At 71.0% G+C, this 48,050-nt stretch carries 47 protein-coding genes and 4 pseudogenes; 32 read left to right on the forward strand and 19 right to left on the reverse strand.

Going from position 1 to position 48,050, the window contains the following annotated elements; translation table 11 throughout:
• On the reverse strand, window positions 1-3,920 hold a 3,920-nt coding region (locus tag ACZ4FV_RS38880; RefSeq protein WP_465325331.1), incomplete at its 3' end, for an ATP-binding protein.
• A 790-nt stretch (window positions 3,921-4,710) separates the two neighbouring features.
• Between ACZ4FV_RS38880 and ACZ4FV_RS38885 the strand changes: the two genes are divergently transcribed.
• Complete coding sequence (locus ACZ4FV_RS38885; RefSeq protein ID WP_020554951.1) at window positions 4,711-4,917, forward strand: cold-shock protein; 207 nt, start codon at window positions 4,711-4,713, stop codon at window positions 4,915-4,917.
• Between the two features lie 273 nt (window positions 4,918-5,190).
• Here ACZ4FV_RS38885 and ACZ4FV_RS38890 read toward each other — a convergent pair whose 3' ends face one another.
• Both ACZ4FV_RS38890 and ACZ4FV_RS38895 read right to left on the reverse strand, forming a co-directional pair.
• On the reverse strand, window positions 5,191-6,630 hold the full coding sequence (locus ACZ4FV_RS38890) for an MFS transporter (RefSeq protein ID WP_465325333.1): 1,440 nt from the start codon (window positions 6,628-6,630) through the stop codon (window positions 5,191-5,193).
• On the reverse strand, window positions 6,627-7,352 hold the full coding sequence (locus ACZ4FV_RS38895; protein WP_465325379.1) for a TetR/AcrR family transcriptional regulator: 726 nt from the start codon (window positions 7,350-7,352) through the stop codon (window positions 6,627-6,629). The genes ACZ4FV_RS38890 and ACZ4FV_RS38895 overlap by 4 nt, the downstream gene beginning before the upstream one ends.
• 75 nt (window positions 7,353-7,427) lie before the next feature.
• On the opposite strand from ACZ4FV_RS38895, the pseudogene ACZ4FV_RS38900 reads away from it, so the two are divergent.
• The 4 genes and pseudogenes from ACZ4FV_RS38900 to ACZ4FV_RS38915 form a co-directional block, all read left to right on the forward strand.
• A pseudogene (locus tag ACZ4FV_RS38900) lies at window positions 7,428-7,583 on the forward strand (FMN-binding protein); the annotation flags it as partial.
• A 198-nt stretch (window positions 7,584-7,781) separates the two neighbouring features.
• Window positions 7,782-8,519 (forward strand): hypothetical protein, encoded by a 738-nt coding sequence (locus ACZ4FV_RS38905; RefSeq protein ID WP_402241663.1) that lies wholly within the window; start codon window positions 7,782-7,784, stop codon window positions 8,517-8,519.
• A gap of 290 nt (window positions 8,520-8,809) precedes the next feature.
• Window positions 8,810-9,163, forward strand: coding sequence for an antibiotic biosynthesis monooxygenase family protein (locus ACZ4FV_RS38910; RefSeq protein ID WP_402241664.1), 354 nt, complete (start codon window positions 8,810-8,812; stop codon window positions 9,161-9,163).
• A gap of 37 nt (window positions 9,164-9,200) precedes the next feature.
• Window positions 9,201-9,848: a DsbA family oxidoreductase gene (locus ACZ4FV_RS38915; protein ID WP_402241667.1), complete on the forward strand. Its 648-nt coding sequence runs from the start codon at window positions 9,201-9,203 to the stop codon at window positions 9,846-9,848.
• Between the two features lie 129 nt (window positions 9,849-9,977).
• On the opposite strand, the gene ACZ4FV_RS38920 is transcribed toward ACZ4FV_RS38915, so the two are convergent.
• Entirely contained in the window at window positions 9,978-10,904 is a 927-nt protein-coding gene (locus ACZ4FV_RS38920) for an SMP-30/gluconolactonase/LRE family protein (protein ID WP_402241670.1), read from the reverse strand.
• A 252-nt stretch (window positions 10,905-11,156) separates the two neighbouring features.
• On the opposite strand from ACZ4FV_RS38920, the gene ACZ4FV_RS38925 reads away from it, so the two are divergent.
• A complete protein-coding gene (locus tag ACZ4FV_RS38925) occupies window positions 11,157-11,606 on the forward strand; it encodes an Lrp/AsnC family transcriptional regulator (RefSeq protein WP_395864892.1) in 450 nt (149 codons plus the stop codon).
• 16 nt (window positions 11,607-11,622) lie between these two features.
• Complete coding sequence (locus tag ACZ4FV_RS38930) at window positions 11,623-12,795, forward strand: cysteine desulfurase family protein (RefSeq protein ID WP_465325337.1); 1,173 nt, start codon at window positions 11,623-11,625, stop codon at window positions 12,793-12,795.
• Between the two features lie 27 nt (window positions 12,796-12,822).
• Here ACZ4FV_RS38930 and ACZ4FV_RS38935 read toward each other — a convergent pair whose 3' ends face one another.
• Window positions 12,823-13,539 (reverse strand): NAD(P)-dependent oxidoreductase, encoded by a 717-nt coding sequence (locus ACZ4FV_RS38935; RefSeq protein ID WP_402241675.1) that lies wholly within the window; start codon window positions 13,537-13,539, stop codon window positions 12,823-12,825.
• Window positions 13,540-13,632: 93 nt separating this feature from the next.
• On the opposite strand from ACZ4FV_RS38935, the gene ACZ4FV_RS38940 reads away from it, so the two are divergent.
• Window positions 13,633-14,316 carry a TetR/AcrR family transcriptional regulator gene (locus ACZ4FV_RS38940; protein WP_402241678.1) on the forward strand — a complete coding sequence of 228 codons (684 nt, stop codon included), beginning with the start codon at window positions 13,633-13,635 and terminating at the stop codon, window positions 14,314-14,316.
• Window positions 14,317-14,433: 117 nt separating this feature from the next.
• A complete protein-coding gene (locus ACZ4FV_RS38945) occupies window positions 14,434-14,796 on the forward strand; it encodes a hypothetical protein (protein WP_465325339.1) in 363 nt (120 codons plus the stop codon).
• Here the strand turns inward: ACZ4FV_RS38945 and ACZ4FV_RS38950 are convergent.
• Window positions 14,774-15,907 carry a helix-turn-helix transcriptional regulator gene (locus tag ACZ4FV_RS38950; RefSeq protein ID WP_465325382.1) on the reverse strand — a complete coding sequence of 378 codons (1,134 nt, stop codon included), beginning with the start codon at window positions 15,905-15,907 and terminating at the stop codon, window positions 14,774-14,776. The two genes, ACZ4FV_RS38945 and ACZ4FV_RS38950, sit on opposite strands and share 23 nt — an antisense overlap.
• Before the next feature lie 62 nt (window positions 15,908-15,969).
• On the opposite strand from ACZ4FV_RS38950, the gene ACZ4FV_RS38955 reads away from it, so the two are divergent.
• Window positions 15,970-16,191, forward strand: a complete 222-nt coding sequence (locus tag ACZ4FV_RS38955) for a hypothetical protein (RefSeq protein ID WP_465325340.1) — start codon at window positions 15,970-15,972, stop codon at window positions 16,189-16,191.
• Window positions 16,188-16,649, forward strand: a complete 462-nt coding sequence (locus tag ACZ4FV_RS38960) for a VOC family protein (RefSeq protein ID WP_465325342.1) — start codon at window positions 16,188-16,190, stop codon at window positions 16,647-16,649. Before ACZ4FV_RS38955 ends, ACZ4FV_RS38960 begins: the two co-directional genes overlap by 4 nt.
• 82 nt (window positions 16,650-16,731) lie before the next feature.
• Here the strand turns inward: ACZ4FV_RS38960 and ACZ4FV_RS38965 are convergent, their stop codons facing one another.
• Together ACZ4FV_RS38965 and ACZ4FV_RS38970 are read right to left on the reverse strand one after the other, a co-directional pair.
• Window positions 16,732-17,055, reverse strand: coding sequence for a SelB domain-containing protein (locus tag ACZ4FV_RS38965; protein WP_465325344.1), 324 nt, complete (start codon window positions 17,053-17,055; stop codon window positions 16,732-16,734).
• A gap of 122 nt (window positions 17,056-17,177) precedes the next feature.
• Entirely contained in the window at window positions 17,178-17,789 is a 612-nt protein-coding gene (locus ACZ4FV_RS38970) for an aminotransferase class V-fold PLP-dependent enzyme (protein WP_402241689.1), read from the reverse strand.
• Window positions 17,790-18,534: 745 nt separating this feature from the next.
• On the opposite strand from ACZ4FV_RS38970, the gene ACZ4FV_RS38975 reads away from it, so the two are divergent.
• Entirely contained in the window at window positions 18,535-19,392 is an 858-nt protein-coding gene (locus tag ACZ4FV_RS38975; protein WP_402241690.1) for a hypothetical protein, read from the forward strand.
• 133 nt (window positions 19,393-19,525) lie between these two features.
• On the opposite strand, the gene ACZ4FV_RS38980 is transcribed toward ACZ4FV_RS38975, so the two are convergent.
• From ACZ4FV_RS38980 to ACZ4FV_RS38995, 4 genes are all read right to left on the reverse strand, one after another.
• Window positions 19,526-20,086, reverse strand: coding sequence for a DinB family protein (locus ACZ4FV_RS38980; protein ID WP_402241692.1), 561 nt, complete (start codon window positions 20,084-20,086; stop codon window positions 19,526-19,528).
• 129 nt (window positions 20,087-20,215) lie between these two features.
• On the reverse strand, window positions 20,216-20,968 hold the full coding sequence (locus ACZ4FV_RS38985) for a class I SAM-dependent methyltransferase (RefSeq protein WP_465325349.1): 753 nt from the start codon (window positions 20,966-20,968) through the stop codon (window positions 20,216-20,218).
• Window positions 20,969-21,081: 113 nt separating this feature from the next.
• A complete protein-coding gene (locus tag ACZ4FV_RS38990; RefSeq protein ID WP_395864913.1) occupies window positions 21,082-21,549 on the reverse strand; it encodes a MarR family winged helix-turn-helix transcriptional regulator in 468 nt (155 codons plus the stop codon).
• A 146-nt stretch (window positions 21,550-21,695) separates the two neighbouring features.
• Window positions 21,696-22,823, reverse strand: coding sequence for a M20 family metallopeptidase (locus tag ACZ4FV_RS38995; protein ID WP_465325351.1), 1,128 nt, complete (start codon window positions 22,821-22,823; stop codon window positions 21,696-21,698).
• 187 nt (window positions 22,824-23,010) lie between these two features.
• On the opposite strand from ACZ4FV_RS38995, the gene ACZ4FV_RS39000 reads away from it, so the two are divergent.
• On the forward strand, window positions 23,011-24,708 hold the full coding sequence (locus ACZ4FV_RS39000; protein WP_395864917.1) for an ABC transporter substrate-binding protein: 1,698 nt from the start codon (window positions 23,011-23,013) through the stop codon (window positions 24,706-24,708).
• A 498-nt stretch (window positions 24,709-25,206) separates the two neighbouring features.
• The gene (locus ACZ4FV_RS39005; RefSeq protein ID WP_395864919.1) at window positions 25,207-25,446 is read left to right on the forward strand and encodes a hypothetical protein; all 240 of its coding nucleotides are present in this window, start codon (window positions 25,207-25,209) and stop codon (window positions 25,444-25,446) included.
• 398 nt (window positions 25,447-25,844) lie between these two features.
• Here ACZ4FV_RS39005 and ACZ4FV_RS39010 read toward each other — a convergent pair whose 3' ends face one another.
• Window positions 25,845-26,351, reverse strand: a complete 507-nt coding sequence (locus ACZ4FV_RS39010; RefSeq protein WP_465325354.1) for an RrF2 family transcriptional regulator — start codon at window positions 26,349-26,351, stop codon at window positions 25,845-25,847.
• A gap of 127 nt (window positions 26,352-26,478) precedes the next feature.
• On the opposite strand from ACZ4FV_RS39010, the gene ACZ4FV_RS39015 reads away from it, so the two are divergent.
• Window positions 26,479-27,219: an SDR family oxidoreductase gene (locus tag ACZ4FV_RS39015; protein ID WP_465325357.1), complete on the forward strand. Its 741-nt coding sequence runs from the start codon at window positions 26,479-26,481 to the stop codon at window positions 27,217-27,219.
• Between the two features lie 114 nt (window positions 27,220-27,333).
• Window positions 27,334-27,774, forward strand: a complete 441-nt coding sequence (locus ACZ4FV_RS39020; protein WP_402241707.1) for a PPOX class F420-dependent oxidoreductase — start codon at window positions 27,334-27,336, stop codon at window positions 27,772-27,774.
• 717 nt (window positions 27,775-28,491) lie between these two features.
• On the opposite strand, the pseudogene ACZ4FV_RS39025 reads toward ACZ4FV_RS39020, so the two are convergent.
• A pseudogene (locus ACZ4FV_RS39025) lies at window positions 28,492-28,779 on the reverse strand (thioesterase II family protein); the annotation flags it as partial.
• 32 nt (window positions 28,780-28,811) lie between these two features.
• Window positions 28,812-29,282 (reverse strand): annotated as a pseudogene (locus ACZ4FV_RS39030) (thioesterase domain-containing protein); the annotation flags it as partial.
• A 27-nt stretch (window positions 29,283-29,309) separates the two neighbouring features.
• Here ACZ4FV_RS39030 and ACZ4FV_RS39035 point away from each other — a divergent pair.
• The 4 genes from ACZ4FV_RS39035 to uppS all read left to right on the forward strand — a co-directional run bounded on the left by ACZ4FV_RS39035 (window position 29,310) and on the right by uppS (window position 35,196).
• Window positions 29,310-30,695 (forward strand): salicylate synthase, encoded by a 1,386-nt coding sequence (locus ACZ4FV_RS39035; RefSeq protein WP_465325360.1) that lies wholly within the window; start codon window positions 29,310-29,312, stop codon window positions 30,693-30,695.
• Between the two features lie 153 nt (window positions 30,696-30,848).
• Window positions 30,849-31,607 carry a ferritin-like domain-containing protein gene (locus tag ACZ4FV_RS39040; protein ID WP_402241711.1) on the forward strand — a complete coding sequence of 253 codons (759 nt, stop codon included), beginning with the start codon at window positions 30,849-30,851 and terminating at the stop codon, window positions 31,605-31,607.
• Between the two features lie 166 nt (window positions 31,608-31,773).
• Window positions 31,774-32,994: a cytochrome P450 gene (locus ACZ4FV_RS39045; protein ID WP_402241714.1), complete on the forward strand. Its 1,221-nt coding sequence runs from the start codon at window positions 31,774-31,776 to the stop codon at window positions 32,992-32,994.
• Between the two features lie 384 nt (window positions 32,995-33,378).
• The gene (uppS, locus tag ACZ4FV_RS39050) at window positions 33,379-35,196 is read left to right on the forward strand and encodes a polyprenyl diphosphate synthase (RefSeq protein WP_402241717.1); all 1,818 of its coding nucleotides are present in this window, start codon (window positions 33,379-33,381) and stop codon (window positions 35,194-35,196) included.
• A gap of 38 nt (window positions 35,197-35,234) precedes the next feature.
• On the opposite strand, the gene ACZ4FV_RS39055 is transcribed toward uppS, so the two are convergent.
• Both ACZ4FV_RS39055 and ACZ4FV_RS39060 read right to left on the reverse strand, forming a co-directional pair.
• Window positions 35,235-35,723, reverse strand: coding sequence for a nucleoside deaminase (locus tag ACZ4FV_RS39055; RefSeq protein ID WP_395864937.1), 489 nt, complete (start codon window positions 35,721-35,723; stop codon window positions 35,235-35,237).
• Window positions 35,714-36,586, reverse strand: coding sequence for an LLM class flavin-dependent oxidoreductase (locus tag ACZ4FV_RS39060; protein WP_395864939.1), 873 nt, complete (start codon window positions 36,584-36,586; stop codon window positions 35,714-35,716). Before ACZ4FV_RS39060 ends, ACZ4FV_RS39055 begins: the two co-directional genes overlap by 10 nt.
• Before the next feature lie 93 nt (window positions 36,587-36,679).
• Here ACZ4FV_RS39060 and ACZ4FV_RS39065 point away from each other — a divergent pair, with 93 nt between their 5' ends.
• Window positions 36,680-37,153: an Lrp/AsnC family transcriptional regulator gene (locus tag ACZ4FV_RS39065; protein WP_395864941.1), complete on the forward strand. Its 474-nt coding sequence runs from the start codon at window positions 36,680-36,682 to the stop codon at window positions 37,151-37,153.
• 221 nt (window positions 37,154-37,374) lie between these two features.
• Window positions 37,375-38,169 (forward strand): class I SAM-dependent methyltransferase, encoded by a 795-nt coding sequence (locus ACZ4FV_RS39070; RefSeq protein ID WP_402241724.1) that lies wholly within the window; start codon window positions 37,375-37,377, stop codon window positions 38,167-38,169.
• Window positions 38,170-38,405: 236 nt separating this feature from the next.
• Here ACZ4FV_RS39070 and ACZ4FV_RS39075 read toward each other — a convergent pair.
• Window positions 38,406-39,284, reverse strand: a pseudogene (locus tag ACZ4FV_RS39075) (haloalkane dehalogenase); the annotation flags it as partial.
• Window positions 39,285-39,497: 213 nt separating this feature from the next.
• On the opposite strand from ACZ4FV_RS39075, the gene ACZ4FV_RS39080 reads away from it, so the two are divergent.
• From ACZ4FV_RS39080 to ACZ4FV_RS39115, 8 genes are all read left to right on the forward strand, one after another.
• Entirely contained in the window at window positions 39,498-40,031 is a 534-nt protein-coding gene (locus ACZ4FV_RS39080; protein WP_465325368.1) for a MarR family winged helix-turn-helix transcriptional regulator, read from the forward strand.
• A gap of 309 nt (window positions 40,032-40,340) precedes the next feature.
• The gene (locus ACZ4FV_RS39085; RefSeq protein WP_402241729.1) at window positions 40,341-40,577 is read left to right on the forward strand and encodes an acyl carrier protein; all 237 of its coding nucleotides are present in this window, start codon (window positions 40,341-40,343) and stop codon (window positions 40,575-40,577) included.
• 410 nt (window positions 40,578-40,987) lie between these two features.
• Window positions 40,988-41,356 (forward strand): chaplin, encoded by a 369-nt coding sequence (locus ACZ4FV_RS39090; RefSeq protein WP_402241732.1) that lies wholly within the window; start codon window positions 40,988-40,990, stop codon window positions 41,354-41,356.
• A gap of 321 nt (window positions 41,357-41,677) precedes the next feature.
• The gene (locus ACZ4FV_RS39095; RefSeq protein WP_402241733.1) at window positions 41,678-41,911 is read left to right on the forward strand and encodes a hypothetical protein; all 234 of its coding nucleotides are present in this window, start codon (window positions 41,678-41,680) and stop codon (window positions 41,909-41,911) included.
• 876 nt (window positions 41,912-42,787) lie between these two features.
• Window positions 42,788-43,297, forward strand: coding sequence for a hypothetical protein (locus ACZ4FV_RS39100; RefSeq protein WP_402241735.1), 510 nt, complete (start codon window positions 42,788-42,790; stop codon window positions 43,295-43,297).
• A gap of 243 nt (window positions 43,298-43,540) precedes the next feature.
• Window positions 43,541-44,335 carry a hypothetical protein gene (locus ACZ4FV_RS39105; protein ID WP_465325372.1) on the forward strand — a complete coding sequence of 265 codons (795 nt, stop codon included), beginning with the start codon at window positions 43,541-43,543 and terminating at the stop codon, window positions 44,333-44,335.
• Window positions 44,336-44,480: 145 nt separating this feature from the next.
• The gene (locus ACZ4FV_RS39110) at window positions 44,481-44,762 is read left to right on the forward strand and encodes a hypothetical protein (protein ID WP_402241737.1); all 282 of its coding nucleotides are present in this window, start codon (window positions 44,481-44,483) and stop codon (window positions 44,760-44,762) included.
• Window positions 44,763-44,974: 212 nt separating this feature from the next.
• Entirely contained in the window at window positions 44,975-45,553 is a 579-nt protein-coding gene (locus tag ACZ4FV_RS39115) for a hypothetical protein (RefSeq protein WP_395864958.1), read from the forward strand.
• 117 nt (window positions 45,554-45,670) lie between these two features.
• On the opposite strand, the gene ACZ4FV_RS39120 is transcribed toward ACZ4FV_RS39115, so the two are convergent.
• Window positions 45,671-46,366, reverse strand: coding sequence for an SDR family NAD(P)-dependent oxidoreductase (locus ACZ4FV_RS39120; protein ID WP_465325373.1), 696 nt, complete (start codon window positions 46,364-46,366; stop codon window positions 45,671-45,673).
• A gap of 93 nt (window positions 46,367-46,459) precedes the next feature.
• Here ACZ4FV_RS39120 and ACZ4FV_RS39125 point away from each other — a divergent pair, with 93 nt between their 5' ends.
• A complete protein-coding gene (locus tag ACZ4FV_RS39125) occupies window positions 46,460-47,059 on the forward strand; it encodes a TetR/AcrR family transcriptional regulator (protein ID WP_465325375.1) in 600 nt (199 codons plus the stop codon).
• A 203-nt stretch (window positions 47,060-47,262) separates the two neighbouring features.
• On the forward strand, window positions 47,263-48,050 hold a 788-nt coding region (locus ACZ4FV_RS39130), incomplete at its 3' end, for an MFS transporter (RefSeq protein ID WP_465325377.1).

Here is a 48,050-nt window from a genome sequence, read left to right on the forward strand (position 1 = left end):
ACACCCGCGACGATCGCCGCGGTGTTGCCGCCCCTGAGCCGGTCCACCGGCACCAACGCGCCGTGTTCGTCGAGGTCGTGCTCGACGAAGCCGCCGTCGGTCCCGGCGAGCAGGCGGACCAGTTCATACGGATACACGGTGTTGCGGCCACTCGCGCGCAGCACCTTCTGGCGGTAGTCGTCGACCGGCTCCACCGGCTCCACCGTGCGCTCGCCGACCGTGAGTTCGGTGCCGCCGGAGGCGTCGAAGGTGATCCGTACGACAATCTTGTTCAGTTCACCGGTCCTGCGGTCGCGCTGCCGCAGGATGAACAGGATCTCCTCCAGGCCGGCGCCCGCCGTGGTCGGCAGTACGCGTCCGGCGATCGTCTCCAGTTCCGCGCGGGTGATCTCGCTCGGCGGCCAGACGTAGATCACGATCCGGTTGGTGTTGGCGTGTTTCGTGGTCGACCGCCGCGACCGCGCGCGGCGGATCGAGTCGAGGCAGGTGGCGAAGACGTCCTCGGCCGTCGGCAGCGCGAGCAACCTGCCGTCGTGCCCGCGCAGTTCGGTCAGGTCTCGGACCTGGGCGCAGGCGACGAGCCGGTCGTCCGACGGGTTCTCCTTCGCCACGCACTGGTAGAGGTAGACCTCCTCGTCCGACGACGGCAGGCGGGTGAGGTCGAACCGGCTCAGCCGTTCCAACTGCATGCGCTGCGCGATGTAGGGATGCAGACCGCGAATCAGTCGCTCCTCCACCATCCCGGTGCCGGACGGGCGGAACGTGAAGTGGTGGTGCATCACCGCGCCCCGGCTGCCCGCGACGGTGACGGTGAGTCGACGGACCCGGTTCGGCAGCGCGTGCATGTCGAGGACCTCGTGCAGCGCCGCCGCCATCTCCTCGGAATCCGCCGGCTGCTTCTCCCAGGCGAGATAGATGTCGGCTTCGACGGCGTCCTCGCCCGCCAGTCTCGCCAACCCGCGCAGCGCACCGCCCAGCGCGTCGAACCGCACCGCCGCGGAGACCAGGTGTGAACTCGCGCGCTCGGCGACGACGAACTTGCAGCCCGCGACCTCGGTGGTGCGCACGCCGATCAGAGCCTTGTTGCCGTAGTACCGCCGAGTCAGCACTTCCAGCATGATCGTGTTGTCCCGGTCGTCGCGCACGAGCCGCCGGCCCAGCAGCCGCACCAGCGGCTCGGTGCTGCGCACCATCGCGGCGATGCGCTCGGCGCGGTCCGGTGTGTCCGGGTGCGCGTCCAGGTGACGCAGGTGCTTGCGGACGTCGGCGTACACGCGAGCGCGGTTGCGGCGCAGCAACGGCTGGGCGAACCAGGCGAACACCATGCCGCGCGCGAGATCGGCGACCGCCGGGAAGCGCACCTGCGTGGCGGCCACCAGCCGCTCCAGCACCAACCCGGCGGGCTCGCGCAGCGTCTCGTCCGGCGGCGGGTCGCGCAACCACGCGCGCAGCAACGTGGTCACGAGCGAAGCGTCGGCGGACGCGCGTTGTTGGGCGAGGAAGATCCGGAACACCGCGGCCTCGAGCGCGGCCGAGGGCTCGAACCCGGTGACGCCGTAGTGTCCCAGTGCCTTGGCGAGCTTGGCCCGGAACGCCTCGGGCAGTCCGGCTCGTTCGGCGTCGAGACTTTGCAGATAGGTATGGAAGTGTTCGCGGGCGCTGTGTACGTGGCCGTCGCCGGGGCCGTCCTCGCCGGCCGGGCGGTTGCGGCTGAGTTCGGCGAGGTCGGCGAACATGTCGACGAGTTCGAGTTCCGCGGCCAACGGTCGCCCGTGGCCCTCCTCGCCGGCCGCCCGGCGCGCGGCGAGGTAGTCGTCCAGGACCCGGCGTTCGTCGTGCGGATCGACGTCGAAGCCCAGAAGCAGGCCGCGCAGGTCCTCGCAGCCGCGGGTGACCCGCTCCTGCGTCGGGATCGTCGCGGGCGCGGCGGGCAGGTCCAGTTCGACGGATTCGGCGGACGAGGTGTCCTCGGCTCGGGCGCTGTCGTCGGCGAGCGGTTCCAGTCGCAGCAGCGGTGCTCCGGTGTCCACCTGGCTGCCCACGGACACGGCGCATTCCTTCAGCCGCGCCTTGAACGGCGCCCGCAGCACCGTCTCCATCTTCATGCTCTCCAGCACCAGGATCGGTGCACCCGACTCGACCTCGGCCCCGACCGCCAGCGGCGTGGCGACCACCAGTGCGGGCGCGGGCGAGCGGACCACGCCGCCCTCGTCGCGGCTGACCCGGTGGGTGACGCCGTCGACCTCGACCTGGTGGATCGGCCCGTGGGTGTCGGTGAGCAGGCGGTAGGAGGTGCCGTTGACGATGATCTGGCCGGTGTGCCGGTCGAAGCGGTCGAGCTCGAAGTCGGCGGTTCGGATGTCGTCGCCCGCTTGGATGGCGACGCGGAACCGGTGGGCGGCGACTCGAGCGACGCGTACCCGGTAGCCGACGCCGCGCAGCTTGAGGTCGAGCGGCCGGCCGCTCTCGTGCCGCACCTGCGGGCGTCCGCCGAACGCGGTCGACAACAGCCGTCGGCGCTCGACGCGTTCGTCCTCCTCGTACGCCTCGATCGCGGCGGCGGCCAGCGCGACGGCGGAGTGCCGGCGCGTGACGAGCCTGCCTTCGGCACGCACGCGGTCGATCCAGCCGGTGTCGGCGCTCGCGTCGATCACCTCGGGCTGGTCGAGCAGATCGAGTACGAAGCTCTTGTTGGTCGCGCCGCCCTCGATGATCACCGTGGTCTGCGCCATCGCCCGGCGCAGTCGGCCCAGGGCCTCGTCTCGGTCGCGGCCGTGGGCGATGATCTTGGCGATCATCGAGTCGAAGTCGGCCGGGATGGTGTCGCCCTCGCCGACGCCGGTGTCCACCCGGATGCCCGGTCCGGCGGGCAGGTCCAGTCGCGCGATGCGGCCCGGGGAGGGCGCGAAGTCGCGGTCGGGGTCCTCGGCGTTCAACCTGGCCTCGATGGCGTGCCCGCGCTCGGCGGGCGGCCCGCCGTCGAGCCTGGCCCCGGATGCCACCCGCAGTTGCGCCTTGACCAGGTCGAACCCGGTGGTGATCTCGGTGATCGGGTGCTCGACCTGAAGGCGGGTGTTGACCTCGAGGAAGGAGAAGCGTTTGTCGCCGGGGTGATACAGGAACTCGACGGTGGCCGCGCCGCGGTAGTCGACCGCGATGGCCAGTCGTTCGGCCGATGCCTTGAGTTCGGCCGTCTGTTCCGGGCCGAGGACCGGCGAGGCGGACTCCTCGATGACCTTCTGGTTGCGCCGTTGGATCGAGCAGTCGCGGACGCCGAGCGCCCACGCGGTGCCCTGCCCGTCGGCGATCACCTGGACCTCGACGTGCCGGGCCCCGGTGACCAGGCGCTCGAGGAAGACGATGCCACTGCCGAACGCGCGCGCGGCCTCGTGGCTGGTGCGCTCGTAGGCGTCGGTCAGCTCCGCCTCGCTCGTGACCACCCGGATGCCGCGCCCACCACCGCCCGCGGTGGCCTTGAGCATCAGCGGGTAGCCGATCTCGGCCGCCGCTGCCAGGGCGGCGTCCAGGGTCTCGACCGCGCCGCGACTCCACGGCGCGACCGGGACGCCGACCTCCTCGGCGATCAGCTTCGCGCCGATCTTGTCACCGAGCCGGCGCATCGCCTCCGCGCTCGGGCCGACGAAGGCGACGCCGATCCGCTCGCACAACTCGGCGAACGCCGGGTCCTCGGCCACGAAGCCCCAGCCGACCCAGGCGGCGTCCGCCCCGGTCTCCACCAGCGCCCGCTCCAGGACGGCATGGTCGAGGTACGGGCGGGCCGAGGCGGGGCCGAGATCGTAGGAGAGGTCGGCCTCGCGCACGAAGGTGGCCGCGTGGTCGACGTCGGTGTGCAGGGCGACGGTCTCGATCCGAGTCCCGGTTTCCGCGGCCAGTTCCCGGACGGCGTGGACAAGCCGCATCGCGGCCTCACCACGGTTGACGATGGCGACACGACTGAACACCCGAACGACCCTCCTGTGAACCGACGATGAGCGCGCCGCGACAGGGGGGCCCGGCGGTGACGACCTCCGTCCCGCGGCCGTGGCCATATCGCAGACGGCGCACGCTACAGGTGACGGGGTGTGCCGAACGACCACCGACCGTCACGCGCCGCGGCCCGACCGGGGCGGGCGTGAGGGTCCTCGTGGAAGGCTCCGCCGCACCCGAACCGCACCTCGTAGCGGGTCCTCGGCACCGCGCGCCCCGATCACCCACACGACGGGTGCCCTCGGATCCGGCTTGATGATTGCCTGATTGGCCGTCATCCGTTCGGAGCAGCGTCGCTCGTCCCGGTCTTCGGCCCCACCCTCGGCCCTCGCCTTCGGCCGAGCCGCGCAACCCCCGTACGAGAGGCCGCGTTGGGGGTCATGTGGCCCGTCGTCGACTCGTCGGTCCGGTCGGCCGCAGCCGTGGCGCGATGTCGCGCCGCGGCCGTGGCGCGATGTCGGGCACGTGGGCTCGGCAGCCCTCCCCCGCCGGGTCGCGCGCCGGCGCGGGCGGGTCGAGCGACGTTCCGCCGTGGTCTCGTCGCTTTCCGTGCTATCTTGATTCCAGTTGCAGTTGTGGTCCTCATGAACTTTATGTGCACCTGACGGGCGTGATCCGTGGGTGCACTTTTTGTTTGGCCGGTCATCTCCGGGTGGGCTCCTTGCGGCGAACACGGAATCGCACATCGCATTCCGGCACTGCCCCCGAAAGACGGAGAATGACATGGCGACCACCGGCACCGTGAAGTGGTTCAATGCGGAAAAGGGCTTCGGCTTCATCGAGCAGGACGGCGGCGGCCCCGACGTCTTCGCCCACTACTCGAACATCGCCGCCCAGGGTTTCCGCGAGCTCCAGGAAGGCCAGAAGGTCTCCTTCGACGTCACCCAGGGCCAGAAGGGCCCGCAGGCGGAGAACATCGTTCCCGCCTGACGCCCTTCGATATCCCTTGCGGGACCCGCGCCGTGAAGGCCGCGGGTCCCGCTTTCGCTTTCCCGCCCGAGCCGCCCGCGTGCCCGACCGCGGCGGCCACGACGACGGGGCAGCACATGCCACGTGTACGGGCGCGCGGTCACGCGAGGGTCGGGGTGCCCCCACCGGTGGCATACCTACCGAGATCTCCGTTCATCGGAGACGTTTCCGCAGGGAAACGGAGACCGCCGCCCGCTCGACTCGACGAGCAATCGCCGGACTCGGCCCGGGACTTCACGCCGGTCGGTCGGCGGTGTGGACACGCTCGTCGGCCGAGACCGACGTGTCGTTCCTCGGACCGGGCCGGGTGCGGGGCAGGAGCAACGCCGGCAGCAGACCCAGGGCGGCGAGTCCGGCCAGGGTCAGCAGAGCCGGACCCATCGTCGGGGCGGGCATCGCGCTCGCGGGCCCGACGCCGGACGACTTCGGCAGCATGACGCCGGCGGCGACCGCGATGCCCAGGGTCGGACCGACGTTCATCGCCGTCTGCTTGAGTCCGCCGACGACCCCGGCGTACCCGGGCGGCGCGTCGCCGACGACGGTCCCGGTGCCGGTGACCATCACGGCGGCGAACCCCGCGCCGAGCACGGCGAAGGCCGCCTCCGTGAGGATCCATGTGCTGCCGGGATCGATCCGGGACAACGCCGCGATGCCGAGGACGACCAGGCCGACGCCGGCGATCGCGGTGTGCCGCGCTCCGTATCGGCGCAGCGCGGCGGTGGCGACGGGTGCGCCCAGGACCATGAGCGCGGTCAGCGGAAGCACCCGCAGAGCGGTGTCGAGCGCGTCGAGCCCGAGCACGCCCTGAAAGAAGAACGTGCTCACGAACAGGGCCCCGAACATGCCGCCGCTGACGACCAGCAGCAGCACCATCGATGCCGTCACCGGTATGGAGCGGGCCACCGCCAAGGGCACGATGGGATGCGCGGCGCGACGCTCGTGCACGACGAACACCACCGCGACGCCCGCGGCCACCGCGAACCCGAGCCACGTCGGCGCGGCGGTCCATCCGCGCGTCGGAACCTCGGCCAGCGTGTGCACCAGGATCGCCGGCGCGCTCGCGAGCAGGGCCGCACCGACGAGGTCGAGCCGCTGCGACCCGGTACGCGCGGGCGTCGGCACTCGCAGGGCGAGGGTGAGCGCGGCGATCACGAGTGCGACGGGCACGTTGATCCAGAACACCGCGCGCCAGCCCAGTTGTTCGACGAGCACGCCGCCGAGCAGGGGCCCGGCCGCCGCGGCGATCCCGATCGCGCCGGTACGGATGGCGACCGGCGTACCCAGGCGATCCGGCGTGTATGTCAACCTCAGCAGGGCGAGGGTGGCGGGTTGCAGAAGTGCGCCGAACACCCCCTGGACCGCCCGCAGGACGATCACCCAGCCGACGTTCGGCGCGAGCGCGATGCCGGCCGAGGCGGCGCCGAAGCCGAGTACGCCGATGAACATCAGTCGGGGGTGTCCGTACCGGTCGCCCAGGCGTCCGGCGATGACGAGCAGTCCGGCCACCGCGAGCAGGTAGGCGGTACTGGTCCACTGGACCTGCGCCACACTCGCGCCGAGGCCGCGCTGGAGGCTGGGCTGCGCCACGAGCAGGACCGTGCCGTCCAGCGCGACGATCATCGCGCCGGCCACGCTGACGGCGAGCGCGAGGTGTCGCCTCGTGGTCTCGGTCATGCGGTCGCCGGGCCGAGGTGAGCGTCCAGGGCCGCCCTGACGAGCAGATCGAGAGGTCCGCAGTCGGGGCCGACTTCGGGGCCGACCGCGGATCCGCCCTCTGGTCCTCCTTCGGGTCCTCGTCCGGATCCGCCGCCCGCCGACGTGGTATCGAGCGCGAGTTGCAGGCTGTCCCAGGCCCACAACTGGGCGATGCCGTGCAGGTTCGACCAGAGCGCCGCGGCTGTCACCGCCGGCGACGGAACCGGCCCGGCGTTGCTCGGTGCGCCGCCGCGCCGCGCGTCCTGCTCCTGCTCCGTCCGGCACCGCGTGATGAGCCCGACGATGATCTCGAACAGCGGGAGGGTGGACTCCCGGAGCCGCGGTTGCTCCGATCCGTGTCGTTCGCTGTCCAACAGGTCGTGTCGGAACATCAGCTCGAACATGCCGCGTTGCTCCAGCGCGTACCCGACATACGCCCGCGCGAGCGCCGCCAACCGGTCGCGCGGCGACGCTCCGGCGGCGATCGCGGCCTCGAACCGGGTCCTCAGGTCCGCGAAGCCGCGCCGGGCGATCGCCGAGAGCAGCGCGTGATGTGTGGCGAAGTATCTGCGCGGGGCCCCGTGCGACACCCCTGCCCGGCGGGCGATCTCACGCAGACCCAGTGCGGAGATCCCATCGGTCGTCACGACCTCCACGCCGACGTCGATCAGCCGTTCCCGAAGCGATTCCTCGCGTGCCATGTCTGCCATAGACAGTGTCTACCACACTCGTAGACAGTGTCTACGAGTGCGGGTCCGGAGGTGCGGGTCCCCGAGGTGCGGGTCCCGGGGTCTCATGCCTTCCGCAGGGCCATCGGCCCCGAGGCCGACGCGGCCGGTCGCAACTCGTCCAGGAGACCCTGGTCGCAGAGCGCCGACGTGGACTCGGTCTCGGGGGCGACCACGACCAGCCGGGCCTACGTGAAGTCGCTGACGGCTGCGACGTGTTCGCGATCGACGCCGAGCACCGGGTGTTCCGCACACCGGGCCTCCCGCTCGCGGGGTGAGCGACCTTCGCGTCCGCGCGCGAGGGTGTCGGCTCGGCGTGGTGGAATCCCGGCCGAGACAATTGGTCCCTCCACCACGCACCCGGCGGGACGACGAATCGAGAAGCGGGAGTTCGCGGTGTCGATGCATGAGATCGAGGATCTGGTGACGGACTCGATCAGGGTCCTGGACGCCCACCACGGACCGGACGAGCCGCGCCTGCGCGATTGGTTCGCCGTGCTGTACGGCTTCCAGGAGGGGTTCGACTGCTCGTTCACCCATTTCCGGGTGATGGACATCCTGCTGCGCCGCCGGTTCAGCTACGCCTTTCCCCTCGATCGGCACCCGGACTACCCGCAACGGCAGGACTATTTCGACGCGCTGCGCGAGTTCACCGGGTTGCGCACCTACCCCGACGACGCGGAGGAGCACGACGACTTCGACGGCTACGCCTCCTGGCTCGAGGACGGCTACGTCGATCCGCCGTTGTTGTACTGCGACGCGGGCTCGCAGTTGTGGCGGCGCATGGTGGAGTCCGGCCTGCTGGACGGCCCGGACGCGGCGGCGCCGCGGCCCGTCCCGTTGATCGACGTGGTCCGCGAGGTCGCGGTCGCCGCCGAGAAGCACGGCGACCGGGAATTGATCGCCATGTGGTACTCGCTGGGCTGCCATATGCTCCTGGACGGCCCCGTCGGCTGCCCGTTCGACGTCGAGGAGTTGGCCGAGATGCCCGCTGTCCGCGAACTGCGCGCCATCGTACGCCGCACACACGCGCTCGCCGTCGACGTGCCGCCGGGGGACCGCCCACCGGCCGGGGTACTCGACGGCGACGAGCTGGAATCCTGGTGGTGGACCGGCGTGTCCGCACCGGGGATGCCATAGCGGCCCGCCGACACGTTCGCTGCCGATCGTCCGCACGACCTCGCCCGGCCGCGGCACGGGCGCCTCTCCCACGATCCGCCGGACGGGAATCGCCGTGGCGGGCCTGGTCGTGGTCGCGGCGACGGCCTGGTCGGTACCGCGTGCGCGACGTCGGCGTCGTGCGTGAAGCCGGTCACCCGATGACCGGGCTCGACGATCACGCTTGACCTCAACCCAACTTGAAGTTCCAGAATACCGATCGGGGGTCGCCACCCCACTCCACTCGAACAGCCGGTATCAGGAGCACTGACATGAGCACCGACCAGGGTTTCTACTCGATCATCGACTACACCGTCGACGGCCCCGCCACGCAGAGCGAACTCGTCGATGCCTTCGCCGAGATCCAGGAACAGTGGGTCAATTTCTACCCCGGCTACCGCTCGGCCCGCTTCCACGTGAGCACCGACGGGACGCGGGTGTACAACATCGTGCATTGGGCGAGCGAGGCCGACTACCGCCACTTCGTCGAGAACTCCGACACCGACGGCAGGATGGCCGCCATCGGGAAGGCGGTGGAAGCACTCGGCGGCCGGGCCGAACCGCGCATGACCGGGGCCCCCACCTACACCGTCGTGCGCGAAGTGGGCCCTCGGACCGGGGAATAGCCCGAAATCGGCCACCGTCCAGGAGAGAGGGCCGGCCATGAAGGTCGAGATCTACGGAGACGTCCTGTGCCCGTGGTGCTTCATCGGCAAGAGACGCGTCGAAGCGGCCGTGCGGGGCCTGCCGGAGGGCGGCCCGCTCGTCGGGATCATCTGGCGAAGCCGCGAACTCGCCCCCGATGCCGGCCGCGTGCCCGGCCCGACGGCGGCCGAGGCGATGGTGACGTGGTGGGGCGATCGAGCGGCCGAGCGGATCGAGCACATCCGCGCCGAAGGCAGGCTCGAAGGGTTGGAGTTGAACCTGCATCTCGCCCGGCCGGTGAGCACGTTCGACGCGCACCGCCTGGTGTACCTGGCCGCCGAGCACAACCTGGCCGACCCGGTCGTGGAAAGCCTGTTCCACGCCTACCACACCGAGGGTCGCAACATCGCCGACCCGGAGGTCCTGGCGTACCTGGGCACCACGGCCGGACTGCCCGGGTCCGATGTCCGCCGCCTGCTGCACGGTGACGCCTACACCCGGGAGGTACGAGCGGACGAGGCCCGTGCCACGGCTCTGGGCATCACCGGCGTCCCGTCGGTGGTCATCGACGGGCGATCCCCGACCTCGGGCATCCAACCTCCGGCTCGACTCCGTGCCCTGCTGGAGGAGGCCGTGCCGGCAGCACGCGTCGAGGCCGCCGACTGACGGGCCGGGCCGCCCGGGGGCCGACAGTGCGGCGGGGCGAGGCGTGCGGCAACCCTGTGCCGACACCCCTCGCCCCGCCACGTCGGTTCGGCGCCAGACGCCCCCACGCCGCACGTACGCGCCGCCCGATCAGCGCTTCGGCAACCGTGGGGTGCCGGTGACGGCCGCGACCAGGGAGTACAGCGAGGTGTTGGCGGCCAGGAACATCCGATTGCGCTTGGGGCCGCCGAAGGTGATGTTGGCGACGGGCTCGGGGGTGCGGATACGGCCGATGAGGGTGCCGTCGGGGGCGTAGCAGTGCACGCCGTCGGCCATCGCGGCGACCCACAGACGGCCCTCGTCGTCGAAGCGAATGTTGTCGAACCGGCCGTCACCGGGGCGGCATTCGACGAAGACCTCGCCGTCCGAGAGCGTCCCGTCCGCACGAACGTCGAAGACGCGCACGTGGTTGGCCCGGGTGTCGGAGACGTACAGCCGCCGCTCGTCCTCGGACAGCACCAGCCCGTTGGGGCCGGCGAACCCGTCGGCGACCAGGCGTACTTCGGCGGTCAGCGGGTCGATCCGGTAGACGTTGGTCGCCCCGATCTCGCTCTCCGCACGATGGCCCTCGTAGTCGCTGGTGATGCCGAAGTCGGGGTCGGAGAAGTAGATCGAGCCGTCCGAGTGCACGACGGAGTCATTGGGGCTGTTCAGCCGCTTGCCCCCGAAGCGGTCGGCCAGCACGGTGATCGAGCCGTCGTGTTCGGTACGGGTGACGCGACGGTTGCCCTGTTCGCAGGTGACCAGTCGGCCCTCGCGGTCGAGGGTGTTGCCGTTGGGGTGTCCGGCCGGCGAACGGAAGACGCTGACGACGCCGCTGGTCTCGTCCCAGCGCAGCATGCGGTCGTTGGGGATGTCGCTCCAGATCAGGAAGCGCCCCGCGGGGAAGTACAGCGGGCCCTCCGACCAGCGGCCACCCGAATAGAGCGTCTCCAGCCGGTCGTCACCGTTCATGCATCGCCCGGTGCGGAAACGTTCGTCGATCATGTCGTAGATCGGGGTTTGTGCGTCGGACATCGTCTCGCAACTCCTCGCCGCCACTGAACATCATCCTATCGATCATCATGATTACAGAATATGCTTCAGTTGCGTCAAGACCTCGCCGAACCCGTTCCGCACCTGCGGGTTCGTACGGGCGAACCCGGGCACCCGGGCTCGGCGGCGTCCCGGTCGGCAACGATCGCGGCCGGCCACACGCGGTCACGGCGGCCCCGACACGGCTCGCTACCATCGAGCCCCCTCGATCGGCGCGACAACGGAGGAACCGCAATGGACGACATCGATCGGGGTCTGCTGGCGCTGCTTCAGGAGGACGCGACGCGCACGTACGCCGAACTCGGCAAGGAGGTCGGCCTGTCCGCCGGCGCCGCACACGAGCGGGTACGCAAGCTGCGGGCGGCGGGCGTCATCCGCCGCACCACCGTCGACGTCGACCCGGTCGCGGTGGACCTGGACGTCCTGGCCTTCGTGACCGTCGACTCGGTCGCATGGATGGGCGACTCCGCACCGTCCTTCGCGGCCATCCCGGAGATCCAGGAGGCACACGTGATCGCCGGGACGGCCTCGATCCTCCTCAAGATCCGTACCGGCTCCACCGCGGCGATGCAGGACGTCCTGCGCCGCATCCACGCCATCACCGGCGTCAGCAGCACACAAGCCACGATGGTCCTCGAAACCTTCTTCGAACGCTCCATCCCCACGGGCGACACGAGCTCCTGAGCAGAAGGGAGATGCCATGAACGGAACGGCGCGAGGCGGCCCGGCCCTCGCCGACGGACCCATCCACCTGGACTACAACGCGACCACCCCGGTCGACCCGCGTGTCGTGCTCGCGATGGGGCCGTTCCTGACCCACTGGTTCGGCAATCCCTCCAGCGATCACCCCTACGCCGACGAACCCCGTGCGGCCCTGGCGGCGGCACGCGCCAGGGTCGCGGCCCTGCTCGGAGCGGATGGCGAGCGCATCGTGTTCACCGGTTCCGGCTCCGAGGCCGATCAACTCGCCGTCCGCGGCGCGGTCCTGGCCTCCGAGGCCGCGCGGCCGCACGTGATCACGCAGGTCACCGAGCACCCGGCGGTCCTGGAGACATGCCGCGCGCTCGCGCGTCTGCACGGCGTACGCGTGACGTATCTGCCGGTCGACGCAGCCGGACTGGTCGATCCCGGCCGACTGGCCGCGGCGCTGGACGCCGACACCGTCCTGGTGTCGGTGATGGCCGCCAACAACGAGACCGGAGCCCTCCAGCCCGTCTCCGAACTCGCCGCGGTGGCGCACGAATACGGCGCGCTGTTCCACTGCGATGCCGCCCGGGCGGCCGGCCGGATCCCCCTCGACGTGCGCGACCTCGACGTGGATCTGCTGACCGTGGTCGGGCACAAGATGTACGCGCCCAAGGGCACGGCCGCCCTGTACGTGCGCGCGGGGCTCGCCCTGGAACCGGTGGTCTACGGGGGCGGCCAGGAGTACGGCCTGCGCGCGGGCACCGAGAACGTCGCCCTGGCCGTCGCCCTGGGCACGGCCGCGGACATCGCGGCGACCGAACTCGCGGACGGCGCGGCGACCCGAATCGCGGCGCTGCGCGACGACCTGCACCGCAGCCTGGCCACCGCGCTGCCCGGTCGCGTACACCTCAACGGCCCCGCGAAGGAGCGCCTGCCGAACACGCTCAACATCAGCATCGACGGCACCCTGGGCCACGAACTCCTGGCCGCCGCGCCGGGCTTGGCCGCGTCCACCGGCTCGGCCTGCCACAGCGGCAGGCACACCCCCTCCCCGGTCCTGACCGCGATGGGCATCGCCCCGGAACGCGCACTGGGCGCGCTACGGCTGTCCCTCGGACGATGGACCACACCGGAGGACGTCAGCACCGCCGCGACCGCCCTGATCAACGCGGCGGGCACACCGTGATGTCGATCCGGCCGACCGTTGTCGGTGCTATGCCTGCCCCTGGGCGCGCCCGCTGTGCGCGAGGGCGCTGGGAGTGCGGCAGCCGACGATCGCCGGGGCCTCCCGGACGAGCGTGTCGTCGGTGAGCGCCTCCACCATGAACAGTGCGAAGTCCACCCGGCGGGTCAGGTCGCTGGCCAATACCGGGTCGCCCACGTGCCGGCTCCATACGGGCAGTCCCTGACTGTCGCCCTCCTTCAGGGTGCTGCCGCGCACCACGGTCCACCGGGTGTCGCTTTCGAACACCCGGCGGCACGCCTCCACTTGGTCGTCGATCTCGACGGCACGGACGAGCTTGCCCAACACGCCGGCGATCCGGACGCCCATCGTGAACATCCGCGAATACCGGTCCTTGCCGTCGCGGGTGATGTGCCAGCCGCAGGAGAACACCAGGCGAGCGCCCGGCCGCGCGTGATCGAGCACCGCCTGTGCCGTACCCGACGCGTACTGCTGCACGCCCCACGGCACCAGTACCGTCAGGACCCCATCGCAGCCGGCGACCGCCCGCCGGATCACCTCCGGGTCGTTCGTGGGCCCGGGGACGACGGTGATCCGGCCGTCGAACGCGGCCAGCTTCGGCACGCTGCGCTCGCGGCACACGCCGACCACCTCGTAGCCGCGGTCCAACGCCTGCCGGACCATGTACTGCCCGAGCTTCCCCGAGGCTCCGACGATGCAGACCTTCTTCATTCGATCCGTGCCCATGGCGCGGCCCCTTCGTCGAAATGACGACCTTATGTTGTAAGGTAAGCTAGCCTTATGTTGTAAGGTAGTCAACAGAAGCAAAAGGAGGAGCGGATGAGCGAGGAAGGCAAGCGCCGGCGCGGGGCCTCGGCGCGCACGCCGCTCAGTCGCGAGCGCGTGATCCGCACGGCGGTGGCGGTCGCGGACGCGAAGGGTTCGGCAGCGCTCACCATGCGCGCCATCGCGGAACCGCTGGGCGTCGAGGCGATGTCGCTCTACCACCACGTCGCGGGCCGGGACGACGTGCTCGACGGCATGGTGGACGCGGTGTTCGGAGAGATCGACCTGCCACCGCGCGACACGGACTGGAAGAGCGCCATGCGCCTGCGAGCGTCCTCCGCCCGTTCCGTACTCCGGCGCCATCCGTGGGCCGTCCCCCTGCTGGACTCTCGCACCCGACCCGGCCCCGCGACGCTGCGCCACCACGACGCCGTCATCGGGGCATTGCGCGCCGGAGGGTTCTCCGTCCGGATGACCGCGCACGCGGTGTCGCTGATCGACAGCTACGTGTACGGCTTCGTGATCCAGGAATCGAGCCTGCCGTTCGGCGACTCCGCGGAGTTCGACGAGGTCGCGGGCGCCATCCTGCGGGAGATGCCCGCCGACACCTACCCCCACCTCACCGAACTCGTCACCGAACAGGCCCTCGAACCCGGATACGACTACGCCGAGGAGTTCACCTTCGGCCTCACCCTCATCCTCGACGCCCTGCGCCCCGACGAAGTCATGGGCGAATAGCGCCTGTCCCCCGCAGCGCCGTGAAAAACCGGCTCAGCACCGCGCTTTCTGGTGCTCGGCGCGCCGGCTCGGAACGGGGACCGGGGAAGGCAATCGGCGGGGTGCGACGATGCCGTCGTGCCCACCGATGCCGGGTTGCCCCAAGCCCTCCACGACGCGGGTTCGCCCCGCGTCGTGGGCGGCGGCGGAATCTGGTTCTACGCCCCGAACACCGGCCACTGGGGCGACCTGTTGTCCGAGCGCGAGGAAGGCTCTGCGGGCAAGTACCCGTTGTGGGTAGGGGAATCATCCGCTCCCACGGTGACCGTCCGGGGTGTCTCGGAAACCCGGGGCGTCGGTCAGGCCGAACTCGCCCCGACCGCTCAGGGACTGCCCGGCGCCCTGCCGATGGGCGTCGAAGTGCCCAGGCCGCGGTGTTGGTTGGTGACCGCGCACAGCGCCACGGGCACCGCGAGCATCACGGTGCGGGCGAAGACGTAGCCGAGCCCGGGTTCGGGTCGGTGTCCGGGTTCGGGTCGTTCTCCGGATCCGAGTCCGGCTCGGGTGCGAGCGTCGCGCAGGCCGCCAGTAGTCGCTCCGCGAGCACGCGACAACGACTCGCCAGCTCCGGCGGGTCGAGTATCTCGAAGTCGTGCCCGAGCAGGAGTACGTGCATCAACACGACGTCGAGGTTGCCGGCGCCGCTGAGCACCTCGCAGCGCCGGCTTCCGCGTGGTCGCACCACAGCCGCCGACGCCGAGATCTGCGCGCGCACCGTGTCGGCCGAAGCGTGCACGAGAAAGCGGGCCCGGTGCGGGTAGACCCGACTCGCGACACCCTCCTGCACGTACGCCGCCGCGTCCGGCGCCGCGCGCGGCCGAAACCGCCAGGTGCGGGCGGACACGGCGGTCATGCGATCGACCCGGAAGCTGCGCCAGTCGTCGCGATCGAGGTCGTAGCCGAGGAGGTACCAGCGCCGGTCGGAGGCAACCAGGCGGTAGGGCTCGACCCGCCGCCGGCGCAGCCCACTCCCGGAGTTTCGAGAACTCCCCGTGTCCCCGGCACCCCCGGATCCCCCCGAACTCCCGGTCGGATAGTCGAAGCCGGCCTCGACCTCGTCACGGCAGGCCCTGGCCAGCGTCATGAGCACCTCGGGGTCGACCGACGCGCGGCCTGCGCCGAACGACTCCACCGAACCGGAAAGCGCACGCACCTCGTGCCGAAGCCGGGTGGGCAACACCCGGTCGAGCTTGGTCAGCGCCCGCAGCGCGGCCTCACCGGACCCGACGACCGCACCACCGGCACGACCCGCGCCGCCCGCACCCGCGATCAGCGAGACCACGGTGGCGATCGCCTCCTCGTCGTCGAGCAGCAGCAGCGGTGGCAAGTCCTTGCCCGTGCCGAGTTGGTAACCGCCGCCGACCCCCTGGCCGGCATGTACGGGATAGCCGAGCGACCGCAGCCGCTCGACATCGCGCCGCACCGTACGCGCGGTGACCCCCAGGCGGTCGGCGAGCTCGGGACCGGACCAGGCCCGGCGCTGCTGAAGCAGCCCGAGCAGCGTGAGCACCCGCTCCGTCGTACCCCACTCGTCACCACGCGCCACGTCCATATCGAACACCCTGCCGGCCATGGCGGACAGATCCTGTCCGCCTATGGTGTCAGGGTGGGTCCATGGACGCAGACGAGATCGACTGGAACCGGACGCCGCGCGAGCAGTGGGAGGCCCACTGGAACCGCCGGCTCCGCACCCGGTTCGACGGCCTCGCCGAGGCGAATATGGCCGATCCGGTCCCGCACATGCACCGCGAGCCGATCCACCGCCCGTCCGAGGTCCGCCTGCCGCGCGACCTCCATTCGCACATCCGATCCGCCACGAACGGAGCAACCCGATGAGCCGCCACATCCAGGTGACCTTCGACGCCCACGACCCGGCGGCGCTGTCGTCCTTCTGGGGCGAGGCGCTGGGCTATGTCATCCCCGGCCCGCCCGGAGTCGACCTGCCCGAGGGGGCCGACCCGCTGGCCGCGTGGGACGAGTTCCTCGCGCGGATCGGCGTGCCCGAGGACCAGCGCAACACCCGGTCGGCGCTCGAGGACCCGGACGGAAAAGGTCCGCGAGTGTTCTTCCAGCAGGTACCCGAGGGCAAGGTCGCCAAGAATCGAGTGCACCTCGACGTGCGGGTGTCTCCCGGACTACAGGGTGAGGAGCGCATGGCGGCGTTGGAGGCCGAGTGCGCCCGGCTCGTCGCGTTGGGGGCCGCCCGGGTGCAGCGCCACGAGCCCGCTCCGCCGCTGGGCAGCGGCCACATCGTGATGACCGACCCCGAGGGCAACGAGTTCTGCCTGGACTGACCCGCCCCGACCGCGGTCGGGGGGCCGGCTCGGCCGCCCTTGCGGTCGGGCCGGCCGGCGGTGGCACGAGGCGCTCCCGTGGTTACCCGGGCGCGGCTTCGGGCCCGTCGACCCGCACCACGGTCCGGCGATCGTCCGGCAGGCGGCGGATCCGGCCCGCGCGCTCCAGGTGTTCCAGGACGGGCATCGCCACCCGGCGGGTGGTGTGGCAGCGCGGCCCGTGCCCGCGCGACGGTGAACGGCTGCTCCAGTACGGCCGGCCGACGCATCGCCTCCCGCGGCGCGTCGGGCAGCAGGAGTACCGCGTCGGCGGCCCGGAACAGCGCGCCGGCGCGCACCGAGGCCGCCAGCGCACCAGCGTGGACTTCCCGTGATCGACATGCCCCGCCGTGGCAACCACCCGCATCTCACAGCCCCCCGCGCGGGCGCGGGACCGCGCCCGGGCGTCGCGGGCCGCGAACGACCCGCGACGGCCCCGTGGACCCGCGCACGAGCGGGATCGCCCGGCCCCGGACTCGCACCCGCACCTCACGCCTCCTTGTGCGCGCGTACGACCGCCGCGATCACATCCGGATCCCGGTCCGCCGGAACACAGCGCAGATCGAGCAGCAGGCGGCCCTTCTCGACCCGTCCCACGACCGCGGGTTCGCCGATGCGCAGGGGCCCGGCGAGTTCGTGCGGCAGCGCGACGGCGAAGGATGCCAGTGCCACGCCCGGCGCTCCCCCGCCGCCGACCCGGCCCTGGGCCTGGACCACGTGCGCGGGCACCCCGGCCGCCTCCAGCGCGCCGGCCAAGTCCCATGACCGCATGGCGAGTTCCCGGGCCCGGGTGTGCAAGGCTGCGGTCACCGGTGGGCGTGGCCCGCGCAGGGTCGCCTCCAGGGCCGCCAAGGTGAGTTTGTCCACGCGCAGGGCGCGGGCGAGCGGGTGCGCGCGCAGCGCGGCGATCACGTCGGCGTGCCCGAACAGCAGCCCTGCCTGCGGGCCGCCGAGGAGTTTGTCACCGCTCGCGGTCACCAGCGTCGCTCCCGCGCGCACCATGGACGCCGCGTCGGGTTCGTCGGGCAACAGCGGTTCGGGCGAGAGCAATCCGGAGCCGATGTCGACCACCACCGGACAGCCGAGCGTGGCCAGCGACAAAATCCCCGGCCACCCCGTGATCGGCGAACTCGTGCCCGCGCGCCCGGGAGTCACGATCGCGCTGCGCTGATCGGGACTCGCGACCCCGGAGCCGGGCTACCACCGAACCCGGGAGCGAGGATCGGGGCCCGGGGCCAACGTCCGGGAACCACCGCTCTGGGGTCGCTGTCCGAAGCAACGCTCCGGGTCGCTGTCCGAAGCGAGCAGACCACGTCATGGCACCACCGCCCCTGGGCTATGTCCCGAGCAACGGCACTACCGAAAACGTGTGGTCGTTCCGGATCCGGCGGGAGGTCTCGGCGAACGGGATGCCGCGGAAGACCGCCACACCCGCCTCCCGGCTGCCGTGCAGCACGCCGGCCCCGATACGGACCTCGGGTCGGGGTCCGGACGACACCGACGCCTTGGACGCCCTGGACGCCCTGGACGCCTTGGATACCCTCGGACGGCTCGGACGGCTCGGACGGCTCGGATGCGTCAACGGTCGTCGCAGGTCCCTCCATGAGCAAACGGCGCGAGCACAGCCAGGTTCGCGTCGGCCCCGACACTGCGCAACCTCCTGCCGCGTCCGGACCCGCGCCGGCCATTTACCGATGCCCCGGACTCGGCGGACGGCGTACCGTCGAATCCCTCGGGGTCCCTCGCCTTCGGGCAAGGGTCCCTCGGGATCGGGATGCGATCTTTCGTCGGTCCGCGAGCGGCGGAAGACTCGTGCTCTCGATCGACCCATGGGGGAACTCGGCACATGCGCAGCGCACGATTTCGTCTCGCGACCCTTGCCGTCGCCGCGTCGGTGCCGTTGTTGTTCGCGTCCGCGTGCGACTCCGACTCCGGAACGGACGACAAGGGTGCCAAGGGGGTCGTCACGACGGGCGCCGCGGCCGATGGGCCAGGTCCGTCCCAGGCGCCCGGCCCCGCCGACTCGAACGGCTCCGGCACAGCGAACGCCACGTCGCCCTCGGCCAAGCCGAATCCGTCGAGCGGCGGCGGGTCGACCGGATCGGCGGGCCGGGTGCTGACGCAGGATCAACTCTCCTCCGTGGTGGTGACGCAGCCGGAGATGAACACCGGAGCGGACTACACCAAGGACGTTCCCAACCCCCGTGTCCTCGGCGGGAAGGAGACCGCCGAGCGGCCCGAATGCCAGCCGTTCGTCGACCTCATGCTGCCCGGCAACGGCACGCCCGCGCCCCTGGCCGCCATCAAGGCCGCGACGTCCGCGGACTCGACCCCGGCCGACCCGATGCCGAGCCGCGTCGACATCGTCGAGTTGTACGCCTTCAGCCCGGGCCAGGCGGAAAATCTGCTGGCCAAGGGCCGCGCCGCTCTCGCCGCGTGCTCGACGATCACGACCAGGGACGAGCAGGGCACGCGCACCACGATGGCCTACACCCGGGCGAACGGGCCCGCCCTGGGCGACGAGTCCCTCGCGGTGACGGCGCAGGATCCCGAGGCGGGAGCGAGCGGCCTGTTGCTGGTGCGGGTCGGATCGCACCTCGTGCTCGTATCGACCGTCGACCTGGAGAGCACCAAGGCGGTCCAGCCCAACCAGACCCTGGCCCGCACCCAGGTGGGCAAACTCCAGGCGGCCGTGCGCTCCTGACCGAAGCGGCGTCCCGGGATCCACCTCCGGGCACGCCGCGACGTCGCCCCCAGGCAACGTCATTTCGCGAGGCCGTGCGTCCGGCTACGGCGTCGAGGGACGCGCGGGTACGACGGGCCGGTCCCGGCCCGGGTTACAGGCCGATTGCTCCGTCGATGCGTTCGCGGAGCAGGTCGGCGTGGCCGTTGTGGCGCGCGTACTCCTCGACCATGTGCACGAGTACCCAACGCAGGGACACCGTTCCGCGCCACTCGTCATCGCCCTCGACGTCGAGGTCGGGCGCCTCGGTGGTGAAGCGTTCGGCGAAGGCGACCTCCGTACGCCAGGCCTGCCATGCCTCCTCGACGATCGCGGAGTCGGGCGCCGCGCCGTCGAAGTCGCCGTCGGGATCCGCTCGCGAGGAGAACCGGGCCGGTGCGTCCTGGCCGGCCAGCACCCGGCGGAACCAGCGCCGCTCCACGTCGGCGAGGTGGCGCACGATGCCGAGCAGGGAGAGGGTGGAGGGTTCCACGGATCGCCGGGCCAATTCCGGGCCCAGACCGGAGCACTTCAGTTCCAGGGTCGCGCGCTGGGCGGCCAGGATGTCGGTCAGGATGCCGAACTCGCCCCCCGTGGTGGGGCCGTCGAAACGCCGGTTGGCGGCGACGCCCACGAATAGGTCGCCTCGTCTGCTCGGATCGGTCGTGTCCGTCATGGTCGGCCATCACGATCTGCCCGGTCGGGCATAGGAGTTGTCGGGGACTCGGAGACCAAGGAACGCGGGGGCTCGGCACCGCGCCTTGTCGGCGAAGTCGCAGGACCGAGGCCAGGGCCGAGGCCGAGGTCAGGTCTTGACGGCGTGCAGGATGCGCATGCCTCGCGGGCCCGTCGTGTCGTCGCGTATTTCCAGCCCTGCCCGCCGGCACTGCTCGTTCAGCCAGTCCGAGGCGATGCGCAGCTTGGGATAGCTGCCGGCCCGCAGGCTCCAGGTGTCCCCGCTCCGGGTGTGCAGGAGGTCGTGGACCATGACGGTGTCCTCGTCGACGTACTCCAGGAAGCACGTGAACACGCGATCCCGGTCGCCGCGTACGGGGATGAACCGGTCCGTCCCGTGCAGGGGTCGGGACTGGTCGCGATAGGTGACCACGAACCGGCCTCCCGGGGCCAGGGCACGCGCGGTGTCGGCGAGCAACGCCGTCACGTCGGCCCTGCTCGGCAGGTGGGGAAGCGTGTCGCCCATGCACACGACGAGGTCCACGGTCCCGGGTCTGGCGACCTGCGGAAGCACGCCGCGGATGTCGGCGTGGACCGGGTCGATCCCGGCGATGTCCGCTGTGTGCCGGGCGAGTTCGGCCAGCAGGAGTTTGCTGCTGTCGACTGCGACGACCGACGCGAAGCCGGCGCGGGCCAAGGCGAGCGTCTGTTGGCCCGGGCCGCATCCCAGGTCTACGGCCACGCCCGGAGCAGGCCCGGGCAGCACGCCCAGGTCGCGGAGCAGCGCGGCTTGTCCGGCGGCGAGTGCTTCGATGTCGTCGCCGAGCATCCAGGTGTACTGCTCGGCCAGGAGTCGGTCGTAGTGAACGGTTGCGTCGGTCAAGGCTCTCGATCCTTCGTTCCGAGTCGACCGGGTGAACGGTCGAACGGGGCGGCACGCGGCACGCGTCGATCGGTCGGCTCCGGCCTCGACCCCGGCGCCGACCTCGGCCCAACTCACGTATGGCGAACCCAGCCCGCCAGTTCGGCCAAGTGGACGTTCTCGCGAGCGGCGTCCAATTCGGCACCGAGCGCCGCGCGGTAGGTGGCCGTCGCCTGCTGGTAGCGAAGGTGTCCGGCCGTACTGATCGTCGCGCGCACGCCCCGGCCGTCCTCGCCACCCACGGAGGTTCGTTCGGCCATGCCCTGGGCCTCCAGTCGCCCCACGAGTCGGGTGACCGAGCTGACCTTCAGGCCGATGCGCTCCGCCAACTCCCCCATTCGCAGGCTTCCTCCGCTGTCCTCCCTGCTCAGTGCGCACAGCGCCCGATACTCCGAGAGCTGCAGGCCGTGGGACTGCCGCAGGGCCTGGTCCAACCGCTGTTCGATCCGACCCAACAGACGCACCGCCATGCACCAGCGGTCGTCCTCGTCGTCACCGGCGGGCGCCGCCCCGGGCCCGCCGGTCGGCATGAAGTCCGACATGGCGACAACCTACATACTGCTTGTACAAGCAAGCAAGTCCTCCGGGCCGAGCGAACGGCGCGCACCCGGGAACCCCGGCACCCGGCACCCGGCACCCGGCACCCGACACCCAGCCTTCCGACGCGCCGCCGCTCCGTGCCCTGCCTCTACTCCACAGCGCAGAGTCCGTCGATCGTCGTCGCCAGCAGCGCTGTTCGCATCGGCATGCTCGTGATGTCGACGAACTCGTCGCGGGCGTGCGGGTGCCCTCCGACGGCGCCCATGCCGTCCAGGGTGGGAATGCCGATCGCGGCGGTGAGGTTCCCGTCCGACCCGCCGCCCGAACGCACCGTCTCCGGCTCCGGGACGCCCATCTCGCGGGCCGCCGCGCGCACGCGCGCGAGCAGGTCGAGGGACATGGCTTCTTCGAGCGGATAACGATTGACACCGCCGCTGACCGAGATCTCGGCCCGGGGCAGAACCGCGCGCAGACTCTCCATGTACCTTGCGACACGGTCGAGTTCGGCCCGGCTCCAGGCGCGGACGTCGACCGCCAACGTCGCCGCCTCGGGCACGGTGTTGACCGTGGACCCGGACGCCGCGACGGTGGGTGTGACCGTCGTGCCCAGCTCCGCGCGCGCCACCGGAACCAGCGCGAGTACCTGGTGGGCGAGTTCCACCGTCGCGTTCACGCCGAGCTCCGGTTCCAGGCCCGCGTGGGCCGCCCGGCCCCCGACCTCCACCCGAAATCGGGCGACCCCCTTGCGTGCGACTTTGACCGCGCCCCCGTCCGCGCTCGGCTCCCCCACCAACACCGCGCCCGATTCGGCGGCCACCTCCTCGACCAGGGCACGTGAGAACAGCGATCCGGTCTCCTCGTCGCCCGTCAGAAGCATCCCCACCCGATCCCGCGCCGTGGACGCCCGAGCCGCGTACAACATCTGCACGATCCCGGCCTTCATGTCGAAGACACCGGGACCGCGCGCCACCCCCTCCCGCACCGAGAACGGCAGTTCCGCGAGGGTTCCCATCGGCCACACGGTGTCGTAGTGCCCGAGCAGGAGCGGCCCGCGTCCCCGCGGCCGCCACACCAGATTCGTGATGCCGTCCAGCAGCACACGCTCGGGTTCACGACCGAGGAACCGCGTGCCCACCGCGGCCAGCAACTCCGCGCACCGGTTCAGGGCCGCACGGTCCTCGGACGGGGATTCACAGGTCACCAGATCGCGTAACAGAACCACCATCGCGTCGAGCTCGGCCGACATGTCCTCGAGACAGCGCTTGGGGGAAGCCATACCCGAATACCTCTCCAGTCGACCGGCTCGATCCACCTCGACATCACCGTCGGGCGGCGGCATCGGCGTCGGCGAGTCGCACAGCATCGCGGATCGATCTTCGTGCACGACGACGATTCGAGACGTACGGACGCTGCCTAGCGTGATCGACGTGTGCGGCGAGCGCCACATCCCCAGGAGGAATCCCGTGACGAGACGATCCGAACTGCCGGGCCCGCCGCCCGGCCACCGTCGACGAGCGGTGGCCGAGGAGTCGGACGCGGCGAACGGCACCGGTCACGCCGCCGCCGGCCGCCGCACGGGAAGTGTGCGGATGCGACGCGTGTCCCGAGGGGCCGGGGCGGCCGTCGCACTGGGGCTGCTTGCCGCCGGGTGCGGGGGAACCGACAGCGGCGGCACCTCCACCGGCGGCAACACGATCACCATCGGGGTGCCCGGCGACCCCGGTGGCATGAACCCGCTGACCACGCTGGCCTCCAGCGCGGTGATGATGAACCGCTTCGCGTACGACTCGCTGGTCAACATCCGACCCGACGGGCGCATCGCCTCCGGCATCGCCGAGACGTGGACCGCCGACACGACCACGGCGAACTTCACCCTCCGGCGCGGCGTGATGTGCGACGACGGCACATCGCTGACCCCGTCCGCGATCGCGGCGCAGTACAACTACATCGGCGACCCGGCGAACAAGTCGCCGATGGCGGGCCTGTTGGTGCCCGTCGGCGCCACCGCCACCGCGGACGACGCCGCGGGCACCCTGACGCTGAAAGCCCCGGAGTCCGCCCCGTTCCTGCTGCGCAGTGCCGGGACCGTGCAACTGGTGTGCCCCTCCGGCATGCGGTCGCAGGAGAAGCTGGACCAGGCGTCCGACGGCACCGGGCCCTATCGGCTGACCGAAGTGGTGGCGGGCGACCACTTCACCTTCACCAAACGCCCCGGATATACGTGGGGCCCGGACGGTGCCGACAACGCCGCCACACCGGACCGGGTGGTCTTCAAGTTCGTCGGCAACGAGTCCACCAGGACCAATCTGCTCCTGGGTGGACAACTCGACGTGGCGCGGGTCATCGGTGCCGATCGTGCCCGGCTCGCGGCGGCCGGCCTCGGGTTCGAGATCCAGCGGGACCCGTTCGGCATGCTGCTGTTCAACGAGGCCCCGAATCGCGTCACCGCCGACGCCCGGGTGCGCTGGGCCATGATCGCCGCGCTCGACCTCAAGCAGATCGGTGCCGTGGCCACCGGCGGCAAGGGTGCGCCGGCGACCCGACTCGGCACCACGATGGCACCGCCCTGCCCCACCGACTCGGTCACCGCCAACCTCCCGCCGCACGACGTGGCCCGCGCCGCGGAGGCACTGCGCGCCGCGGGATGGAAGAAGTCCGGTGGGCGCTGGAGCAAGGACGGCCGACAGTTGTCCCTCTCGATGCCCTACCCCGGCTACCAGGGCACCCAGGTGATCGCCGCCGTCGAGTTGGCGGTCCGGCAGTGGAAGGCCTTCGGCGTGAAGGTCGACACCAGCCAGACCTCCCAGTCGACCAACGTCTCCACCTTGATGGCCGGCCAGTGGGACATCGCCTGGGCGCCGATCTCGGTGCCCACCCCCGATCAGAACCTGGTGTTCTTCTCCGGTCCCAAGCCGGCCGAGGGCCTCAACCTCGGCGCCACCGACAACCCCGAGTACCAGCGCCTCACGGCCGAGGCGATGACCAAGCCGGACACCGCCGGCTGCCCGGAATGGACCGCGGCCGAGGCCGAGTTGATCAAACGCGTCGACGTGGTGACCTTCATGGACTCCAACTCCCCCTGGTTTACCCGTCGTTACGCCTTCGAGGTGGACGGCGGCGGCATCCTGCCGACCACGCTGCGCAGGGCCGGCAAGCGATGACTCCTGCCTCCGGGCGCACTCGCCCCGGAGGTAGACGGCTTCCGAGGCGCACTCGCCCGGGAAGTACACGGCTTCCGAGGCGAACTCGCCCCGGAAGTGCACGGCTTCCGAGGCGTCGGCTCCTCCCTGACGGGAGCCGACGCCTCGCGGCCGTCGCCGGCCATCGACCGTGGATGCGGCGCCGGGCGATCTGCCGTCGGCCCGCACGCGACCCCCGGCCTCACCTGGCCCCTCCCTGCTCGGCGTCCGGCTCGAACGTGCGGCCGTACGCCGACCGCGTCCACGAAACCGACGACGGGCCGGCACGGCGGGCGGCGCCTCGGCCGACGAGGCGACCCACCCGTAACCGTTGCATGCCGACGGGCGTTGACCCGCTGTCGCCGGGCGACGCCAATCCGCGCCCGGGCGCTCCCCGCCAGGGGGCGACGGAGATCCGCCCCGCCGGGGCGTGACCCGTGACCCGCGACCCATGACCCGTGGTACGGAAGGGACTTGCACATGACTCTTCGAGGACGGCTCGGCGGGATCGCCGTGCTGACGGCATTGGCGGCGGTCGGTACGGCCGCGACGGCGGGCAGCGCCCACGCCGATCCCGCTCCGCAACCCCCGACCACCGCGGGGGAGGTTCCCGGAGCGGCGGCCGGCATGTTCGCGGACGCGGTGACGACGGGCGGCCTGCCGATCGGCGGGGTGCAGACCGGTCAACTCCCCCTCGACGAGTTGCCCACGCTCGGCTGAGCCCCGCCCGAGGTCCCGATCGGGAGGTCGAGAGGTCGGGAGGGTCGGGGAGTCGGGAGGGTCGGGGAGTCGGGAATGCGGGCGGCCGTCAACCCACCGTCGCCGAAGGCGACAGCGGCCCGAATGGGCCGAAGCGGATGTCCGCCCCCGACAACCCGAAGGGTGTGGTCCGCGTCGGCACCCCAAGTCGGCCCATCATCCCCGCCTCCCCGCAATCGGCACACCTTCGTCCCCGCAAGCATGCCCGGCGACGCGTCACGCGAAGCGCAAATGCTCCTCCCGGAGCCATTCCTCCTCGCGGATGGCCGGGTCGAGCGGGCTCTTGCCATCGCATCCGCGTTTCTTAGGCCGTGGCGCGCGCCGGTCGGTGGCGTGCGCTCGAACGGCGGCATGGGCGCTCAGTCGGCGGCAGGCGCACCCTCGCCGGCGCTCGGTCCGTTCAGCCAGGTGCGGATGCCGGCGAGCGCGGCGGGGCCGTAGTCCTCGTCGACGCTCCTGGCCAGATCAGCGATGGTGATCGCGTGCAGCGCCGCGCGCCACGCGGCGTCGGCGGCGGCCATCGCACGGGAGATCGCGCAGGGTCGGATGCACGCCTCCGGCGCCGCCGCCAGCGGACCCCTCTGGCGGATCTCGGTGCACACGAACGCGGGTTCCGCGCCGTCCACAGCCGTCACGACGTCCAGGACGGTGATCCGTTCGGCCGCCCTGGTCAGCACGTACCCGCCCGACTTGCCCTGGATCGAGCCCACCAGATCCGCGCGGGAGAGCGCCTGGAGTTGTTTGGCCAGATAGCTGCCGGAGACGCCGTGGAGTTCCGCGAGCCGCGCAGCGGGTACCGGCTCCGTCGCCGTGGTCAGCACCACACAACAGTGCAGCGCCGACTCCACTCCGCCCGACAGCTTCATCCGCTCGACCGTCCCTCCGGTTGTTGACTCGGATGAACTCTATCCGAGTATTATCACGGACAAGATGTATCCGAGTTTGGATGCGTTCCCGCGCGATCTCGCGCACTCGACGAGAGGCAGGACAGCCATGAAGATCACGGTCGTCGGCGGAACCGGGCTGATCGGCTCGCAGGTGGTCCGGAAACTGACCGCGAGCGGCCACGAAGCCCTCCCGGCGGCGTTGTCCACCGGTGTCGACCTGATCACCGGGAAGGGCCTGCGGGAGGCGCTGGAGGGCGCCGAGGTGGTGGTCAACCTGGCGAACTCGCCGACCTTCGACGAGAAGTCCCCGGACTTCTTCCGCACCTCCATGGGCAACCTGCTCGACGCGGGAGCGGAAGCCGGGGTCGGACACCAGGTGATCCTGTCGATCGTCGGCGTGGACCGGGTGCCCCGGTTGGACTACTACCGCGCCAAGGCCCTCCAGGAGGACCTGCTCCGCCAGGGGCCCACGCCGTACTCCATCGTGCGCGCCACCCAGTTCTTCGAGTTCATGGATGCCGTGCTGTCCTGGACCTCCGACGACGACACCGTCCGTCTGCCCGCCACCCGGGTCCAGCCGATCGCCGCCGCGGACGTCGTCGACGCGGTCGTCGAGGTCGGTGTCGGCACCCCGCTCCAGGGCATCCGCAACGTCGCCGGCCCAGACGTCTTCACCCTCGACGAACTCGGCAGGATCACCCTGGCCGCGCGCGCCGACGCCCGCACCGTGGTCGTCGACGACACGGCCGGCATGTTCGCGGCCGTCCCCGGCGACGTGCTCACCGCGGGGCCGGACGCGCACCTGGCACCGACGCACTACCGGGACTGGATCCGAACGGACCGGTAGCGGCGGCGCGTCGACGGAATCCGAGGGATCCGGGAGTAGGGTTTCGGTGCGGTCGGGTGCGGCGACATCGTCGCGGGGGAATCCACCGCGGCCGGACACCGACGAGGAGGACCCATGTCGAAGCCGCCACTGCCCGAGCAGGCGATCGAGATGCTGCGGCAGCCCAATCCCGCGGTCGTGACAACGCTCCGGGCCGACGGCCAACCCGTCTCCACGGCGACCTGGTACCTGTGGGACGAGGGCAGGGTGCTCGTCAACATGGACGAGGGACGCAAACGGCTCGAGCACATCCGCAACGATCCGCGCGTCTCGCTGACCGTGCTCGACACCGGGAACTGGTACACGCATCTCAGCCTGATCGGCCGGGTCACCGAGATCCGCGACGACAAGGACCTGATCGACATCGACCGCCTGTCGCGTCACTACGGCGGCCAGGACTACCCGCAGCGCGACCGGGGCCGCGTCAGTGCCTGGGTCGAGATCGACCGCTGGCACGGCTGGGGCACGCTCAAGGACAGCGACCAGGCGGGCGGCAGCCGTACCGCTGCGGAGTAGCCGAGCCGGTCCCGGGCGATCGCGGCGGCGGCGCACCCACCCCGGCCCCGGCACCCGGGCCGATGTCGACCGCGTGGCGGGCGCGTTGCCGTCGAATCGGCGAGTGCGACATCGGCAGGGGTGCCGTGCCGCCGCACTCGCCGACCGATCAGGACACGCCCGTACGCGTCGGCAGGTCCCCACGTAATCGTCGAAAAAGTCGGTCACGGCAAGGCGGACCGCCGGAGCCGCGTGTTCCGGAAGTGCCGCGTGGCCGGCCTCGTGGACCACCGCCGCGCGCACCGTCGCGGCGGGCGCGTGGTACGGCCGTACGACCGCGGCCGGCGCCGGACCCGAAGAACATTCCGCGGCGCCCGGGCCACAGGAGAACGGCTCGCGGGCGCCGTTGACGGTCGGTACCGGGATCGCGACGCGCGTCGAGGCGGCGTCCACGACCTGGGCAGGTCCGCTGAACATCTCGGGCCACGTTCCGGTCTCCTCGGCACGTTCCTCGAACGCCAGAACGGCGGGATCGGTCGCGGGCGCGTGATGGAAGACGCCGCGCGAGCCGGACCGGCCGGTGACGTAGGCGGCGTCGAGGCCGAGGCCGGCGAACTTCGGGTCGCCGGCGGCCCCGTCGGCGGTCAGGAGGTGGACGGCCCGAGCGTCCGTGCGGCCGGGGCCGGGACGAGTCGGCGGACCACTTCGGCGACCACCGCGTCGCGGTGTCAGGTAGAAGTGGTCGCCCGGCAGCACCCGCAGGTCGAACGGCGCGCCGGTGACCTCCTCCCGGCGTCGGGCCTCGGTCCCGGTCACCTCCGGGTCGACATTGCCGATCATCGCGGTGACCGGGCAGCGCAGCCGGATGCCTTGCGTCGGGCGATAGCGCTCGGCGAGCCGATAGTCGTTGCGCAGGATGGGCAGCACGATCTCGCGCAACGCGGGGTCGGCGAGCAACGCCGTTCCGGTGCCGCCCAGTCGGCCGAGTTCGGCCGGCAGCCCGTCGTCGTCACACAGGTACACGTCGTCGTCGCGGACATGGGCAGCGCGTGCCGCCCGGACACGAACAGGTGGGTCGCACCGGGTCCGTGCGCCTGTAGCCGCAGCGCGACCTCGTACGCGACGGCCGCACCCACGCTGTGCCCGAACAGCGCGTACGACGACCTGATCCGAGTCGCGATCGCGGCCGCATGCGCGCGCGGGCGTTCGTCAACGACCCCTCCTCGGTTCCCGCGAGTCGAGTTCGTTCCCGGGGCGGGAACCCAAACCCGGCCTGGCACGTTCAAGTTAGGTAAGGCTAACCTAAATGATCGCCATACAGGGGTCGTCGAAGGCGCATCGAGCGCGCTTCGCCGACGAGGGGGCGCTCGCGCGACCGTGCCCATGATCGAAGCCAAACCCCCTGCGGGAAAAGAAGGTTCGATCCGCGCGGCCGGGCTCGCACGACTCCGGGACGTCGTCGGCCCACCCGGATCCGACGTCCGTCGCCGGATCCGCGCCTGCCGCTCCGGCCCCCCTGCCCCACCCATGCGCAGCTTCCGAGGACGGTGCAACCAGTGACCATCGACTCCCCCACGACCGCGCCCACCCGCCGCTACCTGCACGTTCGTCGAGAAGGGAGGTACGATCCGCCGGCCGTCGCGGTGCGGTTGGCCGAGTCCGGACTCTTCGACGAATCGCTCGTCTACGCAAGCGAAGCGCGCTGGTGGTTCGCCGGCGGCGCGGCCGTGGTGCTCACCATCCACCACGACACGGTGGTCGGGGTGGGCGAGGGTCGTACGAGCGTGCCGTGGGCGGGCTCGCCTGCGCGGGCGATCGAGACCCTCCTGGCCGACGCACCGATCCGGGACTGGCGGGTCTACGGCCGCTTGGACTACGAACTGGGCTGCGTATCAGCGAAGTTGCCGCCCTCCGACCAGGGCCCGGAGCTGGGCCGACTGACCGTTCCCCGCGTCGAGGTCGAGGTCGACGAGACGTCGCTGACCGTGCGCGCCCTGGCGGACGAGGACCTCGACCGGGTGTTGCTCGCCGCGACGGCCGCGGACCGGTCGAGCACCACGACGACGCGGCCTGTGGAGGTCGAGACCGACGAATTCGCGTTGTTCGCCACCACCGTGGCAGCCGCGATCGACCGCATCCGGGCGGGCGAACTCGACAAGGTGCTCCTGTCCCGCCGTGTCGAGGTCCCCTACCCGGTGGACTTCCCCGCTACCTATCTGCGCGGGCTTCGCGCGAACACACCCGCGCGGTCGTTCCTGCTCGACCTGCCCGGGCTCCGGGCCGCCGGGTTCAGTCCGGAGACCCTCTTGGAGGTCGACGCCGACCTGCGGATCGCCACCCGACCGCTCACCGGCACCTGTCCGCGCGACGGCGACCCGGTGTTCGACGCACGGCGGCGGGCCGCGCTGATCCAGGACGCCAAGGAGGTGTACGACCACGCGATCTCGGTACGCCTGGCGCAAGACGAACTGGCCCCGCTGTGCGACCCGGACGGTGTCGGCGTCGACGAGTTCATGACCGCCAGGGAACGCGGCAGCGTCCAACACATCGGCTCCCGGGTGTTCGGGCGCCTCGACGCGCGACACGGGCCGTGGGACGCGCTGTTCGCGCTGTTCCCCGCGGTGACCGTGTCCGGCGTGCCGAAGACGGCCGCGTGCTCGATGATCGCCGAGTTCGAGGAGGCGCCTCGCGGCCTGTACGCGGGCGCGGTCGTACGGGGCACGCACGCCGGGGAGTTGGACGCCGCGCTCGCGCTGCGCATGGTCTACACGCGGAACGGCCGCACCTGGTTGCGCGCGGGTGCGGGCGTCGTGGCCGACTCACGGCCGGTGCACGAATACCGCGGAACGTGCCACACCCTCGCCACCGTCGCTCCGTACGTTGTGCCGGCGACACCGAAGGACGAACCACCCAAACCCTACGCGGCGTTCACCGACGGCTGAGCAAGCACCGGCGCCGAAGCCCGGCCGCGCCGAGCCCGCGCCGCCCCGGAGCCGCCCCGGCTCGACAACCGTCGGACGCTCGCGCGCGTCCTTCGCAGAACGCGGTATCCGGCCGCGTTCGCGTGCGCCACGGCGTACGGAAGGAGAGCGTCCATGTCGCAGATCCAGGATTCTTCGAGCGCGGACCACGACCGTTGGCTGAGCGACTTCCGGGCGGCGGCGCAACGACGCGCGGACGACGGCGACCCGGCGTGGGCGGCCGGCGCACGGCTGCACCCGGCCGTGGTCCGCAGCATCCAGCGCTTCCAGGTCGGCGAGGGAAGCGACGGCCGCGTCCTGATCGCCAAGGCAGCCGCCGACGGCGACGACGTCTACACCGCGACGATCCGGCTGTTCGTGGCCGAGGAGCAGAACCACGCCCGACTCCTGGCGCACCTGCTCGCCGCGGCCGGCGCGGACACGATCCCGGGCCACTGGTCCGACGCGGTCTTTCGCCGGCTGCGGCGTTCGCTCGGCCTGCGCCTGGAGTTGATGGTCCTCATGGTCGCCGAGGTGATCGCGCTCCCGTACTACCGCGCGCTCCACGACGGCGTCGGCGACCCGCTCGCCGCCGAGGTCGCCGCCCGCATCCTCGCCGACGAGGAACGTCACGTCCCCTTCCACTGCGACGTCCTGCGCACGTCGTTGGCGGACCTGGCACCGCCGACCCGAGCGATCGCGGTCGCCGGTTGGTGGATGATCACCGCGGGCGCGACCGCCGTGGTCGTCTACGACCACGGCAAGGCACTCGCGTCGCTCGGCACGACCCGCCGTCGCTTCACCGGTCACGTGGCCCGCGACTTCCGCGCCGTCACCCGACGGATTCACTCCCGCCCGCACCGGAATTCGGCGGTTGCCGTCGGTGGTTCGTGAGGTCTGAGGGGGCGAAGGGGCTCCAGCGATATGGCTATAGTAATCACATGATTACACTTAGTCGCCTCTCTCGCCCACACCCGCACTTACCCTTACGCCCCGCGTCGAGCGGAAACGTGCCTTCACCACGACGCGACCATGCTCCGATCGGGCGGGAGGCGGGTCGGTGACGATACGTCCCGACACGAGCACCGCACACATCGACCTCGTCTCCGCGTCCTTTCGGAACGATCCCTACCCGGCACTGCGGGCCCTGCGCGAGCACGATCCCGTGCATTACGACCCCCGGTGGAATGCCTGGCTGATCACCCGGTACGACGACGTGGTCCGCGGAACCGCCCATCCCGACATCTCCGCGGACCGGATCACCCCACGCCTGCGACAGTTCCCGCCCGCCCACCGCGATCGGTTTCGTCCGTTGGCCGAAGTGCTCTCGCGCTGGCCGCTGATGGCCGATCCGCCCGAACACCGGCCGCTGCGCGCTCCGGTGACACGTTCGATGAACCAACGCGTCATCCGGTCCTTCCAGCCCCTGGTCCGGCGCACGGTCACCGAGATCCTCGACCGTGCCCTGGCACGCGGTGAGTTGGACGCGGTCGCGGACCTGGCCGTGCCGCTGCCGCTCTACGTCGTCTCGGAGATCATCGGCGCACCACGCGAATCCCACGAGTTGCTCAAACGCTGCGCCATCGGCATCGTCGACTTCTTCGGCGCCCCGCCCGCGACCTACCTGTCCACCGCCGCCGAGGCGTTCGACAGTGTCCGCGAAGCCTCGGCCCACCTCGGCGAGTTGGTCGCCCAACGCCGCCGCGCGCCGGGCCACGACCTGATCAGCGTGCTGCTCCGGAACGGTTCCTCGTCGGACGAACAGGTGGTCTCCACCTGCCTGATGATGATCTTCGCGGGTTTCGAGACGACCACCAACCTGCTCGGCAACGGCCTGTTGCTGCTGCTGCGCCATCCCGGGCAACTCGCGCGCCTGCGCGAGAGTCCCGACCTGCTGCCCTCGGCGATCGAGGAGATGTTGCGCCTGGAGAGCCCCGTGCAACGGCTGTCCCGGATGGCACGCCGGGACCTGGTGCTGGGCGGTCGGGAGATCCGCGCGGGCGACCTGGTGTTCTTCATGCTCGGCGCCGCGAACCGCGATCCGAGCGTCTTCGTCGACCCGGATCGCTTCGACATCGCCCGCGAAGGGCGCCGGCACCAGGCCTTCGGGCCGGGAGTCCACGCCTGCCCCGGCGCCGCGCTCGCCCGCATGGAGGCACACATCGCCTTCGGCGAACTCCTGCGCCGAGCACCGGTGATGTCACTCGCCGACGATGACATCCGGTGGCACGACAACCTCTCCGTACGCGCGCTGCGCGAACTGCGCGTACGACTGGGCTGACACCGCCCCGACCCCGCCGGTGATCGACACGCGGGGTCGGGGCACGGAGCGCGTCGACGGGCGCGGCCCGCACGATCCACGCGGCCGGCCCGGATCCTCGCCGCCTATGCCGCACCCCCGACGTCTCGTCACCCGTTCGGCCCTGACGGATCACCCTTGCGAGGCATCTTCGGCCCATACGCGTGACATGGCGGGCCGGAAACCGGTTGTCTCCCCCTATGCCCGGATCATCCGCCAACACCGGGTCGTGACAAGGGCGTTGCCACGATCGTGCGAGATCCGCGCGGTTTCGACCCGCCGGGGCGCGCCTGGTACGGATCCGCCCGTCCCGTAGGGATGTGCCCGCCGCGACGCGCACGCCGTCCCGCCCGGCCGAGGAGCCCCATGCGCCGTTCCCGTTCCGTCTACCGCGCGGCAGCGATCGACGAACCGCGTCTCGTCGAAGGCTACGAGGCATGCCGCAGGGCGATCCGCCGGGCGGGGGGCACGGAGTACCCGACCGCCCGGCTGATGCCGCCGGCGTTACGCCCGGCGCTGTGGGCGATCTACGCGGCCGGCCGGGTGATCGACGACGTCGCCGACACCGGTGATCCCACCGGCAGAGAGGCGCTGTTCGACGCCTGGACCGCCGCGTTCGACGAGGACCTGCGGCGCGGCGACAGCGAGGATCCGGTACGCCGGGCCCTGGTGCACACGATGCTGACCTGGGACCTGCCGACCGACGGCCTCTCGGCGGCGTTCGCCGCCACCCGAGCGGACATCGCCGGCCGTATCCATCCCACCTGGAAGGCGTGGAGCGCCTATTCCCAGGCGGTCAACACCTCCTTCTTCGCCCAGGGCGCGGCGCTCCTGGCCGCTGCGGGCCTGTACCTGCCACTGCGGTTGCGCTACCTGGACGCCGCCCGGCAGTGGGTGGACGCGCTGAGCATCATCGACAATCTCGAGGACCTCGCGGAGGACCTCGCCCAGGGCCGGATCACCGTGCCCGTGGAGGTGCTCACCGACCACGGCCTCACGGCGGCGGACCTGGCCGGCGGCACGCACGACGCGCCCGTCGAGGCGATGATCGCGCACCTGGCGGCACAGGCCCGCCTCTGGCTGGCCCAACCCGACCTGTTCCGCGAACTGCCCCCCGCACTCGCCGTGGTGGCGCGTGCGGTGACCGACATCGGGCGGCTGCGGCTGGAACGCGTGGAGCGGGCCGGGGCACAGCTACTACGCGGAAAGCCCCGGTTGCCCCGGCTGGCGAGCCGGCGCATCCTGCTCCCCGCTCGGCTCAAGGCGCACGTGGCGTGGCGCTTCCTCACGCCGATCGGTCCCGCGCGGTCCCGACGGGACACCGCGACCCCTCGCCCGCCCGCCCTGTCGGCCCTGTTGCCGGCGCCCCGCACCGAGACCCCCACGCCTCCCCGGCCGCATCCCTCGGGCGCGCGCCCGCCGAGCTGTCCCCCGCGCCGGCTCCCCCGGCATGTGGCCGTCGTGATGGACGGCAACGGCCGCTGGGCCACCGACCGGGGCCTGCCCCGTACCGAAGGCCATCGCGCGGGCGGCGAGTCGATGCGCGACGTCGTACACGGCGCCTTGGAGATCGGCCTGCGGCACCTGACGCTCTACGCCTTCTCCACGGAGAACTGGCGTCGGCGACCCGAGGAGATCGACGGCCTGCTCGCACTCGTGCGAGAGGACATGGTCGACGCGGCCGTGCTCGATCACGACGTGCGCTTCCGCTGGGCCGGCTCCGCCGAAGGACTGCCGCAGGACGTCCTGGAACGGCTCGTGCGCCTGGAACACGCCACCCGGGATCGCACCGGGCTGACCCTGACCCTGTGCGTGAACTATGGCGGCCGGATCGAACTCACCCAGGCCGCCGCCTCGTTGGCCCGAGCCGCCGTCGCCGGCCGGATCGACCCGGCGCACATCTGCGAGCGCGTGTTCGCCGCCCACCTGGCCCTGCCCGACCTGCCGGACGTCGACCTGCTGTGGCGCACGGGCGGCGAACAGCGCACCTCGAACCTGCTGCCCTGGCACGCCGCCTACGCGGAACTGCACTTCAGCGACACCCGCTGGCCCGACGTCGACCGCCGCGACCTGTGGCGGGCGATCACCGCGTACGCGGACCGCGGCCGCAACTTCGGCGCCGTACCGGATTCCGCGGCGCCGGCGGGGCAACCCGCCCACGACGCGGGCACACCGGGCCACTGACGCGGTGCTCCCTGCCGAGAGCGTCGTGGGGAACGGCTTCAGCGATGTGCCTCGCGGAACCGACGGTGCAGGGCGCGTACCTCCTCCGCCAAGTCGGGAACGGGGCCCTCCACCACGAGCGCGGGAACGACCTCCCGAATCGGGAGGTTGCGTACGGGCGCCGCCGAAACGCCGAGTTCGGCAAGCCAGGTGCTCGTCTGTTCGGCGGAGCTCACATAGACGATGCGACCGAGTCCCACCCAGCCGTGCGCCGCCGCGCACATCGCGCAGTGTTCGCCGGACGTGAAGACGGTGGCCGCCGCCCGCTCCGGCGGCGTCATGTTCGTGGCGGCCCAGCGGGCCAGTTCGAACTCCGGATGGCGGGTGGCATCGCCGGTGGTTCGCTCGCGGTTGCGGTCCTCGGCCAGGACGCTACCGTCGGCGGCCACCAGGACCGACCCGAACGGCTCGTCGCCGGCCTCCACCGCCTCGGCGGCGAGTTCCACGCAGCGGCGCAGGTGGGTGAGGTCGTCCGGGGTCACTGCCATGGTGTCTCCGTAAGGTGATGGGTGAGCGGGCCCACCCGCTCGGCCACGGTGGCGAGCATCCGCCATGCGGCCTGCGGGTGCGCCGTCTCGCCGGGGTCGCCGTTGAACGGGTCCAGGACCACGGTGTCGGCGCCCAGGGCCCGCAGGTGATCCAGGTCGGCGGCGATCTGGTCGATGCTTCCCTCGCCGGCGAGGCGCTCGGCATCGGGCAGTGGTTCCCGGGTGACCCGCAGCGCGATGCGCGGAACCAGCGCCGGCACCGGGCGCTGCCGCTCGACGGCGACGGCCCGCAGCCGGTCCGTCGCCGCCCGCATCCAGGGCAGGGTGCGTCGTAGGGGGTGCCACGCGTCGCCGAGGCGCACCGCCCGATCGATGCCCGCGTCACTGTTGCCGCCGACCCAGATCGGGATGCGGCCGACGCCGTAGTCCCCCTCGTCGTCCCAGGCCGTGCGGATGGCCGCGAGATGGTCGTCGGTCAGCTTCCCGCGCTGCCGGAACGGGACGCCGAGCGCCTCGAACTCCTGCCGCGCCCAGCCGACGCCCACACCCAGGACCAGGCGCCGCCCGCTGAGCTGATGGAGGTTGGCGGCCATCCGGGCCACGAGTAGGGGATGCCGATAGGGGACGATGAGCACCGTGGTCCCCAGACGCACCCGCCGGGTGACACCGGCCAGCCAGGCGAGCGTGGTGAAGGGTTCGTAGAACGGGGCGGGGTACTGCTCCGCGACATCGGGCGTGACCGCGACGTGGTCGGAGACCATCAGCAGATCGAATCCGAGCCCCTCCACGGTCTGCGCCCAGTCGCGCAGAACGCCCGGATCCGTGCCGGGGCCGAAATTGGGAACATTGACGCCGAGTTGCATGCCCCGAGGCTATCCGGCGACAACCACATAGCTGAAGACATCATTCACTGCCTTCGCCCGCGTTCACCGTGGATCTGCCGGTATTCTGGCCGGATGACCGAGGATCTCGACGACACCGATTGGGCCATCCTGGCGGAGCTGCAACAAGACGGGCGCATCGCGCTGACCGAACTGGGACGACGCGTCAGCCTCAGCGCCTCCGCGACGACCGAGCGGGTCAGACGCCTGGAGACCATCGGCGTCATCACCGGATACCGAGCCGAGGTCGACCTCTCGAAGGCGGGCTTCGCCGTACTGGCCGTGGTGCGCCTCAAGTACCCCGGCAGCAGGCACGCGCCCCTGCACCGACTCCTCGAAGAGCGCCCGGAGATCCTGGAGTGCCTGCGCACCACGGGAGAGGACTGCTACACCCTCAAGGTCGCCGCCACCTCGATGACCCACCTGGAAAGCACCATCGACCGACTCGCGCACTTCGGCAGCACCACCACCAACATCGTCTACAGCCAAACCCTCCCCTACCGAGGCCCTCAACGCCCCACCCCACCCACCGACGACCGGGACGCGTAGCGCACGCCGGGCACGCCCGGGCGGCGCAGGGCCCAGGCGTCCGAGCCGGGCTCGACAAGCGGTGTGTTCGTCGCGTTCGTGTCGCGGCGCGATCCGAGGTCGAGTCGACCGCGCGTTCCGGCGCCGCGGACCGTGCCGCTCACGATCCATTCCGTGGAGGCGGCTGCGCGCGGGCGGAAAAGGCGTCGACATCGGCGCTTGCCGCGGGAATCGTGGGGGGCATGGGACTGGATGAGATTTGGGGCGTGGAGGCTGCCCGAACGTACGACACGCCGGGTACCGGGATGTTTGCGCCGGAGGTTTTGCAGCCGGCTCTGGACCGGCTCGCGGAATTGGCGGGCGGGGGACGGGCGCTCGAGTTCGCCATCGGTACCGGACGCGTTGCCGTACCGCTCGCGGGGCGAGGAGTGCGGGTCACCGGTATCGAGCTGTCGCAGCCGATGATCGACCGGCTGCGTACGAAGGTGGACGAGACGACGATTCCGGTGGTCGTCGGCGACATGGCGAACACCCGCGCCCCGGGCACGTTCCGACTCGTGTATCTCGTCTACAACACCATCTCCAACCTGCTCACCCAGGCCGAACAGGTCGCGTGCTTCCGCAACGCCGCTCGCCACCTCACACCGGACGGAAGGTTCGTCGTCGAGCTGGGGGTTCCCGAGCTGCGCAAACTGCCGCCCGGTCAGCACGCCGTGGTCTGGCATTCCGAGACCGGATACGTCGGCCTGGACACCTACGACGTGCTGCGCCAGCACCTCGTCTCGCATCACTTCCGATTCGACGACGGCACCCGGGCCCGACTGTTTCGCAGCCCGCACCGCTACATCTGGCCGGCCGAACTGGATCTCATGGCCCAACTGGCCGGCTTCGAGCTCGAATCGAGGCACGCCGACTGGCAGGGAACCGAATTCACCGCCGAGTCGAGCTCACACGTGTCCGTCTACCGACTCCCACCGCCTCCCGACGCGAATCGTGCCGGCGCCGGCACGGAATCGCCGACCGAGGACGGCGGCTGAACCCACCCGGGGGCAGGCGCCGACGGGGTGCGGTCAGCGGTCGGGCACGCTCCGGTCACCCGTCCGGTTCCTTCCTCAAGGAACTGCGCGCGTTCTTCCGCCCGTTCCGAGCGGCGGCCGCGGGCTGAGACGACCGCCGCGCGCGGGCGGGACCGCCGGGTCCCGCTTTCCCGGCCCCGAGCCCCGACCGTCGCCACCGCCCCCGATGGATCCCGAAAACGTCGATCCGGGTGGTGTCAGCGGGAGCCGTGCGAGGTGAGCCCGTGTGCGTCCAGCCACCGGGCGATCGCCGTGCCGATGGCGTCGGGCCGGTCCTCGGGGGCGTGGTGTCCGGCCGGGCCGCAGTGCTCGATGTCCAGGGCGGCGATGTGCTCGCGGCTCCAGGCGATCATCTCGTCACCGATGAGCAGCGTCGGCGAGGAGTCGAAGGTCAGGAGCAGCTTGGGAACGTCCGTACTGGCCCCGAGCCAGGCGTCGTAGTCGGTGATGCGGGCGACGACGTCGGCCGGCTCTCCGTCGATGGGCATCATCCGCGGCCAGGCCAGCAGTGGACGCCGGCTCTCCGGCGTAGGGTACGGGTCGCGGTAGGGCTGCACGTCCGTCTCGCTCAGCGGATTCAGCACGCCGCCCTTGAACGCGGTCTCGATGAAGACGTTCTGTTCGAGCACCAGTTCCTCGCCGACTCCGGGCGTACGGAACGCCTCGAAGCGGGAACGCGCGGGCGGCGGGAGTTCCTCGGCGGTCAGCGGCTTGAGCATCGTCTCCAGCATGGCCACTCCGCGCACCCGCGTGGGGTGTCGGGCCGCCCGGTCCAGGGCGAGCGCGCCGCCCCAGTCGTGGCCGACCAGGACAACCTCGCCCAGGTCCAGGGCATCGAACCAGGCATCGAGGTAGCGGGCCTGGTCGGCGAAGTCGTAGTCGATGTCGGGCTTGCCCGAGGCGCCCATGCCGATCAGGTCCGGGGCCAAGGCGCGGGCTCCGCCGGCGACGTGCGGGGTGACGTTGCGCCACAGGTGCGACGAGGTCGGGTTGCCGTGCAGGAACACCACGGGCAGCCCGTCGCCGGTCTCCGTGTAGGCGATGTGGGAGTCGAGGACGTCGACGGTACGCATGGTGAGTGTTTCCTCTCGTGGTGCCCGGCTGTCCGGACCCGGCTCCTGACCCTGACCCTGACCCTGACCCGCGTGGGGATCGAAATCGGGATCGGGATCGGATGTGGCAACATCCCGGATCATTCGTTCGGGCAATGAACGTTCGTGTTTCTAACGTTTGATCTCCTGGACCATATATCGTTAGTCTCACTAATGCAACGGGGTAATATCGATGCCATGAGCAGCCGAGCGGCCAACGACACCGCCGCGAACACCAGCACCCCTGGGACTTGCGGCGACGGCCCGGACGTGGGGGAAATGCCCGCCCGGGTACGCGGCTTGCCGAGCAGGCTGCTGACCCGGAACGCGATGCACGCCGATCGTCTGGTGACCGACGGCCTCGCCACCGAAGGTGCCCGCAAGTGGCATTTCGTGGTCTTGGTCGCGCTCACTCGGAGCGGCCCCGCAAGTCAGTCGGCGCTGAGCCGTCGCACCGGCGTGTACCGCAGCGACATGGTCGCCGTCATCAACGACCTCGCCGAACGCGGCTTCGTGGACCGCACGCCCGACCCGGACGACCGCCGTCGCAACGTCATCACCGTGACCCCCGAAGGCCGCGACCACCTGCGCCGCCTCGACGCGATCATCAGCCGGGCCCAGGACGACCTGCTCGCGCCCCTGACTCAGGCCGAACGCCGCACACTGACCGGTCTGCTGACCCGGCTCCTGGACCATCACACGAAGACCGCACCACGCACCGCCGGCGATTGATCACGGACTCACCACACCCGACCCCGACCCCGATCCCGCCCTCGACCGCGTCACGCGGAAACCACCGCCGCCGGCCCACGGACCATCCATCCCTCGCCAAACGGTCGATACCCGGCCTGACGCAATCGCGTCCGAGCGGCCTGCGCGCACCGCCTCCCCACACCACAGCGGAGCGGAGCGGACAACCATTGGTTGACGTCGGGGGGATCGTGAGACCCTGGCCTACGTGAGCCGTGCGTGGCCGTACCGGTCGCCGGCGCGGCTTCGGAGGCCGGGCGGGACGGCCGGCCGCGATCCTGGGAGTACGAGTTGAGCACGACCGAGAAAGCCGTCATCGCCGCCGCATGCAACCTGGCCTGGGTGAACGTGGACGACATCACCGGGACGACGAACCTGGAGAGCGACCTGGGATTCGACTCGATCCAAAAGGCGGAACTGCTTCTCAACCTGGAACGCGAACACGGCATCACCTTGACCGCGAGGGAGCGCCTGGTCACCGTCAACGACGTGGCGGCGGCCATCGACGCCGCCAAGCGGGCCGGGTAGCCGAATCCCCTCACGCCCGGCGCCCACGCGGCGCCGGCTCGGCGGCGGAATCGAGGCGGGTCGATACCGACATGCGCGGGTCACCCAGGAGTGAGGTCGGCGAGGTCGAGGGTGAGTCGGTTCCTCCAGTCCTTCGCGAAGACGGCGGTCCCTCCTTCGTCCATCGCTCGACCACTCCCACGACCCGAACCCCGCCGCTCCGCCCGGCTCTCCCGTACGCGGGAGGGGACGCGGCACCGCCGCGTCTGGACTCCGCCTCCGCCTCCGTGGATCGCCGACTCGGTGCAGCGAGGCGATCGTGTGTCAATCGGGTGAACCGTTGCGTTAGTGGTTTCCCGAGACGAACAGCCTCGTTGAGAGGAGTGCGCGTCGTCATCGGGCGGCGCGGATACGCTACAGGGGAGATTGTCGTGAACTCGTTCAAGAAGGCCGGTGTCCTGGCTGCCGGTACCGCCGCCCTCGTGATGGGAGGCACGGGTGCCGCGAGTGCGAGCTCCGAGGCCGACGCCGCCGCGGTGCACTCCTCGGGTGTCTTTTCCGGGAACATCGGCCAGTCCCCGTTCCATACCCCGGCAATGGGATGCGGCGACACCGCCAACGGGGCCGCTGCGCTCAACCCGGCGTTCGGCAACGAATGCATCGTCGCCGAGGTCGAGAACGAGGTCTACTACGACGGCGACCACGAGCACGAGGGCCACCGTCCGCAGGGCCACCCCCACGGTGGTGGCTACCAGCACGACAACGGCCACCGCTCGCTCCTCGAGCGTGTGGGCGTCTGACGCCTCGTTCAGTGATTCCGGTTCGGCCGCCTCCTCCGCGTCCGATACCCGGGGCCTCTGCGGGTTCTCCGCGGGGGCCCCGTCGTGTTGCCCCACACGCGACGAGGCGGACACACGCCCCGAAGCGGCAAACCGGGCCGAACACGAGAGCCGAACTCGTCGAAACCGTGCCGCCCACCCACAACGCACAGCACCAGACCACCGGTTCGCCCCCCAAAAACCGAATCCGCCGATGAGGGCGGTGAGGCCCGTCGCGATGGGCTGCTCGGGCGGCTCTGGGCCGAGCATCGGCGAGCGTCGTTCCCCGCGAGCTTCCGCGGCGTGGACATCGCGGGTGTGGAGTTGATCCTCCTGGACGCCGACGTCGCCGGTCTCGTGTCGAGAGAGTTGAGCGGCGGACTCGACGGCGATGGCATCGCTGTCCTCTGGGCGTGCATCGCCGACCTCGACAAGATCGTGCCCCTGCTCAACGAGGAATACTGCGCCTCCTACTTCTCGAAGCTCCGCACGATCGCCAACCTCGCGGTAGCGCGATACCTGCCCACCGCGACCTGACCGTCGGGTGGGGGAGGCGCGGGGTGCGCGTGGTGCAAGTGGCCGAAGCAACCCCGCGATCCTTCCGGCGTCGACGCCTCCCCCGCCGCGCTCCCCGACTGATGCGCACGCCTCGAGAGCGCCGCCGGTGCGCCTCTGCCGATCAAGCCGGGCCGCTGCCAGGCTCTCTGCATGGCTGCTTGGGACGGGACCCACATCGTGCGCGGCGAGGCGATCCACCGCCCGCTCGAATAGGCGGCCGTACCGGCCACACCTCGCACGCAGAGTGAGTCCTCGACCGGTCGAGAACGGCCGAGGCCCACGCACGGAGCAGCTCCGCGCGGTCATCCCCGACGCAACACGCCGGGACTGTACGCGCGTTCACCCGACGTGAGAAGCGTCACGACCGCCACTACCCGCACACGCGTCCGCCCGGGCGCGGCTTGCCCGCCGGGCCCGTCCGCGCAGGTCGTCGCGATCCCGCAACCTGCGGCCCAGCGCACGCGGGCGCACTCGCTCCCGGGGCCGAGACCCGGCCACCGACCGTCGAGCGGTCGCGCGGCCGGCCACCCGGTGAAGAAAAACGACGCGGGGTGGCAACCGGGCGGATCCGGTATTCGAGTAGTTCAGTAAGCGCCGAAACAACAACCGGCGCCGACCACTCCGACAGCAGTACGCCGCAACCGACGCCCGACGACGATCGCCTCGTTCGCGGCGCGCCGACAGGATCACACTCGTCGCCGGTATGGGTCTCGCCCATCCCCGTGTTGTCCCGGACCGGGCACCGGCGGCGGAAGGTCCAACGCCGACGCCCGGCCGCGTTCACGGCATCCGCCGCCGACCGCTCACCAGCCGTCCCACGACACCCTCACCGAAGGCATCCCACCAGGAGATCCAATGAACCCCAACGACAAGCCCGTCGACCAGGTCCTCGGTGCCCAGGCCGCAGGCGCCCTCGTCAACGCATGGATCGACACCTTCATGACCGAGGACCTCCTCAGCCGCGAGGCCGCCACCCGCGCGGCGTGCGAGCGCCTCGCCGACCGCTCGCCGTGGCTGATCGTCGAACCCGGGCAAACCTGGCGCCTACGCGAGGAGTTCGCTCCCACCTCCGACTTCTCCCCGGGCCGGGTCCGTATCCTCGCCGTCCGCCGCGCCGGCGGCATCCATCCCCATGAGGGCACGGCGGCCGTCCGGATCGGCGACGCCGAACACGACCCCGACCACGCCATCGGCTGGATGGACCTGGAGGACTTCGACATCCTCTACGCCCTCGACGCCTGGCCCCGAACGAGCCCGGTCACCCGCGACTCCACCACCACCGTGCCCGAAGACTCCTCCACCGAACCGCTGATCGAGCGCCTCCAGGAATCCGAATGCGGACGGCGGGACCAAGGAATCGAATAGACGCACCGCATGCGGGCTCACCCGGCGAACAACCAAGCCCCGGGCCCGACTCCGACAGATCGAGCAGAGGGATCGACGAGAAGGATCCACGAGAGGAGTCGACCGGAGGGATCGACAACCGGCCACGTGCGGCCGGATCACCTGGGGAAGCCCGGAGCTTGGCGCAAAACCTACCTGCGAGGTGTTCGCGGATAGTGATTGGGTGACTTCCGTCGGTTATCGCGCTGAGGTGGGGAGTCACGCGTGATCATTCAGTTGTACGGCGAGTGGACCGGGCGTTCGGATAGGGTCACCGGCTACGAACAGGCGGTGGCCGGCTGCCCGGAACTGGCCGATCGGCACAAGGAATACGTCACCTCCGGTCGGCGGCGGTTCGAGCGGACGATGCTCGACAAGGGACTCGCCCTCTACATCGACGTCCCGCACCACCTGCTCGGCTTCGACGACTCCGGCGCCCGTGGCATCGCCGAGATCAAGCCGAACAGCTGGGAGGGCGGCTTCCTGAGCTTCGAGGTGGGCAGCGGCCGGCACTGGACCGACGGCCTCGTCACCGCACCCGAATCGGTGTTGTGGCAGGCGATTCACGCCTATTGGAGCGTGAAGGTGCCGGCATACGAAGGCGCGTCCGCACAGGAGCGGCAGGCGTACCGGCGAGGGCGTCTGCCGTCGGAGGCAAAGGGCGTGCCCACCATCGAGGACCTTTCCGGCCTGATCGACTACACCCGATGCGAGCAGTCCGGGCCGGTCCTGGTGGTGAAGGGCTGGAACATGGAGTTCGAGCAACCCGACAGCCGGGACGAAGAGTTGCCCTTCCTCGTCGCGCTGTCCGACCCGCTCCGCCATCCCGTCCCGCTCACCGGCCCCTACGGCTCCGGAGGCGACCGCGACGAGACGGCACGGCTGGAGCGCATCAGAAACCAGGATTCCCCGATGCGCATGGGCCGCCGCCGGCCCCGCCGCACACGACGCCCCCGCCCACCGGGAGGACGCACACCCACCCCCGAACGAATCTCCCCGAACCCCTCACTGGCTCGATGACCGAACCCGGGCGAGGACGAGGGCCCGGCCCGGGCCCAGGCCCGGCCAGGCCCGGGGTGGGCACCAGGCACGCGTGGTCGTCGATTGTCGGCAGCCACCCATAGGTAGTTTCGGTTGAGAACAACGCCGTTGGAACAACTACTGCGTGCAGACTCGGACGACCCTCGCCGCCTGGCGTGCCTACAGCGATGTGCTGTTGGAGCGGGGCGACGCCCGGGGCAGCCTGATCGCGTTGGAACTGCGCCTGACACGCGAGGTGCGGAAGGACCGACGCGAGGCACTGCGAACAGAGATCGGCCGACTGACGAAGGAGCACGAAGGAAGCTGGGACGCCGAGCTTCCCGAGGGTGTCCGGGCCGTCGCGCGCTTGTACGGCTTTGCCACCAAGGTGGCGGTGACCGGCCGCCGGAGACACCCGCGCGCATAGCCGACATCGCAGAGGAGTACGAGGAGGAGGTCGAGAGCGGTCCCTGACGTTCCAGCGCAGTAGGTGGTCGAAGTCCTTCGCCGGCCTCTGCCGATCGGGTCAGACACCCCGCATGTCGTCCCACGCGGTCTCCCGATCGGCGGATGTCCAACACCCCACCCACCGACGAAGGTTGAGGCACCGCAGGAACGACTCCCGAAAAGGACGCAGACATGACCGCCGCCACGATCGCCCGACCCACCGAGTCGCCCGCCGGCGGCGTCGCCCTTGAGTCGCCCGCCCGCCCGGTCGTCTCCCGCCGGGCCCGTTGGGCCGCGAAGGGAGCCGCGCTCACTCTCCTGCCGACCGGCCTGTGGCGCACCGCGATCGCCTTCGGCATGCCGAGCGGGTTCGCCGCGGGCGATCCGCTCCACCAGTCCAACTACCCCGGCAAGTACTCGTTCTACTTGATCGGCCTGAGCATCTTCGCCGAACTCGTAGGTCTGCTCGCCCTCGGCCTGGTCCAGCGCTGGGGCGAGGTGATGCCGCGCTGGGTCCCGTGGCTGGGCGGCCGCCGTATTCCGCGCCCGGCCGCGGTGATCCCCGCCGCGACAGGCGCCGTCCTGGTCACCCTGATCACCGTCTTCGGCGCCATCGGTTGGAACGACCCCGACAACATGGGCCACCCCGACTCCCCCGACGGCGGCTACTACTGGTTGATGACCGCCGCCTACGCCCCTCTTCTCCTGTGGGGTCCGCTGTTGGCCATCGCCACCATCGCCTACCACCGCCGCCGCAAGATCACCGGGTGACGACGGCAGGCTCAACGGATCAACGCGTGATCCGCGTGATCCGCGTGATCCGCGTGACCCGCGTGATCCGGATGAGCCTGCCGCCGTTTCGCCGACTGTGGACCGTGCCCTGGCGCTCTACCACGGCACGGTCTCGCCGTGCCGATCCAGGAACCGCAGGCCGGGGGCGCCGATTTGCGCCTCCAGCACATCGACGACGGCCGGGATGCTCTCCTCGGCGGCGAGGGGCGCGTCGGGTCCGCCGAGCCGGGTCCGGTTGTGGCCGGGGTCGATGAGCAGTTTGGTCCGGCCGTCGTCGGCATAGCGGGTGGCGTAGCTGCGCATGAGCTGGTTGAGCGCGGCCTTGCCGGCCTTGTACAGGTCGTAGCCGTCCTCGGTGTTCCGCGTGATGCTGCCCTGCTCGGAGGACATGACCGCGACGGTGCCGCCGGGCACCACGAGGTCGCGGAGGGCCTCCAGGGTGCGCAGCGGGCTCAACGCGTTGGTGACCATCACCTCGGTGAACATGTCGGTCGGGACCTCGCCGATCGGCAGGTTGCCTCGGTCGATCGCGGCGTTGACGAAGAGCAGATCGAGTCGCCGGCCGGCCAGGCGCTCGCGCAGCGCGGCCAACTCCTCGGAGCTGGTCATCTCCAGTGATTCGACCTCGAGAAGTCCGTTCGAGGCATCGGCGTTCGCTTGCAGTTCCCCGCCGCTGCGGCGCGCGGTGGCGGTGACCCGCCAGTCGCGTCGAGCGAGCTCGTTGGCGAGGACGAGTCCCAACCCTCGGGAGGCTCCGACGACGAGAGCTTGGCGGTTGGACGTGACGGACATATCGACTCCTTCTCGGTGAGCGAATTCCAACATAGACGCGACGTTGCGTCTAGGCAAGATTTTTGCCGCCGCCGGACGGGTATCGTGTCCCGCATGCCCGCCGCCGGCCCCCAGCCCCGCAGGACGCACTCCGGCAACCGGCGCGACGAGGTCGCGCGCCTTGCCGTGCTCCATGCCGCGGACGATCTGCTCGTCGAACACGGCTTCGGCGCGCTGACCGTCGAGGCGATCGCGCGCCGCGCCGGCGTCGCCAAGCAGACGATCTACCGCTGGTGGCCCTCGAAGGTCGAGATCCTCCTCGACACACTCATCGAGGACAGCGAAAAGCGTCTTCCCGTCCCGACGGAAACGCCCACGGCGGACAACATCCGCCGCTACGTGGGCGACTTCGCGCGATTCGTCACCGACGACCCCGCCGGCAAAGTCCTGCTCGCACTCATCGCCGAGGCACAGCACAACCCCGACGCGGCCAAAAGCCTGCACCGCCGCTACCTCGACCCCCGCCGCGAGCGGGAACGCGCCATGCTCACACACGCCATCGACGCAGGCGAGATCTCCCCCGCCCTCAACCCCGACGACACCATCGACGCCCTCATCGGCCCGATCGTCTACCGCGCCCTGACCCGGTCGCCCCTCTCCCGTGCACTGCTGAGCACCCTCACCGAGGAACTCCTCAAACCTCGCTCACATTGAGCATCACCAGGGCGACGCCAGCGGGGCGTGGACGCGGGCTCCCTTTGCTCCCGCGCGCTCGGCGTGGCCGCGAACGGCCTCTGGTGGCACCGGAGTAGGAGGATGCCGGGTGGGTCGCGACACGAAGCCCGGTGCCCTCGTGGGGGTTTTCCCGAGTCGGGGCGGGGCAGCCGCGAAGGCGACCCGATCGGAGGACGGCGATCATGACCAGTGCGACAACCCCGGGCAGCGCGTCGGACGAGCGCAGAACCCTCACCACCGATGTTCCCGCCCGCCTGGACCGGTTGCCGTGGTCATGGTGGCACTGGCGCATCCTGATCGGCCTCGGCACGGTGTGGATCCTCGACGGCCTCGAGGTCACCGTGGTCGGCAACGTCGCCGGCCGGTTGTCCGAGTCGGACAGTGGGCTCGACATCACGGCGGCTCAGGTCACCGGGCCGGCCGCCGCGATGTACGTCGCGGGGGCGTGTGTCGGTGCGCTGTTCTTCGCGTGGCTGACGGATCGATTCGGCCGCAAGAAACTCTTCATGGTCACGCTCGCCGTCTACCTCGTGGGCACCGCGCTGACCGCCCTGTCCGTCCAGGCCTGGATGTTCTTCCTCTTTCGGTTCATCACCGGCCTGGGCATCGGCGGCGAGTACGCGGCCATCAACTCCGCCATCGACGAACTCATGCCGGCCCGCTACCGAGGCCGGGTCGATCTCGCCGTCAACGGCACCTATTGGGCCGGAGCCGCCGGCGGCGCGCTGCTGTCGGTGGTGATGCTCGACACCTCGATCTTCCCCGCCGACATCGGCTGGCGTCTGACCTTCGCGCTGGGCGTCGTGCTCGGCCTGGTCATCCTGTTGGTCCGCCGACACGTCCCCGAATCACCGCGCTGGCTCTACCTGCACGGCCGTGGGGGGGGGGGGGGGGGGGGGGGGGGGGGGGGGGGGGGGGGGGGGGGGGGGGGGGGGGGGGGGGGGGGGGGGGGGGGGGGGGGGGGGGGGGG

It is taken from the genome of Embleya sp. NPDC025285 (assembly GCF_055558835.1).

Excerpts from the sequence above, each read along its gene's own strand:
- ACZ4FV_RS38885 (WP_020554951.1), top strand. The coding sequence starts at position 4,711 with ATGGCGACCACCGGCACCGTGAAGTGGTTCAATGCGGAAAAGGGCTTC.
- ACZ4FV_RS38890 (WP_465325333.1), bottom strand. The coding sequence starts at position 6,630 with ATGACCGAGACCACGAGGCGACACCTCGCGCTCGCCGTCAGCGTGGCC.
- ACZ4FV_RS38895 (WP_465325379.1), bottom strand. The coding sequence starts at position 7,352 with ATGGCACGCGAGGAATCGCTTCGGGAACGGCTGATCGACGTCGGCGTG.
- ACZ4FV_RS38905 (WP_402241663.1), top strand. The coding sequence starts at position 7,782 with ATGCATGAGATCGAGGATCTGGTGACGGACTCGATCAGGGTCCTGGAC.
- ACZ4FV_RS38910 (WP_402241664.1), top strand. The coding sequence starts at position 8,810 with ATGAGCACCGACCAGGGTTTCTACTCGATCATCGACTACACCGTCGAC.
- ACZ4FV_RS38915 (WP_402241667.1), top strand. The coding sequence starts at position 9,201 with ATGAAGGTCGAGATCTACGGAGACGTCCTGTGCCCGTGGTGCTTCATC.
- ACZ4FV_RS38920 (WP_402241670.1), bottom strand. The coding sequence starts at position 10,904 with ATGTCCGACGCACAAACCCCGATCTACGACATGATCGACGAACGTTTC.
- ACZ4FV_RS38925 (WP_395864892.1), top strand. The coding sequence starts at position 11,157 with ATGGACGACATCGATCGGGGTCTGCTGGCGCTGCTTCAGGAGGACGCG.
- ACZ4FV_RS38930 (WP_465325337.1), top strand. The coding sequence starts at position 11,623 with ATGAACGGAACGGCGCGAGGCGGCCCGGCCCTCGCCGACGGACCCATC.
- ACZ4FV_RS38935 (WP_402241675.1), bottom strand. The coding sequence starts at position 13,539 with ATGGGCACGGATCGAATGAAGAAGGTCTGCATCGTCGGAGCCTCGGGG.
- ACZ4FV_RS38940 (WP_402241678.1), top strand. The coding sequence starts at position 13,633 with ATGAGCGAGGAAGGCAAGCGCCGGCGCGGGGCCTCGGCGCGCACGCCG.
- ACZ4FV_RS38950 (WP_465325382.1), bottom strand. The coding sequence starts at position 15,907 with ATGGACGTGGCGCGTGGTGACGAGTGGGGTACGACGGAGCGGGTGCTC.
- ACZ4FV_RS38955 (WP_465325340.1), top strand. The coding sequence starts at position 15,970 with ATGGACGCAGACGAGATCGACTGGAACCGGACGCCGCGCGAGCAGTGG.
- ACZ4FV_RS38960 (WP_465325342.1), top strand. The coding sequence starts at position 16,188 with ATGAGCCGCCACATCCAGGTGACCTTCGACGCCCACGACCCGGCGGCG.
- ACZ4FV_RS38965 (WP_465325344.1), bottom strand. The coding sequence starts at position 17,055 with ATGCGGGTGGTTGCCACGGCGGGGCATGTCGATCACGGGAAGTCCACG.
- ACZ4FV_RS38975 (WP_402241690.1), top strand. The coding sequence starts at position 18,535 with ATGCGCAGCGCACGATTTCGTCTCGCGACCCTTGCCGTCGCCGCGTCG.
- ACZ4FV_RS38980 (WP_402241692.1), bottom strand. The coding sequence starts at position 20,086 with ATGACGGACACGACCGATCCGAGCAGACGAGGCGACCTATTCGTGGGC.
- ACZ4FV_RS38990 (WP_395864913.1), bottom strand. The coding sequence starts at position 21,549 with ATGTCGGACTTCATGCCGACCGGCGGGCCCGGGGCGGCGCCCGCCGGT.
- ACZ4FV_RS38995 (WP_465325351.1), bottom strand. The coding sequence starts at position 22,823 with ATGGCTTCCCCCAAGCGCTGTCTCGAGGACATGTCGGCCGAGCTCGAC.
- ACZ4FV_RS39005 (WP_395864919.1), top strand. The coding sequence starts at position 25,207 with ATGACTCTTCGAGGACGGCTCGGCGGGATCGCCGTGCTGACGGCATTG.
- ACZ4FV_RS39010 (WP_465325354.1), bottom strand. The coding sequence starts at position 26,351 with ATGAAGCTGTCGGGCGGAGTGGAGTCGGCGCTGCACTGTTGTGTGGTG.
- ACZ4FV_RS39015 (WP_465325357.1), top strand. The coding sequence starts at position 26,479 with ATGAAGATCACGGTCGTCGGCGGAACCGGGCTGATCGGCTCGCAGGTG.
- ACZ4FV_RS39020 (WP_402241707.1), top strand. The coding sequence starts at position 27,334 with ATGTCGAAGCCGCCACTGCCCGAGCAGGCGATCGAGATGCTGCGGCAG.
- ACZ4FV_RS39040 (WP_402241711.1), top strand. The coding sequence starts at position 30,849 with ATGTCGCAGATCCAGGATTCTTCGAGCGCGGACCACGACCGTTGGCTG.
- uppS (WP_402241717.1), top strand. The coding sequence starts at position 33,379 with ATGCGCCGTTCCCGTTCCGTCTACCGCGCGGCAGCGATCGACGAACCG.
- ACZ4FV_RS39055 (WP_395864937.1), bottom strand. The coding sequence starts at position 35,723 with ATGGCAGTGACCCCGGACGACCTCACCCACCTGCGCCGCTGCGTGGAA.
- ACZ4FV_RS39060 (WP_395864939.1), bottom strand. The coding sequence starts at position 36,586 with ATGCAACTCGGCGTCAATGTTCCCAATTTCGGCCCCGGCACGGATCCG.
- ACZ4FV_RS39065 (WP_395864941.1), top strand. The coding sequence starts at position 36,680 with ATGACCGAGGATCTCGACGACACCGATTGGGCCATCCTGGCGGAGCTG.
- ACZ4FV_RS39070 (WP_402241724.1), top strand. The coding sequence starts at position 37,375 with ATGGGACTGGATGAGATTTGGGGCGTGGAGGCTGCCCGAACGTACGAC.
- ACZ4FV_RS39080 (WP_465325368.1), top strand. The coding sequence starts at position 39,498 with ATGAGCAGCCGAGCGGCCAACGACACCGCCGCGAACACCAGCACCCCT.
- ACZ4FV_RS39100 (WP_402241735.1), top strand. The coding sequence starts at position 42,788 with ATGAACCCCAACGACAAGCCCGTCGACCAGGTCCTCGGTGCCCAGGCC.
- ACZ4FV_RS39115 (WP_395864958.1), top strand. The coding sequence starts at position 44,975 with ATGACCGCCGCCACGATCGCCCGACCCACCGAGTCGCCCGCCGGCGGC.
- ACZ4FV_RS39120 (WP_465325373.1), bottom strand. The coding sequence starts at position 46,366 with ATGTCCGTCACGTCCAACCGCCAAGCTCTCGTCGTCGGAGCCTCCCGA.
- ACZ4FV_RS39125 (WP_465325375.1), top strand. The coding sequence starts at position 46,460 with ATGCCCGCCGCCGGCCCCCAGCCCCGCAGGACGCACTCCGGCAACCGG.